This window comes from Micromonospora sonneratiae (genome assembly GCF_042679305.1).
Taxonomy (GTDB): domain Bacteria; phylum Actinomycetota; class Actinomycetes; order Mycobacteriales; family Micromonosporaceae; genus Micromonospora_H; species Micromonospora_H sonneratiae.
The window spans coordinates 1-55,271 of the sequence record NZ_JBHTMP010000032.1 but is presented as its reverse complement, the minus strand read 5'-3'; the positions used below and the strand labels follow the sequence as shown (position 1 = coordinate 55,271).

The following is a 55,271-nucleotide window of genomic DNA, read 5'->3' as shown; positions in this document are numbered from 1 at the left end:
GGCCACCGTTCCTGCCGAACCGGATCGGGCTGATCACCGGTCGGGCCTCGGCCGCCGAACGGGACGTGCTGACCAACGCCCGTCGCCGCTGGCCGGCGGTGGAGTTCCGGACCGTCAACGTGGCGGTGCAGGGGCCGACCGCCGTACCGCAGATCATGGATGCGCTGAAGGTGCTCGACACCGACGAGAACATCGACGTGATCATCATCGCCCGGGGCGGTGGCAGCATCGAGGACCTGCTGCCCTTCTCCGACGAGGCGCTGTGCCGGGCCGTGTCCGGCTGCCGTACGCCGGTGATCAGTGCCATCGGCCACGAAACGGATGCTCCGCTGATCGACTACGTGGCGGACGTACGCGCCTCGACGCCGACCGATGCCGCGAAGCGGGTCGTACCCGACCTGGCCGAGGAGTTGCGGCTGATCCGGCAGGCCCGGCAGCGGCTCGACCGGGCGGTGGTCAACCTGGTCGACCGGGAGTCGCACCGGATAGAGGCCATCCGGTCCCGCCCGGTGCTCGCCCGGCCAACGGTGATGATCGAGCAGCGGAGCGCCGACGTGACCGGGCTACGGGACCGGGCTGCCCGCTGCCTCGACCATCGGGTGGGCTCGGCCGCCACCGAGCTGCGACACACCGTGGCCCGGCTCCGCGCGCTGTCACCGGCCGCAACCCTGGACCGGGGGTACGCCATCGTGCAGCGCGCCGACGGCCAGGTGGTACGCGCTTCGGACGAGGTGTCCGCCGGTGACCCGCTGCGGCTGCGGTTCGCCCGGGGCGAGGTGACCGCGACGGTCGACGGCTGAACCCGCGGATCCGGAACCTGTGTGCTGAGATAGGACGGCCATGGCTGATCAGAAGAAGAACGCGACCGGGCCGGACGAGCGGCCGAGCTACGAGCAGGCCCGCGCCGAACTGGCGTCGGTGGTCGAACGGCTGGAGGCCGGCGGGACCTCCCTGGAGGAGTCGCTGGCACTCTGGGAGCGGGGCGAACGGCTTGCCGAGATTTGCCAGCACTGGCTGGACGGTGCCCGGGAACGCATCGACGCCGCCCGGCAGGCCCGCGAGACCGGCTGACCCGGGAACCGGGCTGACCCGAGAAATTGGGCTGATCCGGCAGACCGGCCGGGCACCAACTTTCGTCCAGCCGATCAAGTGACGAAATCGAGCGAGTGACGAAATCGACACCGCCCAGCGGTCGGCAACCAGAAGAGCGGCTGTCAAAAAGCCGTGAGGGCGGTCCAGTGGACCGCCCTCACGTCGTACTGCGGGTTCTTTCCCCTCGGAAAGAAGGGGGACTTATCCCTTGAACATCTCGTACATCTCGGCCGGCGCCTCTTCGACGTCGCTGGCCGCCGGCTTCTGCGGTGCGGTGGCCGTGCCGTAGTTGGAGTAGGTGACCGTCAGCTCCTGCTCCTTGATCTCGCCGGACGCCGGAATCTTGATGGCCAGTTCGACCAGCCGGCCCTGCGTGTCGAGCTTCGCCGTGAACGGCAGCGAGTTGGCCTTGGCGCCGAGCGCCTTGAGCACCTCTTCGTCGCTCAGACCCGACTCGGATGCCTTCGACAGGTCGAGGGTGCCGCTGTAGGTGCCCTCACCGGTCTTCTGGACGTCGATGATCGCCTTGGTCAGCAGTTCCGCACCGGCCGGGTCGACGTCAGCGAAGTCGAACTGCAGGTCCTCGATGTCCTTGATCTTGGACTGGTCGAGGTGCAGGTACTTGCCGGAGTTCAGCTTCTCCATGCCCGGCATCTGGGCCATCGCCCCGCCGATCTTGACCTTCACCCAGCTGTCCGGCTCGACGTAGATGAGCTCCATCTCCATCGAGAACTCGCTCGACGCGTCGCCCGCCTTCATCGTCAACCGGGCGCTACGGCTGGCCATGTGCACCACGCCCTCGCCGTCAGTTCCGTTGCTCTTGATGGCGAACGCGAAGTTCCCCTTGGCGATCTCCTTGGTGGAGGCCAGCAGCGCCTCCTTGGGGTCCGCGGGGATGGCGGGCGCCTCCGACTTGGTGGTCGGTGCGTCATCCGCAGGTCCACAGGCGGTCAGCCCGGGGGTAAGAAGAGATACAGCGACGAGACCCGCAACGGTCCACCGTCGAATGTTCACGGAAGGTCAACTCCAGGATTAAGTTTGTCTGACGGTAGGCACCATCAGAGGCAAGGACCGGGGCAGCTTACCGACCCCGTACGACAAGCGCGCCCGGTATTACACCTCGCGAGTGGTCCACCTCGTCAATATTCGCATCAAAAGCGGCGAATGCGGCAATCGTCATCACCATTCGCCAACCGCTCAGCGGCGACGGTCGGACCGGACCAACGATCAAGCGAGCGAACGGGCCAGATCATGGAGTTCGGACTCCGGGGCAGCCCCGACCACGATCACCGTCCGGGTCGGTTCCAGCAGGACGAGGGCGCGTTCACCGGACCTCGCCGGATAGCGCTGCCAGCTCCGCCCGGCCAACTCGACCGCGCCCTGTGCCTGGCCGCTGGCGGCCAGTTCCGTCGGGATCAGCCGCTCGGCCGGCACGTTGCTCTGCACCAGCTGCACTCCCCTGCCGTCGGGGCTGAGGTAGCCGATGCGCAACGTCGCACCGTCGTCGGCCCGCCGGAAGCTGGCGCTGACCGTACGCCATTCGGAGCCGAGCCCGGTCGGCTCCACGACCGGGAAGGCGTTCGCGGACCTGGCCTGGGCGATGGCCGGTGCCGGATCGACCACCACCGGTTGGTCACCACCGAGGAACACCCGGTAGAAGCCGAGCAGCAGCGCGATCGGGACGAGTAGCACGAGCATCGAGATGGCCATGTCCTTGGCCGACCGCTGCGAACGCCGCGAATCGACTGCGGAAGCGTCGACGGTCTGGTCATCCTGGGTACGGCCGGCAGGCTGGGCGAGGTCCACGTACCCATCTTCGCAGCTTGGCTCGTTGCCGCGATCCGGACCACCCGTGCCCCGAACCAGCGTTAACTTGGCCACCGTGTCAGGATTCCTTCCAAAGCCGGCGGCGGCATCGGCGGACGCCGCAACTCGCCGGTCCACCCCGCAACGCCGCGAGGAGGAGCCGTCATGAGCACCACCACCCGGGTCCCACAGAGCCTGGACCGCAACCTAGCCCTCGACCTGGTACGGGTCACCGAAGCCGCAGCCATGGCCGCAGGCCGATGGGTTGGCCGGGGCGACAAGGAAGGCGGTGACGGCGCAGCGGTCGACGCGATGCGCAAACTGATCAACTCGATTCCGATGCGTGGCGTCGTGGTGATCGGCGAGGGCGAGAAGGACAACGCGCCGATGCTGTTCAACGGCGAGGAGGTCGGCGACGGCACCGGTCCCGAGGTCGACGTGGCGGTCGACCCGATCGACGGCACGACGCTGATGAGCAAGGGCATGCCGAACGCCCTCGCCGTGTTGGCGGTCGCCGAGCGCGGCGCGATGTTCGACCCGAGTGCCGTCTTCTACATGGAGAAACTGGCGGTCGGCCCGGCGTACGCCGACACCGTCGACATCAACGTCGGAGTGGCCGAGAACCTGCGGCGGATCGCCAGGGCCAAGGGCACCGACGTCTCCGGCGTGACGGTCTGCGTCCTGGACCGCCCCCGGCACAAGGACCTGGTCCAGGACATCCGCCGGGCGGGGGCGGCGATCCGGTTCATCTCCGACGGCGACATCGCCGGCGCGATTGCGGCCGCCCGGGGCGAATCCGGCGTGGACGTGCTGATGGGCATCGGCGGCACCCCGGAGGGCATCACCGCTGCCTGCGCGCTCAAGTGCATGGGCGGGTCGCTACAGGCGAAGCTGTGGCCGAAGGACGACGACGAACGGCAGAAGGCGCTGGACGCCGGGCACGACCTCGACCGCGTACTCACCACCGACGACCTGGTTACCGGGGACAACTGCTTCTTCGTCGCCACCGGTGTCACCTCCGGCGACCTGCTGCGCGGGGTCAGCTACCGGGCCGGTGGGGCGTACACCCAGTCGATCGTGATGCGCTCCAAGAGCGGCACCATCCGGGTGATCGACTCGTACCACCGGCTGGAGAAGCTGGCGCTCTACTCGGCCATCGACTTCGACGGCAGACCACTGGCAGAACAGGAATAACTTGCTCGATCCATCGACGCCCCCGGGTCCATCCCTGTCCCGTCGGGCCTTCGGCGTCGCGCTCGCCGTGCTCTCCGGAGTCGCGGTGGCCGTACAGTCGCGCATCAACGGTGAGCTGGGCGTACGCCTCGGCGACGGGATCGCGGCGGCGGTCGTTTCGTTCGGTGTGGGGCTGCTGGTGCTGCTCCTGGTGGTGCCGGCCACCCCGGCCGGCCGACGTGGTCTGGTCGCGCTGCGCGCCGCGCTACGGCGCGGCGGCCTGCGGCCGTGGCAGTGCCTCGGCGGCGTGTGCGGGGCGTTCCTGGTGGCCACCCAGGGGCTGACCGTTGGCTCGCTGGGGGTGGCGGTGTTCACCGTGGCGGTGGTCGCCGGTCAGTCGGCCAGCAGTCTCGCCGTCGACCGGGCGGGCATCGGTCCGCTCGGTCGGCAGCCGGTCACCGCTGCCCGCCTGGCCGGTGCGGTGCTCACCGTAGTCGCGGTCCTGCTATCGGTAGCCGATCGGCTGGGCGAGCCGGCGGGGCTGGCACTGGCCGCCCTGCCAGCGTTGGCCGGCGTGGGAATCGCCTGGCAGCAGGCGGTCAACGGCCGGGTACGCGTCGCCGCCGGCAACGCCCTGACCGCCACCGGCGTGAACTTCCTCACCGGTACGGTGGCGTTGCTGGTCTGCTACGCGATCAACGTCGCGGTACGCGGTTGGCCCGCCGGATCGTTGCCCACCGAGCCCTGGCTCTACCTCGGCGGGCCGATCGGAATCGTCTTCATCGGGGTCGCGGCGGCGGTGGTCCGGTTCACCGGTGTACTGCTGCTCGGCCTGGCGACCATCGCCGGGCAGGTCGTCGGGGCGCTGCTGATCGACCTGCTCGCGCCCACCGCCGGTGCCCGGCCGGGGCCGTACCCGCTACTCGGCGTACTGCTGACACTGGCGGCCGTGGCCATCGCGGTTCTTCCGTCCAGACGACGTGCCTGACCCCCGCTCTGCGATCAGGAAGAGGGTCCGGTTCACGGCACAGGAAGGGTCCGGTTCACGGCAGAGGCGTTGAGGAGGCTCCCCTTCCTCTCACCCGACGTCGGAGGAGTGGCCCGGGAACAGGTGGGCGGCCGGGTCGATGATCACGGCCGCGTTGTTGACCGCCGTCGCCGCCTCACCGAACCCGGTGGCGATCAGTCGGACCTTGCCGGGGTATTCGGTGATGTCCCCGGCGGCGAAGACGCGGGGCAGGTTGGTCGCCATCGTGCTGTCGACCACGATGTGCCGCTTGTCCAGGGTCAGCCCCCAGTGGGCCAGTGGCCCGAGATCGGCGGTGAACCCCAGCGCGGCGATCATGGTGTCCACCGGCACGGTCTCGGCGTCGCCCCCCTTGACCAGCAGGTCCGCGCCGGTGACCAGGCCGTCGCCGTGGATCCTCGCCACCTCGGCGTTGACGACGATCCGGATCGGTAGCTGCTGGACCCGGGCCACCGTCGCGGCGTGGGCCCGGAACCGGTCCCGCCGGTGGACCAGGGTGACCGACCGGGCCAGCGGTTGCAGGGCGAGGGCCCAGTCGAAGGCCGAGTCACCCCCGCCGACGATGAGCACGTCGTGCCCGGCGAGGTCGGCCAGGTGCGGTACGAAGAAGACGATGCCACGGCCGGTGAAGCCGGCCGCCGCCGGCAGCGGTCGCGGCGTGAAGCTGCCCAGACCGCCGGTGATCAGGACCGCGCCGCAGTGCAGTTGCTGGCCGTCGGCGAGGGTGAGCACCGGCCGGTCGGACAGGTAGGACAGCTCCTGCGCCCGTACGCCGAGCAGGTATTCCGGTCCGAACGCCGCTGCCTGGGCGACCAGGTTGGCCACCAGGTCCCGCCCCTTGATCGACGGGAAGCCGGCGACGTCGAAGATGGCTTTCTCCGGGTACATCGCGGTGACCTGGCCACCCGGCTCGGGCAGGGCGTCCACCACCGCGACGGAGAGTCCCCGGAAACCGGCGTAGTACGCCGCGAACAGGCCGGCCGGGCCGGCTCCGATGATGGCGACGTCGACCTCACGCATGTGCTCACCGTCGCTTTCCGCCTACGGGGCATCTCCTGCTGTATTCGACGGTAGGCGTGGTCCGGGGAGCGCGGCAAGACACAGCCGGTGTCCGGTCGGGACGGGAACGACGGGTTCACCGCCGGGCGGATACGTTCAGGGCAGGGTCAACGTCGGTTCGGACCGGTACGGATCGTCGTTACGTGGTCGACGACGGCGGAAGAGCACCGCCGAGACGACTCCGCCGAGCAGCCCGAACAGGTGCCCCTGCCAGGAGATCTGCTCGTCGGTGGGCAGAATGCCGATCAACTGCCAGCCGTAGAGCAGGCCCACCAGCAGCACCACGCCCAGGTTCCACCAGCTGCGTTCCACGATCCCCCGGGCGAAGAGCAGTCCGAGGTAGCCGAAGACGACCCCGCTGGCCCCCACCACGACCGAGTTCGGCGAGCCGGTGATCCAGACGCCGAGGCCGCTGACGAACACGATCACCAGGGTGGAGTAGACGAACCGGCGGGCCCCGGCGGCCAGCACGAAGGTGCCGAGCAGGATCAACGGCACGCTGTTGCTGTAGAGGTGGTCGAATCCGTGGTGCAGGAACGGACTGAAGAAGATGCCGTCGAGGCCCGCGATGCGGCGCGGAATGATGCCCGCCATCGTGTCGAACCCGGCGGCCAGCCAGACGTCCACCGCCTCGATCACGAAGAGCAACGGCACGATCGCACACATGGCCACGAAGGCCCGACCGAGTGCGGCGTAGAACGCGTCCGTGCCGAACCGGTTCGGGTCGCCGCCCCGGGCGGAGAGGTCGGATGTCACCCACAAGTAGCTATCAGCTATCGTGAGCTACCGCCACTCCACCCTTCGTGAAGTTCACTCGGCCGGGTGCGCACCAGCGAACCAGTTGGCCACGTCGACCAGGTCGACAGCATCCGGCAGACAGCGAAGGCCAGCGGCCCCACGAGGGCCCACTGGAAACCTCAAAGGGGTACGGACCCCAGATCCGTACCCCTTTTGCGGTTTTCGTGCTGGTACTGGCGGTTCGTTTAGTAGTAGCCCTTGGCCTGGAAGTACGACCAGGCACCACAGGGCGTGTCGTACCGCGCCTTGATGTAGCCCAGTCCCCACCTGATCTGGACCTCGGCGCTGTTCTGCCAGCCGGGGCCCATCTTGTCACCGGGCAGCGCCTGCGGAATGCCGTACGCGCCGCTGCTGGAGTTCTTGGCCTTGACGTTCCAGCCGCTCTCCTTGGTCCAGAGCTTGTCCAGACAGGGCATCTGGTCGAGCCCGAAGCCCGCGTCGAGCAGCAGGGCGCAACCGATCTGCCGGTTGCCGCTGTACTCGTTGCACGAGGCGGGGATCGGCCCGGTGTAGGGCTTGACGGCCTCCTCGCGCTCCTTCTTGCGAGTGGCCGCCGCCGCCTCGGCCTTGCGGGCGCGCTCGGCCGCCGCCTTCGCCGCCTCGGCCGCCTTGACCGCGGCCTCGTGCTCGGCCGCCCGCTTCCGTACGATGGCCGCCTGGTAGACGGCCTGCCGATCCCGCTGGTAGTCGAGTTCGGCGCGGTCGACGTTCGCGGCCAGTTGTGCATCAATGCCTTGCTGCTGGGCTTCCCGGTCTTCACCGAGGTAGTAGCCGCCAGCGACACCTACGGCCAGCAGGGCGATGGCCAGCGTCCGGATACCGTACCGGCTCCACAGCCGACTCACGAAGTGGTCCCTTCGTCGGGGGCATGGACGCGGCGCGGATCCGAGCCGGCCGGGATGGTCGGCGTGTCCGCACCGCGAGCGCTCCGACCCGTGGGGGTCGTGACCGTCCGACTCACGATCATCGGTATCGTCCGCCACCGGGCAGGTCGTCTTCGGCGATGCTGCCGGGCGCGCGGGCGCTCAGGGACACGATTGCGCACAGTGAGGCCAGTGGGAAACCATGAGCCTCATTTGTGACTTCCGTCACGCCATTATTTGGGGTGAATTACTCCAAAACCTCTGCACCCAGCCGCCTTTCCCGCTAACCGCTCCACGGGCACCATCGAGTCGGCAAGAGGCTGTTCTGGTGAGAGTGGCGGCTCCGGCCGGAGCCGCCACCCCTGGCTAGATCGGAATGTCCTCCAGCAGGTCGGTCACCACCTCGGCGATGGGCGAACGCTCCGAACGGGTCAGCGTCACGTGGGCGAAGATCGGATGCCCCTTGAGCGCCTCGATCACCGCGGTCACCCCGTCGTGCCGCCCGACCCGCAGGTTGTCGCGCTGGGCCACGTCGTGGGTCAGCACCACCCGGGAGCCCTGCCCGATCCGGGACAACACGGTGAGCAGGACGCCCCGCTCCAGTGACTGCGCCTCGTCGACGATGACGAAGGCGTCGTGCAGGCTGCGGCCCCGGATGTGGGTCAGCGGAAGTACCTCCAGCATCCCCCGGGACATCACCTCGTCCATCACGTTCTCGTGCACCACCGCACCCAGCGTGTCGAACACGGCCGTCGCCCAGGGCGACATCTTCTCCGCCTCCGAACCGGGCAGATAGCCCAGCTCCTGGCCACCGACGGCGTACAGCGGACGGAAGACGACGACCTTCTTGTGCCGGCCGCGCTCCATCACGGCCTCCAGACCGGCGCAGAGCGCCAGCGCCGACTTTCCGGTGCCCGCCCGGCCGCCCAGCGAGACGATGCCGATCGACTCGTCGAGGAGCAGGTCGAGGGCGATCCGCTGCTCCGCCGACCGGCCACGCAACCCGAACACGTCCCGGTCGCCGCGCACCAGCCGTACCGTCTTGTCGGGCAGCACCCGACCCAGGGCGGAACCACGCGGGGACTGCAGCACCAGCCCGGTGTGACACGGCAGTCCGGCAGCCTCGTCGAGGTCGACCGGCTCACCGGCGTACAGCTGACTGACCTGCTCGGTGCTCAGGCCCAGCTCGGCCATGCCGGTCCAGGTCGGGTCGCTGGCCTGCCCGTGCCGGTACTCGTCGGCGGTGAGCCCGACCGAAGCGGCCTTGACCCGCAGTGGCATGTCCTTGCTGACCAGCGTGACGTCCCGCCCCTCGGCCAGCAGGCCGAGCGCCACGGACAGGATCCGGGTGTCGTTGGATTCGTTGCGGAAGCCGGCCGGCAGCACGTTGTCGTCGACGTGGTTCAACTCGACGCGCAGGGTGCCGCCACAGTCGTTGGCCGGCACCGGCTGGTCGAGCCGGCCGTGCTTGACCCGCAGCTCGTCCAGCCCGCGCAGGGCCTGCCGCGCGAACCAGCCCAACTCGGGATGGTGTCGCTTGCCTTCCAGTTCGGAGATCACGACGAGCGGCAGGACCACCTCGTGCTCGGCGAACCGGTGGTACGCCGCCGGGTCGGAGAGCAGGACCGAGGTGTCCAGGACGTACGCGCGGTTCGCGGGTGGTGTGGCCGTCGAAGCGACGGGCGACGTCGAGACGCTGCCTCGCCCGCCACCGGCCCGACGCCGGGTGGGCGTGGTCCTGCCGTTGGTGGACGTGGTGTCGCTGCTGGTGGGAGTGGCGGCCGGGCCAGATTCTGCCCGGTGGTTGGTACGGCGATTGGTCACAGGCCTGCTCCGGCGGGTGTGCACCCGTCCACCCGCGGTCCGCCTCGTACCGGAGCCCGGAGGCACGAGGTCGGGTGTGGCCCCGTGCGTGCAGTCGCGCAGAGTCCGGGCCGGCCGGCTGGCCCGGGATGGCCCCGCGCCATGACTAGACGCTAGCCGCCGGATGCCGGCTTGGGCTAGGTCGTCTCACGTTGTTCTTGATCTATTTCCCCACCTGCGGCGGACCGGCCGGGATGCATGCCCCCTGCGCGCATCCCGGCCGGTGGGATCACCGTCACCGGTCTGACGTGATCCCCACGGCGCGCGTCTGCGAGGACTACGCACCGTGATCACGGGTGACCGCTCACCCCACCACTCGGCCCGGCTAGGCGTTTCCGCCGGCCAGCACGTCGGTGGAGTGCCGTCCGCCGTTGGTCGCGGTCCCCGCGAAGGAGGCACCCGTATACGTCGTCCCCGGACGTACGACGGTGCGGGCGCTGTCGGATGTCGTGGGTGATGGCACCGCCAGCACCGAGGCGATCGCCGCCTGTGCCTCTCGACGCCGGCGGTTCCATGCCCCCCGGTCGCCGTCGAAATAGCCTTGCCGATAACCGAACCGGTAACCGATCCGGTAACTGAGCTGCCCGTGTAGGCGACCGGCCGCATAGCTCGACGAGCAGAGCAGCAGGACGAGGAAGACCGCGAACAGGGGACTCATGCCTCCTCCTCGAGTCGCCCGCACCACCCGGGCACCACGCGGCGCCCCCGGGGCCGCATGCCATCGCCGCTCATCTGTCCTCCGGATCGAACGTGGTCGGATCGTTGCTGAGCAGCCGGTCGAGGTCGTTGGTGCTCACTTCCTCGACCAGTTCGACGCTGATCCGGCAGCCGTCGAGAATCACCTCGGCGACGGATGCCCGCCGGATCTCGCCCCCGGCGTCGTACACCCGCACGCTCAGCTCCGGACAGCCGAGGTGGGTACGCCAGGAATTCCACTCAGCGCGGTCGCCCACGTTGAGCGACACGTAACGACAGCCTCGGGCCAGATACAGCCGCCAGGGGGCGCTGAGCCCGGCGGCCACCCCCTCGGCTATCAGTCCGAATGCCTGGGCTCGGGTCGCAAGTTCCGTCACCGATCCCCTCCCGTCACGAGGGAGTGACGCGCATGAACACAGATCGTCTCAAGCACGTGACACACGCTAGAGTGTCCCATCCGCGTGACAGTATCAGCTTTTCGTCTGATTACACCCACCCCGAAGTACATCTATCCTGCCCCGGTGGCCCCCCTCGAAGAAGTCAATACGCCCGTCACCGACAAGCGTGAAAATCTGTCACGTACGCGGTACGCACAGGCGACCGAAGCTGCAGAGTCGGGTAGCTGGCCGTACCGTCGCCAGGTGTCGGACAACGTTCACGGGCGAAAGATCGCCTTCGCCGCCTTCGTACGCAAGGCACTGGCCGACGCCCGCACGACCCGGGCCTGGACCGGCACCGAGGTCTCCCGCCGCACCGGCATCTCCCGCCAGACGATCAACCGATGGGTACGTGGCGAGTGGACCAGCGACCCGGAGGCCAAGCGGGTCGTCGCCTTCTGCGAGGGACTCGGCCTGAACCCGGCGGTTGCCTTCGGCGTGCTCGGCTGGGACCGGACGACGCCAGCTCGACCGGCCCCCAGCGCCCCGCCCATGGACCCGGACGTCGAAGCGCTCCTGCGCCGACTGGTCGACCCGAACATCTCCGACGCGGAGAAGTTCCACATCCGGGAGACAATCCGTTATCTGGCATATCGCCCAACAATGCCACCGGATGCCCGAAAAGGTAGTAAACGAGCGGGCTAGTTCCTCAGATGGCGAAAATCTACATACACCGCGCCATCCACACACTGTCAGCGACGGAACGGGCACGCTAGCGTGCCTGTTCGTACTGCTTGGGCTCGTCGTCGGCGGGGGGACGGGACAAAGCCGAACCCAGCCCTGCGGGACAGAAGGAGGGGTCTAGCCATGACCCTGAAATGGATGGCAGTCGTGGTCGCGGCCATGGCAACGACACTGTGTGTAACCGTCAACATCGTGATGGCCACGGTCAACGGCCACCACGCTCCGCTCATCCTGAACATGCTGGCCATCACCATCGCCGGCAGCGCCACGGTGCTGGCCGTGGTCGCCGATCTCCACGACCGGCTCAACGGGCGGATCACCGCCCTGACCGAGTTCCTCATCGCGCGGCTCAACGAGATCGACAGCCACGCCGGCGACCACAACACCGGGTTCGTCGAGGGCTACCTACTCAGTCACAATCCGGATGCGGCCGTGGTGCCGATCGGGCCGAGACTGCACGGCCGTCGAGCCATGATCGGGGGAGACGACTGAACGTTCATCAACACGTCGTCTGATCGGTCAATTGTCGGGGTACGCTGACGCCCGTGCGGCCGTCCAACGCGAGTAATCATCGCCTCCCCCGCCCCCTGTCCGTGGAACAGGCGTGGAACGCCACCATCGACCGGGCCGGGCAGTGTGTGTTGTTCTTCGACTTCGACGGCACGCTTGCTCCCGTCGAGGACGATCCGACCGCGGTGCAGCCGGTCCCGAAGGTCCTGGCCGCCCTCGACGCCCTCACCAGCGTGGTTGCCCGGGTGGCCATCGTGTCTGCCCGCCCGGTGGACTTCCTGCGGGACCGGTTCGCCCCGCTGGCCGAAACCGTCGACCTCTACGGGCTGTACGGGTTGGAGCACAGTCACGGGTCCGCCGAGACGGTGACCGAACCGGCGGCGCTGCCCTGGATACCGACCATGGCCGAGTTGGCCGAGACGGCCCGGGCAGAACTGCCCGAGGGCACCCTCGTGGAATACAAGCGGCTCTCCGTGGCCCTGCACTACCGCACCGCCCCGGATCTGGCCGGCGCGGTGGAACAGTGGGGGCAGGCCCAGGCCGCCCGGCTGGGCCTGCGGGTCCAGTGCGGGCGCATGGTCCTCGAACTCAAGCCACCGGTCGACCGGGACAAGGGCATGGTGATCAACGAAGCCGTACGCTCCGCCGGTTGTGCCTGGTACTTCGGCGACGACGTCTCCGACATCAAGGCGTTCGCGGCGCTACGTGCCCGGGAATCGGCCGACCCGTCCTTCTTCGGGGTCTGTGTCGCGGTTGCCAACCCGGAGACCGGCCAGGAGGTCTCCACCGCCGCCGACCTGACCATCGAGTCCCCCGAGGCGCTCGGCGACTTCCTGACCGAGGCCGTACACCGCTTCGCCGCCTGACGCACCTCCGGCCCCACCCACCCCGGTTGCAGCCGGGGCGGGTGGGGCCGATGGCGTCAGGCTCTGCCGCCCGGTGTCAGGCACCACCGCCAGGTGTCACGCACTGCCGTCAGGTGTCAGGCACCGCCGCCAGGTGTCACGCACTGCCGTCAGGTGTCAGGCACCGTACCGGCGCTGCCGGCTGGCGTACGACCGCAGCGCGCGGAGAAAGTCGACGTGCCGGAAGTCGGGCCAGTTCACGTCACAGAAGTAGAACTCCGAATGCGCCGACTGCCAGAGCAGGAAGCCCGACAGGCGTTGCTCGCCGCTGGTCCGGATGACCAGGTCGGGATCGGGCTGCCCCCGGGTGTAGAGGTGCTCGGCGATGTGCTCCACATCGAGCACCTCGGCCAACTCCTCGAGGGTGCCGCCCGCCGCCGCGTGCTCGTGCAACAGCGACCGTACGGCGTCGGCGATCTCCTGCCGACCGCCGTACCCCACCGCGATGTTGACCTGTGCCCCGGCGGTCCGGTCCCGGGTGTGCTCCTCGGCGGCCTTCAGGGCCGCGCTCGTCGGCGCCGGCAGCAGGTCGAGGGCACCGACCATCCGTAGCCGCCAGGGGTTGCCCTCCTCGGCCAGTTCGACCACCAGGTCCTCGATGATCTGCACGAGCGGGTCGAGTTCCTGGGCCGGACGACGCAGGTTCTCCGTGGCCAGCAGGTAGAGGGTGACATGCCCGATACCAGCCTCGTCGCACCAGTTCAGAACATGTTTGATCTTTGCGGCACCAACCCGATGGCCGTCGTTGGGGTCGACGTACCCCATCTCCCTGGCCCATCGCCGATTGCCGTCGCACATCACACCGACATGGCGGGGTACGGGTCGGCCAGCGAGCTTTGCCGTCAGCCGTCGCTCGTACACCGAATACAGAAGGTCCCGCAGAGTCATCACCTTGCAGAGTAGCGACTGTCATTGCTGCGATGTCGAGTACCGAGGCCGAACGATTGGGCCATCGGTGGCCACCTGGTCAGAAGGACCGCCCCGGCCGGAGCCGACGTCCAGCTGACCGGCCCGCCGCAGCCCCCAGAGTGCGATCGCCGCGGCCACCGCCAGTGGGCCGCCGTCGCGGACGAGGCCGTCGAGGCCGAGCAGCAGCCAGCACAGCGGCAGGTCCACCACCAGCACGAACAGCGTCACCGCGACCAACAGGGCACGGGCCCACCGCCGGCCCCGGAACAGGAAGAACGTGCCGAGGAGCACCACGTGGGCGGTTCCCAGGGCGACCACGACCCAGAGCACCAGAACGGGTACGGCAACCAGCCGCCCCTCGAAGACCGTACCGACCGCCACCAGCGCCGGCACCAGCATCAGCGGGCTGTAGGTGAACGCCGCTGCCCGTACGGTCAGCAGCCAGGCGGCGACCGGCGGCCGACGCGGACCCGCCTCCCGCCAGGAGACGCCCCGCCGGTCGATGACGAGGCGGTTGGGGTGCCGGACCAGGAACTCCCGCAGCCCCGGTGAGCGGTAGAGCAGCCACACCACGGCCACACAAAGCACGGTGAGGGTGGCGAAGCCGAGAACCCCGGGCAGCGGCGGTGTCCCGGCCCGGGGGACGAGCAGCCGGCCGACCGCGAAGACGGTGGTCACCGCGAGGATGAGTCCGAACGGCCGGGCCGAGGTACGGCCCCGACGCACCTGCCAGACAAGGACGACGAAACCCAGCGAGCGCAGCAGCGCCCAGCCGGTCCGTACGGCCAGCCCGAAGCCCTGCTCCGGGGCGTACCACCAGTTGAGCAGCTCGACCGCGACGGTGGCCACGGCGGTGACGACCAGTAGGCCGGTCAGCGCGGAAACGGCCGACGGCCGCCGGACCTGGTGGGTCGCGGCGGCCGTCGGCATACCGATGATGATGCCCGATCGGGGCCAGTCGGCCACTGCCGTGGGCGGCCCCGGAAGCCTCGGACTAGGCTCCCTCGACCACCCGCTCGGCGTCGAGCCGGGCCCGCAGGGCGTCCAGTTCGGCCCAGAGCACACCGGGCAGCTTGTCACCGAACTTCTCGAACCACTCGGTGATCAGGGGCAGCTCGTTCCGCCACTCGTCGACGTCGACCTTGAGCGCGATCCGGACGTCCTCGTGGGTGAGGCCGAGCCCCTCGACATCGAGCGAGTCGATGGTCGGCACCATACCGATCGGCGTCTCGACCGCGTCCGCCTTGCCCTCGATGCGCTCGACGATCCACTTGAGCACCCGGGAGTTCTCACCGAAGCCGGGCCAGAGGAACTTGCCGTCCTTGTCCTTACGGAACCAGTTGACGTAGTAGACCTTCGGCAGCTTCGCGGCGTCGCCGTCGACACCCTTGCCCATCTCGATCCAGTGCCGGAAGTAGTCACCCGCGTGGTAGCCGATGAACGGCAGCATCGCCATCGGGTCGCGGCGCACCACGCCGACCTGGCCGGAGGCGGCAGCCGTCGTCTCCGAGGAGAGGGTCGCTCCCATGTAGACACCGTGCACCCAGTCCCGGGCCTCGGTCACCAGCGGCACGGTGTCCTTACGGCGGCCACCGAAGAGAATCGCGTCGATCGGTACGCCGCGCGGGTCCTCGTACTCGTCGGCCAGGATCGGGCACTGCTTGATCGGGGTGCAGAACCGGCTGTTGGCGTGCGAGGAGAGCTCGCCGCTGTCCGGCGTCCAGTCCTTGCCCTTCCAGTCGATGAGGTGGGCCGGCGGCTCGCCCATGCCCTCCCACCAGATGTCACCGTCGTCGGTGAGGCCGACGTTGGTGAAGATCGAGTTACCCCGGTCCAACGTCCGCATCGCGTTGGCGTTGGTCTTCCAGTCGGTACCCGGCGCGACGCCGAAGAGGCCGTACTCGGGGTTGAGCGCGTAGAGGCGGCCGTCCTCACCGAACCGCATCCAGGCGATGTCGTCACCGATGGTCTCGACCTTCCAGCCCGGAACGGTCGGCTCGACCATGGCCAGGTTGGTCTTGCCACAGGCGGACGGGAACGCTCCGGCGATGTGGTAGACCTTGCCCTCCGGCGAGGTCATCTTGAGGATCAGCATGTGCTCGGCCAGCCAGCCCTCGTCCCGGCCCATCACACTGGCGATCCGCAGCGAGTAGCACTTCTTGCCCAGCAGCGAGTTACCGCCGTAGCCGGAGCCATAGGACCAGATCTCCCGGGTCTCCGGGAAGTGGGAGATGTACTTGGTCTGGTTGCACGGCCAGAGGACGTCCTGCTGGCCGGGGGCCAGCGGGGCACCGACGGAGTGCAGCGCGTGCACGAAGTCGGCGTCCTCTCCCATTCCGGCCAGGACCTTGGCCCCCATTCGGGTCATGATGCGCATGGACGCAACGACGTAGGGACTGTCCGTGATCTCGACACCGAACATGGGCGATTCCGCTTCGAGCGGGCCCATGCAGAACGGGATGACGTACATGGTCCGACCACGCATGGAGCCGCGGTAGAGATCCGTCATCGTGCGCTTCATCTCGTCCGGCGCCATCCAGTTGTTGGTGGGTCCGGCGTCGGCCTCGTCGACCGAGCAGATGAAGGTACGTTCCTCGACCCGCGCGACGTCGGAGGGGTCCGTACGTGCCCAGAACGAGTTCGGCTTGCGCTCCGGGTTCAGCCGGATCAGCGTCCCGGCTTCAACCAGTTCATCGGTGAGCCGCTGCCACTCCTCGTCCGAGCCGTCGACCCAAACAACCCGCTCAGGGGTGGTCAACTCGGCGACTTCGCGGACCCAGGCAAGCAGTTTCGGATGGGACGTCGGGGCCTGATCGATACCCCGAACGGTGGCCGGAGCAACCATGACACATCTCCTTGTGGTCGACGATGACCGATATTGGGATGCACGACTTCTGACGGGCGGGAACCGCTTCGCCTTCGTGAACCTGGGATTCCAACCAGCGTAAACCGGGAAACGGCCCCGGGCAGCGGGACTGGTTGTGAAGAACTGCACAAGACGCGGCCAACCTGCCTCAACGCGAACAATTCATCGCCGCTCCGCGCAGTTTCGCGCAAGTACTTCAGTTCGCCGCACCACCCATCCCTGTGACGCTCACAACCACGCACTACCCGATATCGATCCGGTTAACCAACCAACACGTCTCGCCCCGATTTCCCCAAAATCGACAGAGAGTAACGATAGGCTCACCAATAACGCCGGTCATTGAGTCGCACCCACGGGATCGCCCCGACTCGACGTTGCTGCCGGTGAGCCGCCACTCCAGCCGGTAGTCTCGGACCTGTGCCATCGACCGTTACCGGCGACCAGCCGAGCCCCTCACGGACCCGGCAAGGACTCCTCCACCGGCTGATCGACCGCTTCGGCCACATCGTCCACGAGTTGGGCAAGTTCGGTGTGGTGGGTGCGATCGCGTTCGTCGCGGACTTCGCGCTGTTCAACTACGCGATCACCGGCCTCGGCATGGAACGGTTGGCTGCCAAGACGTTCTCGACCGTGGTGGCCGCGACCGTCGCATTCGTCGGCAACCGGTTCTGGACCTGGCGACACCGCGAGCGTTCCGGCATGGCCCGCGAATACTCGCTCTACTTCTTCTTCAACGCGGTGGGCCTGGGCATCGGCCTGGCCTGCCTCGCCGTCAGCCACTACGGACTGGGCGCGATATGGCCCACTGTGTTCAAATCGCTACTGGCTGACAACATTTCGGCAAACCTGGTGGGCACCGCCTTCGGCACACTGTTCCGGTTCTGGGCCTACCGTCGGTTCGTCTTCGTCGGTCCGGCCGCCCAGGATGCCCCGGATGTAATTACGAAGCGTGATTGACCGGCTGCCCAGAAGCCCGCTCGGGCCTGCCGCAGCGGCCCCGTCCAGCGCACTGCCCTAAGGTGTCTACATGCGTCTTGTCCGTCTACTGCCCGATCGCTGGCAGAAGTTCGTCCACGAGGCGCTGAAGTTCGGCCTCGTGGGTGGCATCAACACCATCATCAACTATGCGGTGTTCAACGCCCTTGCACTCACGGTATTCGCCGATGGACAGCTGAAAGCGACGGTCATCGCCACGGTCGTCGCCACCATCACGTCGTACCTGATGAACCGGCACTGGACGTACCGGGACCGGCCGAAATCAGCCATGCGCCGTGAGTACGCCCTGTTCTTCCTGTTCAACGCAACCGGGTTGCTCATCGAGCTGGGTGTCCTGGCCCTGGCGAAGTACGGCCTGGGCATCACCAGCCTGCTGGCGATCAACCTGGCCAAGACCGCCGGGCTGGTGCTGGGCACCGCCTTCCGGTTCTGGTCCTATCGGACCTTCGTCTTCCGCTCCTCCCCGGCTGACCACGCCCCGCCGACGCCGGCCGAGGGCGGGGCCACTGCCGCTGCCGTCGCCGGGACGGCAACCGGTGTCCTGCACGGTGAGGTACACGGCGAGGTACTGGCCGAACTCGACCCGGTCGCCGAACTCGCCGAGGCGGTGACCGAACTGACGGAATCCCCACCGACCCCGGCCGACCCGGCGGACACGTCGTCCCCGTCCGACCCGGCGGGAACCGACCCGGCCGAACTCGACCCGGTGGCCGAACTCGCCGAGACGATCGACGTCGAACTCGAGGCTGAGCTCGCCGCCGCGGAGCTTGCACCGACCAGCCGTCGCCCCACGGCCGGCTGACCGCCGCCATGTGGTCCGGTACGGGTGCCCCCGCAGAGTTGTTCTTCGAGGACCTGACCCCGGGACGGACGTTCGACCTGGGGATGGTCACGATCGACGGCCCCGAGATGCTGGCCTTCGCCCAGCGCTTCGACCCGCAGTGGTACCACGTCGACGATGCCCGGGCGCGGCAGAGCCACCACGGTGGGCTGATCGCCAGCGGCTTCTACACCATCAGCCTGTTCATGCGCGCCTATGTGGACCACCTGCTGTCCCGCGCCGCCGCCGACGCCTCCCCCGGGCTGGAGGAACTACGCTGGCTGGCGCCGGTACGGGCTGGCGACCGGCTGGCCGTACGGCTCGACGTGATGGGTAGCAAACCGTCGACCGCCCGACCCGGACTCGGCACCGTCACCCTCGCCGGCACGATGATCCGGCTGAACGCCGACAACCAGCCGGAACGCGAAGTGCTACGCACCCGGTTCCGGGGCTGGTTCGCCATGCGGAACGGATCCGAACAGCCGCCGGCCGGTTCGGAGCAGTCCTGACCGGCCGGAACGGGCCACTGACTGGTCCGGGAACGGGCCACTGACCGGCCGGAACGGTCCCCCGACTGGTCCGGGGACGGGCCACTGACTGGTCCGGGGCTGATTCTGACCGGCCCCGGACAGACCTTGGCTCCGGGACACCAACCCCGGAGCCTCGTTGCCCCTCCCGGCCCGTTTCCGGCCCGGCCCGGCCCGGCCCATACAGACCACGGACGCGACTCACGCCACGCTGACCGAGCCTGGTCGCGCAACCGCCCGGCCTGCTCGCGCCGCTACTGGGCCTGCTCCCGCAACGGCTTGCCGTCACGCATGTCGGCGAGGATCTCGCGCATCTCACCGTCACCGAGCGAGTGCTTGTCGTGGTGCGCCTCGACCAGTTCGTAGAGCTTGGTCTGCACCTGCTGCACACCCGGGACGTCGGCGAGCACCGACTGCCCCCGCTCCCCGGCCGACTCGATGGTCAGGGTGCCGCAGCCGAGTAGCCGCTCGATGAACCGCTGGCTCATCGCGTGGTCGTTGACCCGGGTAAGGGGAATGTCCCGCCGCTCACGGGCCAGTACGCCGTGCTGGAGCAGCACCCGCTCGTTGGTGAACAGGTAGTGGGTGGTGCGCCAGACCAGGAACGGCCAGAGACTGAGCCACAACACCAGTGCCAGTCCGAGCCCGCCGATCACGGCGAGGCCGATGGTGCCACCGGAACCCGCAGGCAGGAACACGAGCCCGACCACCACCGCGGCGATGGCCAGCACCAGAATCAGAACCGGTCGGATCAACGCCTTCCAGTGCGGGTGCAGATGTAGAACGACGTGCTCGTCCTCGGTGAGCACGTCCTCGGGGAAAGCCACGCCAACCTCCTCTTGTACGCCAATGTTCGCGCTGACCGTAGCGGCTCGCGGCCACCGAGGCGGGTACCTGAAGGTCGTGACTTTCCCCGTGCCGCTCAGCGCAGGTGCAGGACGTCACCAGCAGCCACCCGGTGCTCACCATCGGCAGCCCGCACCACCAACCGACCGTCCAGGTCGAGGCTGGTCGCCGTACCGACGAGATCGTCACCGGTCGGTAGCAGCACCCGTACCTCCCGGCCGATGGTGCCGCAGGCGTCGACGTACGCGTCCCGCAGGCCGGACGCCTCGGCGTCCCCCGCCAGTGCCCGCCAGCGGCCGTACCAGTTGCCGAGCGAACGCAGCAACGCCATCAACAGTGGGGCCCGGTCGGTCGCCTTCGCACCGGCCAGCTTCAGCGAGGTGGCCGGCAGCCCGGTCGGGTTCTCCGGCAGTTCGTCAGCACGCAGTGTGACGTTGAGACCGATGCCGAGCACGATCGCGGGCGGTGCCTTGGGGTCGACCGCAGGTACCGTCTCGGCCAGGATGCCGGCACACTTCGCCCCGTCGACGAGCAGGTCGTTGGGCCACTTCAGGTTCGAGTCGAGTTCGGCCAACCGCTCCACCGTCTCGACCAGGGCGACCCCGGCCAGCAGCGGCAGCCAGCCGTACTCGGAGGTGGGTACGGCGTCCCAGCCATGGTGCGCGTCGGGCTCCCCGGGCCGCAGCAGCACACTGACCGCGATACCGGCGCGGGGCGGCGACTGCCAGACCCGACCACGCCGACCACGCCCGGCGGTCTGCCGCTCGGCGACGACCACCAGCCCTTCCGGCTCGCCGGAGCGGGCCGCGCCGGCCACGTCCGCGTTGGTGGAGGCGGTCTCCGTCCGTAGTTCCAGCCGGGTCCACGGCCCGTGCGGGGAGACCAGCGCCCGACGTAGCCGCCGTTCGTCGAGGGGTGGACGGTCCAGGTCGGTGTACGGCGAGCCGGGCATCCAGCCAGCCTACGGTGCCGCCCACCGCCGGTTCCCGGCACCGGCGTACCCGGCCGGACGCCCGTTGCCGTCGCGGACGCCGCACCCGGCGGGGGCCGCCCGTTGCCGTCCGCCGGGCTGCTCCTTCCCGCTCTCCGGGCCGTTCGTTGTCGCTGTCCAGTCCCCACGACCGTTGTGGCTGTCCAGTCCGCACGACTGAGGAAAACAGCACACCACCGATGGCCTGCGGCGGACTTAACCATCGTTACGATGCGGGACGTAAGCCCGAGGAGCGAGCGTTCTGGGATCGCTCGCGTGGGACGCGGCGATGCCGGAACGCGAGCAGAGCACAGCGAGCCCGCAGTCGCGAACGAAAGGCAGGTACCTTGAGCGCGAACAGTGTGACCGGGATCGACGTCCACACCACGGCAGGGAAGCTGGCGGACCTGGAGCGACGGGTCGACGAAGCGGTGCATGCCGGGTCGGCGCGGGCGGTGGAGAAGCAGCACTCGCGGGGCAAAAAGACCGCCCGGGAGCGGATCGAGCTGCTACTCGACGAGGGGTCCTTCGTCGAACTGGACGAACTGGCCCGGCACCGGTCCACCAACTTCGGGCTGGAGAAGACCCGCCCGTACGGCGACGGGGTGGTGACCGGTTACGGCACCGTCGACGGCCGTCAGGTGTGCGTGTTCGCGCAGGACTTCACGGTCTTCGGCGGCTCGCTCGGCGAGGTGTTCGGCCAGAAAATCGTCAAGGTGATGGAACTGGCCATGAAGATCGGCTGCCCGGTCGTCGGCATCAACGACTCCGGCGGCGCACGGATCCAGGAGGGCGTGGTCAGCCTCGGTCTCTACGGCGAGATCTTCTTCCGCAACGTACGCGCCTCCGGGGTGATCCCGCAGATCTCGCTGGTCATGGGGCCGTGCGCGGGTGGTGCGGTCTACTCCCCCGCGGTCACCGACTTCACCGTGATGGTCGACCAGACCTCGCACATGTTCATCACCGGACCGGACGTGATCAAGACCGTGACCGGCGAGGACGTGGCGATGGAGGAGCTGGGTGGCGCCCGCACCCACAACACCAAGAGCGGCAACGCGCACTACCTCGCCAGTGACGAGGAGGACGCAATCGACTACGTCAAGGCGCTGCTGTCGTACCTGCCGTCGAACAACATGGACGAGCCGCCGGTGTTCCCGGCCGACGCCGTACTCGACGTGACCGACGAGGACCGGGAACTCGACGTCCTGGTGCCGGATTCGGCCAACCAGCCGTACGACATGCACCAGGTGATCGAGCACGTCCTGGACGACGGGGAGTTCCTGGAGGTCCAGCCGCTCTACGCGCAGAACATCGTGGTCGGCTTCGGCCGGGTCGAGGGTCACCCGGTCGGTGTGGTCGCCAACCAGCCGATGCACTTCGCCGGGACGCTGGACATCGCCGCCTCGGAGAAGGCGGCCCGGTTCGTCCGCACCTGCGACGCGTTCAACATCCCGGTGCTGACCTTCGTCGACGTACCCGGCTTCCTGCCCGGCACCGGCCAGGAGTGGGACGGCATCATCCGCCGGGGTGCCAAGCTGATCTACGCGTACGCCGAGGCCACCGTCCCGAAGATCACCGTGATCACCCGCAAGGCCTACGGCGGGGCGTACGACGTGATGGGCTCGAAGCACCTCGGTGCCGACCTCAACTTCGCGTGGCCGACCGCCCAGATCGCGGTGATGGGGGCACAGGGCGCGGTCAACATCCTGTACCGGTCCGAACTCGCCGCCGCCGACGACCCGGCCGCCGTACGCGCCGAGAAGGTCGCCGAGTACGAGGACACGTTGGCAAACCCGTACGTCGCCGCCGAACGGGGATACGTCGACTCGGTGATCCCGCCGCACGAGACCCGGGGGCAGATCGTCCGGGCGTTGCGGGTGCTGCGTACCAAGCGGGAGACCCTGCCACCGAAGAAGCACGGCAACATCCCGCTGTGACCGGTGCCGCCACCGGCTGACGGAGGCCTGGGCGGGTAACGCCCGCCCAGGCGTGATGTCGCGGGAATCGCACGCTGGCCGACGGCACCCCGGCCGGGGATCGCGGGAGCACGTCACTGGACGACATCAACTAACGTCGTTCCCGTGCTACCCCACGAAGCTCCGGAGTTGGTCGCCCGCAACCGCGTCGTCACCGTCGAGGCGCTCCTGACGAACCAGGTCGACCTACGCGCATATCCGCACCGGCACATCGCGGTCGTCTCCCGACTGGGGATCGGCGTGGAACGGGTGACGCCCGCGATAGCCGCCGCCGATCTTCTCGACCGGCACGGTTGGGAGCTGGTGACCGTCTCGGAGCTGCACAACAGCCGGTTCGTCTACGCCTTCTTCCGCCGCCGTTAGGACCGCGACGTTAGGACCGCGCCGATGAGCGTAGCCCGGTGCCTCCCGGCTGGCTCCGCGGCAGGCCGGTGAGTTTCTCCGGGTTGAGCTGGTCGTAGATGTGGGCGATCCGGCCGTCCTCGATCGCGAAGGCCATGGTGAACCGCAGTACCGGGTCGGCCGGATCGCCGGTTTCGACCAGCAGGCCCGGATCGCCGTTGACCAGCACCGGCTCGACCCGCATGCTGCCGCCCTTCTCGACCAGGCGACGGAACAGGCCCACCAGGAAGCGGGCGACCTTGTCGGCTCCCACGATCGTGCGCCGACCGGCGGCGACCACTCCACCGCCGTCGCCGGTCGCGGTGGCGCCCGGTGCCAGCACGGCCAGCAACGCGTCCAGGTCGCCGGCCTCCACCGCCCGGACAAAGGCGTCGATCACCTGACGCTGCTCGGTGGCATCCGGCCGCTGCCGTGCCGAGCCGCCCTCGGCGGCCACCACCCGACGGGCCCGGGAGGCGAGCTGACGCGCGGCCACCTCGCTGATGCCAAGCAGGCCGGCGATCTCGGGGAACGGCACGGTGAAGACGTCGTGCAGGACGAAGGCCACCCGCTGCTCCGGGGTCAGCCGCTCCATCACCACCAGCAGGGCGTAGCTGACCTCGTCCCGGCGTACCGCCTGGTCGGCGGGATCGGCGGCGAACCCGGCAACGGCGCCGACGCCGGCGGGCAGGCGGGACACGACCGGCTCGGGCAGCCACGGTCCGACGTACGCCTCCCGGCGCATCCGGGCCGACCGCAGCACGTCCAGACAGATCCGGCCGGTGACCGTGGTGAGCCAGGCGCGAAGCTCCTCGATGCCGGTACGGTCGGCGGCCTCGTACCGGAGCCACGCCTCCTGTACCGCGTCCTCCGCCTCGGTACGGCTGCCCAACATCCGGTACGCCACGGCCATCAGGTACGGCCGGTGCTGCTCGAACTCCGACGTCAGATCCATCAACCAAGCAGCCTATCGCCAGCGCAGATGCCACCACCGGTCACCACTGGTGACCGCTCCCACACCGAGCAAGCGCCCATGATCTACACTTCGTGACGTTTCGCGTACACAGGGGAGGATGGACGTGTCCACCGTGGAGAGACCCATACCGACCGGGCCAGTGGAGCGACTCACCCGCCTACGCACCGAGGCGCTCGGGTTGAGCCGGCTAATCCATGGCGCCACCGACTCCGACGGGCAGTACCGGGGCCGTGACGAGAGTGGACTCGTATCGCTGACGGTCCAGGGAAACGGTCGGGTCGACTCGGTCGGCATCGACGAGGGCTGGTTCAGCCGACGTGGCGCCTCCGGAATCGGTCCGGCACTGTTCGAGGCGTACAGGTCGGCGATGACCGAGGCGATGACCGGCGTGGCCGAACGGATCACAGCCGCTGAAGAGGATGCGTCTCTCCTGTCCGTGGACGAGCCGGTCGTGACCACCCCGCCCGCAGAGACCTTCCGTCGAGTCACCTTCGACGATGTCGAGGAAGCGCTACGCGCGCACGACCAGCTACGGGACGAACTACGGGAGCGCCGTCGTACGCCACCGGAGTCGGAGCGCAGGCTCAGCGGCCCGCACCAGCTCGTCACGATAGTCGTTCGGGACGGCAACATCGCCGAGATCACCGTCGCCGGTCACGTCGTTCGCAGCCAGGCGCGACTGCTCTCGCAGGATGCCATGGCCGCCTTCAGCAAGTTGGGAGCCTGACATGCCCACCAACGACGGTGACATCGCCCTCGTCTACGACGCATTTGAAGTCGAGAGACGAAAGTGGAAAAAACAAGCCGGACAGATGGCCGATCTCAGAAGAATAACCGCCGGCCTCAATCTGATGTCAACCGCCTTCTTTTGCGGGAACCCGGCGACTGCCATTCAGCTGTCCAAGACCTACGACGAGATCTATGAGCTGGTCCGGACACTCATGACGGCCGCAGAAGAGGAATTCGGACAAATCTCCGATGCTCTCAAGATTGCCGAAGATCTGTATGACGGCTCCGACAAGCAGTCCGCAAGCACACTTGAGGCTATCTACGGCAAGCGAGATGCTTGAGTTTACGGAAAGGCTGCCATGGCACCGAATGACGCACAATCTCACGCCGAAACACTCCTGAAGGAGTCAATCGAAAAGGTTAGTGGAGAACTGGTCCGATTCGACGACGGAAAGCGACAGCTAGTCGACGCAATCAACTCGGCGATGCGAACGGCAGCCCTCATCTCACCGGTAGGCGCCCTGCTGTTCAACGAGAGGGTGTCCAATGCCATCAAACCCCTTTTCCAACAGTTCGAAGAACTAAAGAGCAGCTGCAACGAGTTCATCGAGGCGGGCCTCCCCGTTTTCTCGCTGATTCAGGTCGGGTTCGGTTGGAACAACATGGTGCTGCCACAGCTAAGTGGCATGGTGAAGTATTCTCGCGAGATCCGGAGTGACGCCCTACGGGTGTGGCAAGGCCCAGCAGCATCGGCTTACTATGAGAAGCGCGAGGGCCAACAGGATGGGCTGCAGGGCCTCACAAATGTGGTCGAGGACACCGGCAACTGGCTAATCGATGTAGCAGCCCTCAATGCCAAGTTTCTCATTGACATCGCCCGTCCATTGACTGAAGCAGTCGAAGCAATCATTGAGATAGCGGTCGAACTGGCCACGGCGGTCGGCGTCCTGGAAGCCATCGACACCGCCGCCGATGCGATTGCGAAAGCGGCGACTGCAATCCTCACGATCGCTCATGAAGCTGGCATCCATACCGCCGACAGCATCCAACTCCTCAGCGACGCGCGGTCGATCCTGAACAACAACAGCTACTTCCCCGAAGGGCTCTGGCCGCAGGCTGTGAACAAGCCCGCCAAGGTCTAGGAGCTTGCATGTCTCGTCGCATCTGGACTGTCGCGAGTCGTATGTCAGCGATGCTCGTCACCGGTGTGCTCGTTGCCACCACGGCAGTGCCGGCCGCCGCACGCGGCCCCCGAGATGAGCAGTGGTACCTGGATCAGATCGGCATCGAGCGGGCTCACGCCGTGACGACTGGAAAGGGCATCCTGGTCGGGATGTTCCTGTCCATGGTCAACACAGAACATCCCGATCTGGGCGGTCGGGTCCGCCCGCGCCAAACCGTCACCGTGGATAACACCGTCAAGCCCTTAACGGGCCGCCGCGCATTCGTAGGAGGCGGGGAAACCGCCCTCGCCGGGCTGGTGGTCGCAGGTGGAGGCTCGGGCATCCTCGGGGTCGCGCCCGGCGCCGAGATCCAACCAATCGATAGCCCCACGTTCTCTGAAGAAGACGAATCGCTCGCGTTGAGGTGGCTGGTCGATCAGGGCGCCCGGGTCATCAACATGACAGGGGTCAATACTCCGAATCTTCGCCGCAAGGAAACCTGGGACGGTGTCCGCTACGCGCTCGCCAAGGACGTCGTCGTCATCGTCAGCGAAAGTGTGGTCCATGGATCACCTGCCGCCATCTCGGCGGGCATCCTAGTCGTCAACGGAGTCGACCGAGATGGCAAACGCGAAGAGGTAGAAGAAGATGAGGCATCTAACAGCAGGGTGAACCTCAGCGCGCCCGGCCTATCCGAGTTCATCGCGTTGACCGACGATCCAGCCAAGGGCGCCTACTGGCGTAATCCGACCGGCTCAAACGCTAATGCAGCGGCGATCGTTACCGGTGTCGCCGCCCTCATACGGTCGAAATACCCTGACCTGAACGCCCCATCAGTCATCAACCGGCTGCTGAGTACCGCGAAGGATGTCGGCCCGCCAGGGCCAGACCCCACCTACGGTTACGGCATCGTGGATGCGGCTGCCGCCGTGACGGCGGACATCCCGCCCGTAACGAAGAATCCGCTCGGCGACCCGCCACGCGTGAAGGACGACTCCAGGTTGTGGCTGGCTGGCATGACCCTAGTCCCATTGGCTTGCATAGCCGGAGTGGCGCTGGTCGTGACGCTGCTGGTCGTCGTACTCCGGTCCCAGCGCCGTAGGCGCCTACGTTCGTCGTAAGGGTAGCTAAATAACACGCGGCGGACCGCCGCCCATGCGGCGGCGGCCCACCGCAGCTACCCGACTGACAGGCCGAACTCGGTGAGGATCGGACCGGCCAGCAGCAAGGCACCGATCAGCAACGCGATCACGTTGACGACGCCGAACAGGCCCACCCAGACCAGGGCCGGTACCCGGGTGACCCCGGCGAGCTGGTCGGCGTCCGACTGCGGCATTCGCCCCCGACTGCGCAGGGACTGCAACTCACCGACCGGTCGTACGCCGCCGATGAGCAGGAACCACACCCCGGTGTACGCGAACGCGGCCTGCACGTCCGGCTCTGCGTACCAGGAGACGCCCAGCACCACGGCGGTGGTGACGACGATCGACACGATGCCGAAGACGTTGCGGATCATCACCAGCATGGCCAGCAGCAACGCGACCGCTATCCAGAGCAGTAGCGTGATCCGGTTGCCGCCGAGCAGCCAGGCACCGGCCAGCCCGACCAGTGAGGGTGCGATGTAGCCGGCCAGCAGGGTGAGCACCATGCCCGGACCGGTCGGCCGACCGGCGGAGAGGGTCAGCCCGGAGGTGTCCGAGTGCAGTCGGATGCCGTGCAGTCGACGTCCGGTGAGTAGTGCGGCGAGTGCGTGTCCGCCCTCGTGGGCGATGGTGATCGCATTGCGGCCGATCCGCCAGGGCAGCCGGGTCAGCACCACCAGCAGCGCGACGATGCCGGTGATCAGGACGAGCAGCGGTGGCGGATCCGGCTGTGCCCCGAAGAGCCGGTCCCAGAGGTCGGTCAACCCGTCGATCGACATAGGCCGCGAGCCTAGCCCACCTAATCAACCTCGCCCAACACCCACCCTGACCCCGTTGATCATGAAGTTGTCACCCGTGAATCGCCGATTCATGGGTGACAACTTCATGATCAACCAGGGAACGGGGGCAGATGAGGAAGCTATTCGGCCCGCTCAGCCACGAACACGCCGACACCGGGTACACCTTTGACCACACCTGTCGCCTTCAGCCAATTCACGGCGTCCCGCACCACTGTGATCGAGACACCGAACTGAGCCCTGAACTCAGCAGCGCTCGGGATGCGATCGCCTGCCTTCAGCTCACCTGATGCGATCTTCGCCGTGATGTCATCGATGATCTTCTGGGTTTTCGAGGTAGTCATCTGACACTCCCTGGTCCGCGCGCCCATTTGATCACGGCCGACACGGTGACCACAAGCCTCAAGAGGCAACAGGATGCATCAGGTGTTGCCCAACCCATCTAGATGCATTAGGTTGAACTGGCCGATCCCCCTGGTCCGCAGCCCGGCGGAATCGGTTCACCGCGCGCGACGGCTCGTGCTCCTCCCCAGAGCGCTGCCCCGAGCCGTCGCGCGCCACCACCCATTCCCCTGGAGGTGACCGGTGGAACGTGACCGCGCGATGGTCATCGTCGAACGACATCAACCCTCGGTCCTGTGGTGGCTACTCCGCATCCGCCGCTGTGGCTACTGCCGCCACCGCTGGCCCTGCGAGCAGTACCTCAGGGCGCGGACCGCCCTGGTCAGTCACGATCGGAAGGACGTCGCCGCGATCATCCATGGCTACACCCGACGGTGTGCGCCATGACCACGCCGGACGGGATCGACCGCTGGGCGTTGCACGGCCTGGTCCGCTGCGGCTACTGCGAGGAACTCATGCAGCCGGCTCAGTCGGCCGGAGCGACTCGAACGTACCGGTGCGCTTCTCCCTGTGGGCGCAGCGACGCCGACGCCGCAGGACTGGAGCTGATGGCCTTCCGTACGCTGATTGCGGCCAGGCCCGACTGGGGCGCAACAATCCGGCGGGCCGACCTGTCGAAGTTGGCCGCCGACGCGTACCGGCAGATCGTCGTCCACGGCGACCTGGCCGACGTACGCTTCGACCCCCGGAACTAGACGATCAAGAGGTTTGCGTCAGGCTGGGGGTTCCAGGGTGGCGCAAACCTCTTGATCGTCCTGAGGCGTCAGGTGCGGATCGAGGGCGTCCGGTGCGGATCAAACGCGGATCGAAGCACCGTGCCGGGTCGGCCGGCGAACCGTCATCCGGGCCGGTACGGTCATCCGCGCGGGGGCGGTGACCCGTTCGGGCTCGTTACGCCGCAGCAGCATCCACGCACCTGCCATCGCGACGGCCACGGTCACGACGCTCGCGAGAGCGATCACCGCGAACATGCCCAGGCTGGCCAGGATCAACACCACATCGCCGATGGCGACGAGCATCCACAGTGCCACGCTCGGCTTCGCCGTGCTCATTCGGCTGCTCATGTCGTACCTCCTTCCGTCGTACCGTCACAGGTACCCCGACGGGCGGAGAATCATGCCAATCAGCCGCGAACGGGCCGGAAGCCATCCGCGATGATGTTGAAGATCGCCAGATCCGCCTCCCACTGCTCCACCGGAGCGTTCCAGCGGATCGCGTACCCCTTGTCCTTGGCAGTTGAGAAACCACGGTTACGGACATGCATCTGCCGACCGCTCTCGGTGTGGATCCACTCCCAGTCGGCGGTGCCCGCCCAGTGGTAGTCGACCTCCTGGATCGTCACCAGGCGATAGTTCCTGTAAGTTCCCCTGCGGTTCTTTTCCTGCCTCTTCCAGTCAGCCAACGCCGAACTCTGTTTCGGCTGGCTGTTCTGGTCGATGAGTAGCCACCGGCCCTTGCCGTCCCGGAAGTACACCCGCTCCGCCTCCGGCCCAGATTCCCCATTCGACGTACGCCTGTATACGTACCAGCCGTTCGGCAGGGGCACCTTGAAGCCGGTCTTGTCCCGATGGAGGTACCAACCGGCGGGTACCACCGGGTCGGGCAGGCCGGTCTGGGAAGGTTGCGCAGTCGGGGTCGCGGCAGGTGTCTGGGCCGGTGTCGTCGGCTGCGGAGCCGGTGACTGACTCGCCCCGGGCTGGGTCGCGCCGGCACCCGCCCCGGGGTTGGTGTCATCGTCGGAGTCGCGGCTGGCCAGCGGCACGATCACGAACAGCGCCAGCAGTAGCGCTACCAGTCCGCCGACCACCAACCCCCACCGCTTCGAGCTGGACCCCTTGCTCTTCTCCCCGGGCCCAACAGGGGCAGCAGGCGAGACCGGTGCCGGTGCTGGCGTGTTGACCAACGTCGGAGGCGTGATCCGCGCGGTCGGCGCGGCGGTATCGGTAGGCTTCGTCTCGTCCGACGAGGCAGAAGGCGACGGGGGCAGGACCGCGGTCTTGGCGGACGGCGGCGGCTCCGGTGGGCGCGGTGCCGGGGCGATCTTCGTACGCAGCTCACGCGGTTCGCGCGGTTCGCGTGGCCCGTTCGGGCTCGGCCGGCGTACTCCGTCAAGCAGTGAGATCGCCGCCCGCGACCGCTTGTCGGTCACGCGGCGCAAGAGCCGCTCGGCCACGTCAGCGTTGATCCGCTGCGTCGGGTCCTTGCGCAACAGACCGGCCAGTACCGCCTTGAGCGGGCCGGCATTCTTCGCGGGTGGTGGCGGCTCGGTGGCCAGCGCGGCCAGCGTCCCGATGGCGGACGGACGGGCGTACGGCGACTGGCCCTCGACGGCGGCGTAGAGGGTTGCGCCCAGCGACCACAGGTCCGCCTCCGGACCGGTCGTACCGTCCCTCGCCCGTTCCGGGGCAATATAGGCAGGTGACCCGAGCACCAGCCCGGTACGCGTCACGTTCGGGTCACCCGGTACGGTCGCCAACCCGAAGTCGGTCAGCACCACCCGGCCGTCATCGCCGATCAGGACGTTGCCCGGCTTGATGTCCCGGTGCATGACGCCGGCCTTGTGCGCCGACTTCAACGCAGCGAGCACGCCCAGCCCGATCTCAGCGGCGCGGACGGGCGAGACGGGACCATCGGCGGCGAGGACGTCCTGCAACGAGCGGGACGGAACGTACTCCATCACGATCCACGGGTCAGCGTCCGTACGCAGCACGTCGAAGACCCGTACGACGTTGACGTGGTTCAGCCGGGCGATCGCCCGGGCCTCGCGCAGGGAGCGCTCGCGCATCTCCCGCCGCTCGTCATCGGTTAACCCCGGTGGCGGCACCAGCTCCTTGATGGCCACGTCACGATGCAGCACCTCGTCGCGGGCCTTCCAAACGCGACCCATGCCGCCCTGGCCGAGCGGCTTCACGAGCCGATAGCGGCCAGCAACAAGTTCGGGAAGCGCGTTGGACATCCCGTGGACGGTACCCGGCTCGGACCTTCGTCACACACGCGGCACGCGCAGTGTGAGGCGTCCGTCAGTCGACAGCGTCGTATTCTCGTCGCATGTCTTCGCAAGAGCCAGCGTTTCGGATCGTCCGGGGAACCCCTACGGCCGAGGAAGTCGCCGCGCTGGTGGGCGCGCTCTTCACCCGTACGCGGCCTGCCTCACCAGCAGGTCCACCCGCCGCCTCGGCGTGGGTACGCAGCTCTCGCCCCGGCGCGGTGGCCGCATCCGGGATGCCGGCACGGCGTGGCGCCGATGCCTGGCGGACGTCCGGCCGCCCCGTCTGAGGCTCGATACGGGTCTCCGCCACTGGCTGTAACCGACTAACCTCTATGCGGTAGAGGCGTCGTTGCGCTTGGGGAGGGCCAATGATTCCTGATGAGGACCGGGGGCCCAAGTGGCTCCAGGGCTACGGCGAGATCGCTGCCAACATCGGCCGGATGGAAGAGTTCGCCGCCAACCTGCGCGACGACCTGATCAAAAACTACCTGCCCCACCTGGAATACATCGATGCTGACGTCAGCGTCGAGCTGTCACCGGTGGACGTTCAGTTCAGGGAACTCCTCTCCTTCCTCACCCACCACCGCGAGTCACTGGTGAACACCACTGACCTGGTGCATTTCTACACGAACGAAACGAATCGGTTCTCCGTCGCCGCCAAGAAGATCAGCGACAACTACGGGGAGGTCGACGCGTTCACCGCTGCCCGCGTCAAGGACGTCGAAGCCGCCCTGGGCCTGAAGAGAACGGGTGGCACACCCCGTGACTCGACCGGTTCCCCAACCACGTCATCCGAGGTGGTCTGATGATCAAGAACGATGGCGGGAGTGGAAGCTCCGGGACCAACTGGCAGTCATACACCGTGCCCGAGTTGTGGAGCCTGCTGAAGAACCACGACACCGAGAACCACTGGAAACAGGTTTCCGGTCTGCGAAAGACGTACGAGCTGACTCAGACCCACCTGTCTCGCCTACAGCAGTACCGCGCCAGCCTGACCGAATCCTGGCCACCGGAGAAGAGCGAAGCAGCAAGGGTGTACGTCGCCAGCCTCGACAAGCTCATCGCGAGCGTCCAGGACACGTACGACACCGCACAGGCCAACTACAACACCTTCTCCACGGCCACCACGGCAATCAGCCAGTCGCGCTCGAAGCTCCAAAAGCTCTACAACGAGTACACCGAGAAACAGCAGAAGAAGCAGGAGTACGAGAGCCGGGTCGCCGCCGAAAAGGATTCGCTCCTGCCGGGAACCTCACCGGGCAAGCCGCCGGTCACCGACGCCGAGTTGAAGCAACTCGACTTCAAGGCTCGCGCCATCATGTCCGGCTTGAGCGGTGAACTTGTCGAAGCCCGCGTACAGATCAGGCAACCCAAGCCGTACCAAGGTAGGACGATCCACGATCCAAGTCAGGACGATGGGGTAAACGAGAAACCCCCGATAATACCGCCCATTACGGTAGTGGGTGCACCCCCAAGCAAACCAACACTGACCGCTCCCCCCAGTGGCATCCAAATGCCTGCCCCGACAGCACCCAGCCATGGCCCGGTCCTTGGAGGTGCCAGTCCTTCACCTGCACCTCCTGCCGCCGTCACCACCCCATCCAATCTCATCACAACCACTCCGCCCAACTCCGCTGGCTCTGGTAGTGGAATGTTGCCGCCGTTCTCTACTGGACCCGGCATCTCCTCTCCCTACAGTCCGACAAGTGGCGGTCCCATAAAACCCGGCACGGGCGGAATAGTGAGCGCGCCTCGCGCGATGCCACCCGGCGGCTTAATTGGTGGAGCACCAGGCATGGGGACGAGTCAGCCCGGAGGGGCCGCACCTGGCCGACGGATCAATCCCGTTGGGGGTGTAATCGGCAACGCTAATCCCTCGGCCAGACGTAACAAGGAACATCCGCGCCGGGGACACGAAAACACCAAGCATTGGGATCCTGACAACCCATGGGAGACCGACGAGGGCGTAACCCCTATCGTCCTCCCACCCCCTGAACCCGGTCGGATCGATCCTGGCCCGGCGATTGGATACAACCGGTGAAGACTCGCATCCCCCAGGCGGCACTAGCATTGCTATGCACTTCAGCCTTTGCATTCTTACCTTCCAACCCGGTCCAAGCCGATCGAGTCCGGGACGATCAGTGGCATCTCCGCTTCCTAAACATTGCCGAGGCCCACAAAATCAGCCGAGGCGAAGGTATCACCGTCGCCGTCATCGACACTGGCGTCGACCCCCACCCCGATCTGAAGAACAATCTCCTGCCAGGCACGGATGTCGCACAGGGCGGTTCGGGTAACGGCCAGGGTGACACGGTCTCGCACGGCACTGGGATGGCAGGCCTTATTGCAGCACACGGCCGCAACTCGAACATTGGGGCACTCGGGATTGCACCTCGCGCAAAAATTTTGCCGATTCGCGACGAAACCCGGACCGAAAAGGGCAGCGGCGAACTGCTCGCAAAGGGAGTGGATTACGCCATCGCCAATGGCGCAAAAGTAATTAATATATCTTCTAGCACCGATTCGCCGCCAGAGCTTCGGAGAGCCATCAGGGATGCAATTGCGCAAGATATCGTAGTTATTGCCGCAGCAGGCAATGCCCCTCAAGCACTGACCATAGATCCGCCCGCTCGATTTGATGGAGTCGTTGCGGTCGGCGCAACAGATAGAAACGGTAACCGCGCAGACGTTTCCGTGACCGGAAAAGAACTCACAATCATGGCACCCGGGGTCGACATCCGAAGCACTGGCAATAACGGAGGCTACCGCAAGGCAACGGGAACCTCTGGTGCCACTGCAATTGTGGCGGGGGCGGCGGCGTTGGTGCGGAGCAAGTTTCCGAACCTGTCCGCCGAAGAAGTCATCCATCGCCTGACCGCTACGGCCACCGACAAGGGCGCCCCTGGACGGGACGAGGAGTACGGGTATGGCGTACTCAACCTGGTCGCGGCGCTGACGGCAGACGTACCGCCGTTGCAGCCGGCAGCTGCCAGTGCGACCCCGACCCCTGTCGCGACCGATGCAACCGCCCTACCTGACACGGGCGACTCGAACGACGGCGGCTTCAGCGCTGCACCCGTCATCTTCGGGGCGCTTGTCGTTGTGGCGACCGGGATCGCACTCGTGGTTCTGGTGCTGTACCTGCGCCGCCGTACGTCGTGAGCAGCAACAGATAGTCCCAGTGTCGTTGGTGTGGCGGACCCTCGGTTGCCGGACCGAGGGTCCGCCACACCGGTTGGAAGGGGTACGGCGGCCACGCGTAGCTGAGGAGAGGTCGCGCAGCGACCGCCGTACCCCGGCTTATGGATAGAGGTGCTGGTCGGGGCGAGCTTCCAGGTTGCGGACCAGGGGCACTCGCCCCGACCATGTCCACGTACGACAGATCCGCGCCTTTTGAGCGCTTATCCAGCGATTAGCGGGGACGTCATGAGTCTGCATCGGTGCACTGAGCGACGCAATAGTCACCGAGAGATGTGGTAGAGATACGTACGGATGACCGATGCTGGTCATCGGACGATCACGCATCGCCTACGAACCGTGAAAAGTCTGGGTGTCCGGCGGTGCACATCGGGAGGACGCATCGTGCCGGAGACGATCACTGGGTCAACTGTCCCCCGCCGGCAACTAGGCCGGGAGCTTCGCCGACTACGCGAGGAGGAGGCCCGGATTCCGCAGGTCGAGGCGGCCAAGGCGTTGGACTGTTCGGTAACCAAGCTCTGGCGACTCGAACGCGGCGAGCTGCCGATCCGTACACCCGACGTCAAGGCGATGTGCGAACTGTACGGCGCAGACGAGAAGACCACCGAGGCCCTGACCGCCATCGCCCCGCACACCAAGGCCAAGGGCTGGTGGCACGACTACGCCGAGATCCCCTCCTGGTTCGAGCTATACATCGGCCTTGAGCAGGCCGCGTCCAGCTTGAGGGAGTACCACACCGACCTCGTCTCTGGCGTCCTCCAGACGAGGGAGTACGCCACGGCAATCTTCCAGCGGCATCCTGCACAACTAGCCGATGAGGAGGTCGAGCGACGGGTTGCGGTAAGGATGCGTAGAGCACGCCTACTGACCAGGCTCGACCCGCCAGCAGCGAACTTTGACATCGTGCTCGACGAATCTGTTGTTCGTCGAACCGTCGGCAATGCTGGGGTTATGGCTACCCAACTTCGCCGCCTCGCCGAGGCCAACGAGCTGCCTAATGTGTCCATTCGCGTTTTGCCCATCAACACCGAACTACACGGCGGCGCATTGGCTGGCGGGTCGTTCACGGTTTTGGACTTTCCGGCACGCCACGAGCCAACAACGGTCTACGTGGAAGGACTGACCGGCGCCCTTTACCTTGACAAGCCGACAGAAGCCGAAGGCTACGCTTGGGCCTTCAGCGACGTCAGAGCCGCTGCCCTGGACATAGCGGCATCGAAAGACTTGTTCTGGTCCATCGCACGGGAGTATGAGAGATGAACGATCTTTCCGAGGCCGTCTGGCGCAAGAGTCGGCGTTCCAACCACCAGGGTCAGTGCGTCGAGGTGGCGGACAACCTGGCTGGGGTGGTCGGCGTACGGGACTCCAAGGATCCGTACGGTCCGATCCTGGCAGTCAGTCCAGCGGCCTGGACCGCGTTCGTGACCGCAACCAAAGCCGGCACGCTCGGTCACACAGCTCTCTGAGGAGCCGTTCGTCAGGAGCGTGAAGATCTCCAAAGATGCCGCCCGACCGCGATACAGGGGCATCTCGGCCGACTAGTGTCGCGTAATTGAGATCTCTTACCTGTTGGGAGTGTGGTCAGGGAGCCTGCCGCGGAGGCTGTCGAGCTGCCCCGCCTGTGCGCCCGTTGCGGCGTCGACCCAAGCGGACACCTCCTCGGCCACGTGGCTACCCACAGTTCCGGCGGGCTCTGACCGTCGATGGGCGCGCAAGCGGGGCAGCTCGACAGGATGCTCAGGGCAGCAGGCCAAGGGTGGCCGCCACCTGTTCGGGCACTCAAAGCCGATCTTGAGAAAAGCGACAACGATTACGCGACACTAGAAGGTCGTCGAACTCGGCGTCGTCACCGACCCGATCCGTAACACGTGGGAGGTCAGGCTCAGGCGACGTTGACTGGCCGTTCGAAGCAGGTCTCCAGGACGACGATGGTCTGGGTGCCGGTCACGCCGTCCACCGCAAAGATCTGGCGTAGCGTCGCCTGTAACTCCTCGGTGGTCCCGGTGCGGATCTTTACGAGCAGCGAGGCGTCTCCGGCGACGATGTGCGCCTCCTGGATGCTGGGTATGGCCAGCAGTGCCTCGCGGGTGGGCGGATCGCCCATCCACACGTTGGCGTTGACCATCACAAACGCGGACACGCCACGGTCGACAGCGTTAGGTGCGACATCGACGGTGGTACGGCGGATCACTCCGCGTTCACGCAGCTTTCGTACCCGATCATGGGCCGAGCCCGCCGACAGACCCACCGCCTTGCCCAACGCCGCGTAGGACTGCGTGGCGTCCTCCTGTAGTCGTGTCAGCAGCATGCGGTCGACCTCGTCCAGCATTCGAACCGGCCCTTTCCGATGTGATCTGGCCATCAACATTGTTGACCATATCTGGTTCGGCAGTCATAGACTCCAGCCGGATGTCATTCGAGGGGAGTCGTGACATGGCGTACACCATTCCGGCCGAGTTTAAGCTGCTCGACCAGCGGTTCCGCTACTGCGACGGCGACTTCGTCGTCGAACGCCTACACACCGGCGCTCGTAAGACCGAAGGTCCGGCGTACTTTCCGGCGGGTCGCTACCTGGTGTGGAGCGACATCCCCAACGACCGGTTGATGCGCTGGGACGAGACCACCGGCGCCGTCGGCGTGTTCCGGCACGGCTCCGGGTACGCCAACGGCAACACCGTCGACCGGCAGGGCAGGCTGATCACCTGTGAGCAGGGAAACCGGCGCGTCACCCGGACCGAGCACGACGGTACGGTCACCGTGCTCGCCGAGCGGTACCAGGGCAAGCGCCTCAACAGCCCCAACGACGTCGTGGTCCGGGCCGACGGCACCATCTGGTTCACCGATCCGACCTACGGCATCACCAGCGACTACGAGGGTAACCGGGCCGACAGCGAGTTCGGCGGTGCCTGTTACGTCTTCAGCCTCGACCCGGCCTCCGGCGACCTGCGCATCGTCGCTGACGACTTCTGCCGCCCCAATGGGCTGGCCTTCTCCCCCGACGAGCAAAAGCTGTACATCGCCGACACCCGGCAGGAACCCAGCCACATCCGCGCGTTCGACGTGACCGCCGATGGGCAGCTGACCGGCGGCGACATCTTCGCCACCTGCGACTTTGGGCGCTTCGACGGTATACGCGTCGACGAGGCGGGCCGGGTCTGGGCGGCGGCCTGGGACGGGGTGCACTGCTTCGACACCGACGGCACCCTCATCGGCAAGCTGCTGCTGCCCGAGTCCGTCGCCAACCTCACCTTCGGGGGCCCGAAACTCAACCACCTGTTCATCACGGCCGGCACTTCGGTGTACGCGCTGCGGGTCACCTTCAACGGTGCCCGCTACCCCCAGCCCACTGGAACGTTGCAGCGATGAGCGCGGCCCATGCCGCCGCTCCTGTCGACACCGCCTCCCACCCGACACCACGGCGGTGCTCGGGGCACGGCACCAGCCTGACCGGGTAGCGTCAGCCGTCGTGCGTACGACCACACGACCGCGCCTCATCCTCGCCTCCGCGAGCCCGGCGCGCCTCAAGACGCTACAGGCCGCCGGTATCGAACCCGAGGTGCTCGTCAGCGGCGTTGACGAATCGACGGCGGACACCACCCGCGGGCCGGAGCATCTGTGTCTGGTCCTGGCCAAACTCAAGGCGGAGGCGATCGCCGAGCGGATCGAGCCATCCGCCGATCCGGGCACACTCGTACTCGGGTGTGATTCCGTGCTGGCCTTCGACGGACAGATCCTCGGCAAGCCGACCGACGCCGACGATGCGATCGGCCGCTGGGAGCGGATGCGGGGTCGCAGCGGCGTACTCCACACCGGGCACTGCCTGATCGACGTGGCCGGCGGCCGGCAGGTGGCGAAGGTCGCCTCCACCACCGTGCACTTCGCCGACCTCGCCGACGACGAAATTGCGGCGTACGTGGCGACCGGCGAACCGTTGCACGTCGCGGGCGCGTTCACCATCGACGGCCTGGGCGGACCGTTCGTCGAGCGGGTGGAGGGCGACCCCGGTACGGTCGTCGGCCTGTCCCTGCCCCTGCTACGCCGGATGCTCGGCGACCTCGACCTGCGCATCACCGATCTGTGGGCAAATGCATTCCCTCCGCCCGGGCTTGGGCCCCACGGATCAGCCCCGCTGGATTAGCGTCTGATCATGACCACCAAGCCGTTGCCGATGACCGAGGAACTGCACACATATCTCGTGACGCACGGATCGCCGCCGGACGAGATCGCCCAGGCGTTGATCGACGAGACGGTCGCGCTGCTTCCCGCCAACGCCCAGATGCAGATCGCTCCGGAACAGGCGGCCTTGCTGACGTTCCTCACCCGGCTGGTCGGGGCACGGCAGGTGGTGGAGGTGGGCACGTTCACCGGAATGTCGTCGCTGGCGATCGCCAGGGGCCTGCCCGCTGGCGGCCGGCTCGTCTGCTTCGACATCTCCGAGGAGTTCACCTCCGTCGCCCGCCGCTACTGGGAGCGGGCCGGGGTGACCGACCGGATCGAGCTGCGGATCGGTCCGGCCGCCGAATCGCTACGGGCGCTGCCGGCCGAGCCGTACCTCGACCTGGCCTTCATCGACGCGGACAAGGTCGGCTACCCGGTCTACTGGGACGAGCTGGTGCCGAGGATGCGGCCGGGTGGGCTGATCGTCGTCGACAACGTACTGCGGGGTGGTCGGGTGCTGGCTCCGCAGAACGAGGACGACCGCGCGATCGCGGCCTTCAACGACGTCGTACGCACCGACGAACGGGTCGACGTGGTGATGCTGCCGGTGGCCGACGGACTGACCCTGGCCCGCCGACGCTGACCCAGCGGGGCCCGGTCAGCGCGCAGACAGTCCGGTACGTCCTGTTCGTGGCACCCCTGCCCTACACCCGGGCGGGGGTTGCCGGGGAGGGTGCCGTCGGGTGGGGGCGGAGGAGTCGGCCGAGCCGCAGGACCAGCAGCGCGGCCACCACGATGAACCCCGGCAGGATCAGGAACGCCAGGTGCGGACCGACGCCATCCGCCACCCAGCCGAGTACGACCGGCGCGATCCCGAACCCGACCGCCATCGAGTACGACGAGTAGCCCGCCGCCCGGTCGGCCTGTCCCTGGGCGGCGGCCAGCGCGATCGAGATCGCGAGTGGATAGTGCATCGCGTTACCCAGCCCCAGGATCGTCAACCCGCCGACGGCGATCCAGCCGATCGGCGACGCCCAGAACACCAGGAAGCCGACCATCGACACGGTGAGCGCGGCCAGCAGCAGCGGCACCGGGGCGACCCGCAGGGCGATCCGTCCACCGACGAGTCGGCCGAGGAACATGCCGCCGACGATCGAGGAGAGTGCGGCGGACGCCCCACCCGGGGACATGCCCGCGTGTGACCGCAGCACATCGGCTGACCAGAGCGACAGGCACACCTCGATCGAGCCGGTGAGTCCCATCAGGGCCCAGGCGATCCAGTACGCCCGGGGCAGCCGCCCCGATCGGCTGCCGGCAGCCGCGGCAGCGGTGGTGCCCTGCGGTAGGCGTACCCGGAACACCACGGCGGCCAGCGCGACGAGTGCGATCAGGCCGACCTCGACGGCCAGCGCCGGCCGCCAGCCGATGCCGGCACCGACCGCGAGCCCGATGACGATGGGGGCGAGGATGCCCATGCCGGCGCAGGCGGCGTTGGCTTCGCTGATCGCGGCGGGTGCGGCGGCGCGGTGGTGTTCGGTAAGCGCGGTGTTGACCCCGCAGACCGCCATCGTGCCGAAGGTGGCGGCGACGACGACGGCGGTAAGGGTGGCGGGCAGCGGCCGGAGGATGGACAGGGCGGCAGCCCCGACGGCGATCCCGGCGAGGCTGAGCCAGAGGGTCCGGCCGCGACCGATCCGTCGGGCCAGTACGGGGAAGAGGAACCCGCCGATCAGCGCGCCGACGGCCAGGCTGGTGCTGTGCAGGCTGGCGACTGCGGCGCTGGTGTCCTGTTCGTCCCGCAACAGCGGCACGACCGGCCCGAATCCGTAGAGGAAGAATCCCCAGACGCCGAGTTGGGCATAGGTCAACCAGGTGATTCGGTCATGGGTGAGGCGGGGCACGGCCGTTACGCTACAAGCGCTCGGGCCGGGCCCCGCCGAAGTGAGATGCGGCTCTCGCCCCGCCGGTCAGGTGCCGTCGACCGACCCGGTCACGGGCCGGTCGACCGACCCGGTCAGCGGACGCTGCGGGCGAACTCGCGAGCCGCCCAGACCACGGCCAGTACGGTGATCACGGCGATGATCGTCAGCCCCTGCCAGACCGACGGGTCGTCGATGTTGCCGGCGAACAACGCGCGGGCTCCGTCCACCGCCCAGGAGAACGGGTTCCAGTCGGCGACCCGCTTGAGCCAACCGGGCGCGAAGGCCAGCGGGAGCAGGATGCCGGAGAGCAGCAGGACCGGCTGGGCGACGGTGTTCATCAGTGGCGCCAACGCGTCCTCGCTCTTGACCATCAACGCCACGCCGTACGAGACGGTCGAGGTCATCAGCGCGATCAGCGCCAGCAGCAGGTACGCCAGCAGCAGGTGACCGAGCTGCACCCGTAGGCCGAAGGCCAACGCCAGTACCGTGATGATCACGGCCTGCATGAGCAGGGACACGACGTCCCGTAGGGACCGGCCCAGGAGCAGGGCGAACCGGCTGACCGGGGTGACCCGGGACCGTTCGAGGATGCCGGCCCGTAGCTCGGCGATCAGGCCGAAGCCCTGGAACAGGCCCCCGAAGATGGCCAGCATGACCAGCAGGCCGGGAATGAATATCCGGTACATCTCGGCGTCGGTGGTGGCACCGAGCGGCTTCAGTGCCGGCTTGAGCAGCGGCGCGAAGAGCGTCAGGTACATCACCGGCTGGAAGATGCCGACGAAGAGCCAGACGGGTTGGCGGACCAGCAACTGGGTCTGCCGTTGGAAGATCAACCAGGTGTCGCGGAAGAGTTTCATCAGGTCTCCCCGTTCAGGTGCGCGGATTCGAGGCTCGGGTTGCGGACGCGGTGTTCAGCAGCCGGTTGCGGACGCGGTGTTCAGGACTCGCGCAGCGAACGGCCGGTCTTGGTGAGGAACACGTCGTCGAGGCTGGGCCGGTGCAGCTCGATGGAGCGCAGGGCCAGACCGGCCCCGTCCAGCACCCGGAGGATCTGTGGGATCGCGGTCGCGCCCTCGTCGACGTAGAGGCGCAGCCCGCCCTCCTCGGGGGTCTCCAGCTTGGTCACGTAGGGCTGGGTGTCCAGCAGTTGGGCGGCCTGCGGCACTAAACCGTCGATGCCGACGAGCACCACGTCCCCGGCGATCTCCCGCTTGAGTTCGGCCGGCGTACCCTCGGCGACTATCTCGCCGTGGTCCATGATCGAGATCCGGTCGCAGAGCGCGTCGGCCTCGTCCAGGTAGTGCGTCGTGATGAAGACCGTCATGCCCTCGCCGCGCAGCCGGCGGATCTCGTCCCACATGTGCGCCCGGCTCTGCGGGTCGAGACCGGTGGTCGGCTCGTCCAGGAACACGATCTGCGGCTCGTGGATGATGCCGAGGGCGATGTCGACCCGACGGCGCTGGCCTCCGGAATAGGTCTTGCACTTACGGTCGGCGTACTCGGTGAGCTGGAACGCCGACAGGGCCCGGGTGGCCCGTTGCTGTGCGTCGGCCTTGCCGATGCCGTACATCCGGGCGTGCAGCACCAACTCCTCGCGGGCGGTCGACTCGTCCCAGGTGCTGCCACCCTGGGCGACGTAGCCGATGCGGCGGCGCACCTCGGCCGGCTCGGTACGCAGGTTCGCGCCGGCCACGACGGCTTCACCGCCGTCCGGCTCGATGAGGGTGGCCAACATTCGCAGGGTGGTGGTCTTGCCCGCCCCGTTCGGCCCGAGGAAGCCGAAGATCTCCCCCTTGGGTACGACGAGGTCGACGCCACGCACCGCGTCGACGGTCCTGGTCTCCTTGCCCTGGCGGGAGCGGAACGACTTCCGCAGCCCCCTGGTCTCAATCATCTTCTGCTCCTGGTGGTCTGGCCGACGGCCGATGCCGTCGGCCGGCTTCCCCCGGGGACCACGCCAGAAGGCGTCCACCCCAACGCTCGGTCGAAGCTAACGCGATATAGCTTTTTTGGTCAAGCTTGATTATTGCTCGTTGTCCTCCACTGTCGACTTTCCGCCCACCACCCGCTCCCCCTGATCGACCATCGCGTGCCAGCCCTCCCAGCCCTCCTGCTGCGCCAACTCCGCCGGCAGGTACGGCATCCCCGACTCGATCAGTCCGGCGATCCGCTCGCACCAGGCGATGTCCGCCTCGGCCCGGGCACACCACAGCTCGTACATCCACCCCACGTGGACCGGCTTCGACCTCCTGATCCAATCCGAGTCCAACGAGGCACGCATCGACTCGTTACCCGCGCGTAGCAGCCGTGCCCGGTTACGCAGGGCCGCCGCGGCCTCCTCGCGGGGCAGGGCGGGCAGGAAGGAGAAGGCGGCGGAGAACGGGTCGCTCGGCTGGTGGAGTTGCCACCACAGGTCACGGAGCAGGCTCTCGAACTCCTCCCGCCCCTTGGCCGTCACCTCGTACGTGGTCCGCGCCGGGCGACCGCCGACCTGCTCGGTGGCCACCTCACGGAGCAGCCCCTCGGCCGTCAACTTGCGTAGGGCGTGGTAGATGGATCCGGGTTGGATGTTCGCCCACTTGTCGGCGTTCCAGCTCAACAGCTCACGGCGTACGTCGTAGCCGTGCACCGGCTGCATCCAGTTGACCAGACCAAGGATCATCATGCGGGTTGCTGACACGGCCAACAGCGTAATAAACAAATTTGACTAAACTGGCGAATCCAGTGCAACATCCCACACCGCCGACTGATCAAGTTGATCAACATGGCCGTTAAACTCCCGTTCAGTAATCTCCGGGAGCCCCCCATTCACGAGCCAGAGGGTCATCAGCCAGCCAGAGGGGATCAGCGTGCGCAAGGTACTCATCGCCAACCGGGGCGAGATCGCCGTCCGGGTCATCCGCGCCTGCCGCGACGCCGGGTTGGGTAGCGTCGCCGTCTACGCCGACTCCGACCGGGACGCGCTGCACGCCACCCTCGCCGACGAGGCGTACGCGCTGGGTGGCGACACCGCCGCCGAGACGTACCTGCGCATCGACAAGCTGCTCGACGTGGCGAAGCGGTCCGAGGCGGACGCCGTACACCCGGGTTACGGCTTCCTCGCGGAGAACGCCGACTTCGCGCAGGCCGTCATCGACGCGGGCCTGACCTGGATCGGGCCGACCCCGCAGGCGATCCGCGACCTCGGTGACAAGGTCACCGCCCGGCACATCGCCCAGCGGGCCGGCGCTCCCCTGGTACCCGGTACCCCGGACCCGGTCGGCGGCCCCGACGAGGTGATGGCCTTCGCCATCGACCACGGCCTGCCGGTGGCGATCAAGGCAGCCTTCGGTGGCGGCGGGCGGGGCCTCAAGGTGGCCCGCACCATGGAGGAGATCCCGGCACTGTTCGAGTCGGCCACCCGGGAGGCGGTCGCCGCCTTCGGCCGGGGTGAGTGCTTCGTCGAGCGCTACCTCGACCGGCCCCGGCACGTCGAGGCCCAGGTGCTGGCTGACCAGCACGGCAACGTCATCGTCGTCGGCACCCGGGACTGTTCCCTGCAACGGCGGCACCAGAAACTGGTCGAGGAGGCCCCCGCGCCGTTCCTGACCGAGGCACAGCGCGCCGAGATCCACGACAGCGCCAAGGCGATCTGCCGGGAGGCCGGCTACCACGGTGCCGGCACGGTCGAATACCTGGTCGGCGCGGACGGGACGATCTCGTTCCTGGAGGTCAACACCCGGTTGCAGGTCGAGCACCCGGTCACCGAGGAGACCGCCGGCATCGACCTGGTCCGCGAGCAGTTCCGGATCGCCGACGGCGAGAAGCTGCGGCTCACCGAGGACCCGACCCCGCGCGGCCACTCGATCGAGTTCCGGATCAACGGCGAGGACCCGGGCCGCAACTTCCTGCCCGCGCCCGGCACGGTCACCGCGCTGCGCCTGCCCTCCGGCCCGGGGGTACGCGTCGACACCGGCATCTCCGCCGGTGACGTGATCGGCGGCAACTTCGACTCACTGCTGGCCAAGGTGATCATCACCGGGGAGACCCGGACCGAGGCGCTGGAACGCGCCCGTCGCGCCCTGGACGAGATGGTGGTCGAGGGGATGGCCACCGCCCTGCCGTTCCACCGCCTAGTGATCCGGGACCCGGCCTTCACCGCTGCGCCGTTCGCCGTACACACCCGGTGGATCGAGACCGAGTTCGACAACACCGTGCCGCCGTTCACCGCCACCGCCGGACCGGCGGAGGCTCCGGCCGCCCGCGAGACCGTCGTGGTCGAGGTGGGTGGCAAGCGACTGGAGGTGACCCTGCCCGCCGGCCTCGGCAACGGTACGGCCACCGCCCCGGCCACCGGATCAGGTGCCCCGGCCAGCCGTCGGCCAGCCCGACGCGGCTCCGGTGGTAAGGCCGGCAACGCCGCCAGCGGCAACTCGCTCACCTCCCCGATGCAGGGCACGATCGTCAAGATCGCTGTGGCCGACGGGGACACCGTCGCCGAGGGCGACCTGATCGTGGTGCTCGAGGCGATGAAGATGGAGCAGCCGCTCAACGCACACCAGGCGGGTGTGGTCAGTGGGCTGTCCGCCGAGGTCGGCGCGGTGATCACCGCCGGTTCGGCGATCTGCTCCATCACCCCTTCCTCGTGATCAGGGACTAACTCCGGCGTGTCCCTGGCGTGTCGTACGGGAAGGTCCCTGATCACCGGGATCTTCCCGACCGTCAGCGGCGGGCGACCTCGCCGGGAATGATTACCCGGGTGCGGTTTCTCTCCGACGCGGCTCCCGCGCATGACCTGACCTACAACGACGTCTTCATGACCCCGACCCGCTCGGCGCTCGGGTCCCGACTCGACGTCGACCTGTCCAGCGCCGACGGCACCGGCACCACGATCCCGATCGTGGTCGCCAACATGACCGCGGTAGCCGGGCGTCGGATGGCCGAGACGACCGCCCGACGCGGGGCGATCACCGTACTGCCCCAGGACATCCCGATCGACGTGGTCGCCGAGGTCGTCTCCTGGGTGAAGCAGCGGCACCTGGTACACGACACCGCGATCACGTTGGGGCCGACCAACACCATCGGTGACGCGATCCACCTGCTGCCCAAGCGGTCGCACGGTGCGGTGATCGTGGTGGACCCGGAGCACCGCCCGATCGGCGTGGTCACCGATGCGGACACCGTCGGCGTGGACCGGTTCACCCAACTGCGCCACGTGATGTCCACCGACCTGCACACGGTCGGCGTGGAGGCGGATCCCCGTACCGGCTTCGACCGACTGGGGCAGGGCCGCCGCCGGTTGGCGCCGGTGGTCGACGCGGCCGGTCGGCTGGTCGGCGTACTGACCCGGCAGGGTGCGCTGCGGGCCACCCTCTACCGGCCCGCCGTCGACGACCGGGGCCGACTACGGGTGGCCGCCGCGATCGGCATCAACGGCGACGTCGCCGGCAAGGCGGTCGCACTGCTCGAAGCCGGTGTGGACGTACTGGTCGTGGACACCGCACACGGTCATCAGGAACGGATGCTCTCGGCGCTGCGGGCCGTACGGGCGCTCGACCCGCCGGTCCCGATCGCCGCCGGTAACGTCGTCACCGCCGCCGGTACCCGGGACCTGATCGAGGCGGGCGCGGACATCGTCAAGGTCGGGGTCGGGCCGGGGGCGATGTGCACCACCCGGATGGCGACCGGCGTCGGACGGCCACAGTTCTCCGCCGTACTGGACTGCGCCGAAGCCGCCAGCCGACTCGGCCGGTACGTCTGGGCCGACGGGGGCGTACGCCATCCTCGCGACGTCGCCCTGGCGCTGGCCGCCGGAGCGTCCAACGTGATGATCGGTTCCTGGTTCGCCGGCACGTACGAGTCCCCTGGCGACCTCTACACCGATGCCGACGGCAGACGTTACAAGGAGAGCTTCGGCATGGCCTCGGCCCGGGCCGTCAGCGCCCGTACGGCCGACGACAGTCCGTTCGACCGCGCCCGTAAGGCGGTCTTCGAGGAGGGCATCTCCACCGCTCGGATGTTCCTCGATCCGGCGCGACCAGGCGTGGAGGATCTGATCGACGAGATAGTGGCCGGGGTACGCAGCGCCTGTACCTATACCGGTGCGGCCAACCTCCGCGAGTTGCACGCGAAGGCCGTGGTGGGTGTGCAGAGTCCCGCCGGCTTTACCGAAGGTATGCCGCTGCCGACGAGTTGGTGAGCTGTCACGCGCAGAGCGCGCGACCCGGGAGCCGTCGTCGCGGAACCTGTCGAGCCGAGTCACCCGTGACGTCGCCCGCGACGTCGTCTGTGACACCAGTCCGTGACACCGGTCTGTGACACCGGTCCGGACGATGATCGCGCATGGCCTACCGAGTCAGGAGTCCACTGGTTGTCGTTGCTCACCGGATCCACGCACGGCGGGGACGGTCTGCTGAGGCTGTCGAGCTGGGCGCACAAACGGGGCACACGGGGGTACGCAACGGGTATGCAACTGGGACGGACCACCGGAGCACGGAAGCACAGACGGGGCAGCTCGACAGCTCCGCAGCGGGCTCTCCCGTTCCTCCAGCTGGCTTGGATATCTCCGATCGGGTGGCCCAGGAATGCAATCGCTCAGGGACATGACCGGTCCAGGGACACGACCAGCTCAGGGACGTGGCCGGTCCAGGGACACGACCAGCTCAGGGACACTCCGACAGTCGCACCGATCCGACCGCCCGTTGCTAGCGGGCGAAGAGGCGGTGGATGACCGACCGCCCGGCCTCCTCCGGATCCGTGCCCAGCACGTCGGTCGGTAGGGTGCCGGCCAGCCAGAGCGTGGCGAAGCCGTGCACGATCGACCAGGCGGCGAGCCCGGTCAGCCGGCCCTCCCGGCCGCTCGGCGCATCGGGCAGCGCGGCTACACCGGCCTGCAACGCGGCATTGGCCTGTTGGCTGGCCGCGACGAGCTCAGGGTCGTCCTGGTGGTACAGCTCCGGCCGGAACATCACCTCGAAATGGGCCCGGTTTTCGACGGCGAACCGCAGGTACGCCACGCCGATCTCGAGAATGCTGCCGGTCTCCTGGGCCGCCCGGGTCAGCTCACCGGCCAACAGGCGGAAGCCATCGGTAGCCAGGGCCGTGAGCAGGCCCGCCTTGTCGCCGAAGTGGTGGGTCGGCGCAGCATGCGAGACACCGGCTCGGCGGGCCAGGTCACGCAGGCTGAGCGCCGTCGGACCGGCCTCACCGATCGCTTCGACGGCTGCCGACAACAGTGCCCGGCGCAGGTCGCCGTGATGGTACGCCCGCCCGGCTGGGCTCTTTCCGGTCATGCCCGCCAGCATATCTTGCCATTGACAAGATAGCTGCGGTCAGGGCAGTCTTGCCACTGACAAGATTCGGTGGAGCGGGGATTGCCCGCCTCGCCCCAGCCCCCAATGGAGATCGACCATGGCCCCGCTGATCGCACTACTCGTCGGATTCGTCGCCGCCCGTACGGCCGGCCTGCTCGGCGTCGACGCACTGGACGGCTGGCACCCCGCCCTGCGGGTCGGCCTCGCGCTGCTGTTCGTCGTCACCGGAACCGCCCACTTCGCCCCCCAGCGGCGGGCCGACCTGATCGCGATGGTGCCGACCGCCCTGCCCCGCCCGGACCTGCTGGTCACCATCACCGGCGTACTGGAACTTGCCGGCGCGGTCGGCCTGCTGATTCCCGCCGCCGCCCGATGGACCGCCGCCGGCCTGGCCCTGCTGATGCTGGCCATGTTCCCGGCGAACGTGTCCGCCGCCCGACGCGGACTGACCCTGGGCGGTCGCCCGGTGACACCGCTCGGGATCCGCACCGTGCTTCAGGTTGTCTTCATCGCGACAGCCCTGGCGATTTCGTTTGGCTCCTAACGATCAGGGAGCTAACGTATCTCGGTGGATTCGCACGAGTTGCACGACGCACCGCTGGGTCGTCTGGTCGCCGTGGCCGGGCACCTGATGTCCCAACAGTGGAGCCGTTTCCTGGCCGAACATCACGGGCTCACCCCAGCCGGCATGGTCGCGCTGCTCACGATCGCCCGCAACGGCGAACTGTCCCACCGTGAGGTGGCCGCCCGATGCTTCGTACGCCCGGCCACCCTCACCGGCGTCATCGACACCCTGGAACGTGACGGGCTGGTCGAACGGCGACGGGGAGCGACCGACCGACGTACGGTTCGACTGGCTCTTACACCGGCCGGGACGGACCGGATCGGGACGCTACTCACGGTCATCCGCAGCAATCCGCCGCTGACGTCGGTCGACGCCGACCCGGCCAAGGCGGTAGTGATCCGCGAGTTCCTGCTCGAACTGATCAAGACCATGTCCATGGGGGAAGACGAAGATGCAGCCTGTCATCGGGAGCCGAACAGCGACAAGACCGGGCCCGGACCGAAATACGCGTGACAGCCCGACGTACGACCGTAACTCTGGAGAGCTGGCCGACGTTCACGACTCCGGAGGCTCCCGGTGCTGATCCGACTACTACGCACCCGGTTACGGCCCTACGCCGGGCCGCTGGCTGCGGTCGTGGTGCTGCAACTCATCGGCACCATGGCCTCGCTCTACCTGCCGAGCCTCAATGCCGACATCATCGACCAGGGCATCGCCCTGGGCGACACCGGCTACATCCTCACCACCGGCGGATGGATGCTCCTGATCAGCGCGATCCAGATCGCCTGCTCCATCTTCGCCGTCTACCTGGGTGCCCGGATCGCGATGGGCTTCGGCCGCGACGTCCGCTCGGCGATCTTCCACCGGGTGCTGAGCTTCTCCACCCGGGAGGTCGCCCGGTTCGGTGCCCCGTCGCTGATCACCCGCAACACGAACGACGTGCAGCAGGTGCAGATGCTCGTGCTGATGACCTGCACCATGCTGGTCGCGGCACCCATCATGTGCATCGGCGGCGTGATCATGGCGCTCCGCGAGGACATCGGCCTCTCCTGGCTGATGCTGGTCAGCGTTCCGGTGCTGGCCCTGGCCATCGGCGCGATCATTCGCAGGATGGTGCCGCAGTTCCGGCTCATGCAGACCCGCATCGACACCGTCAACCGCGTGCTGCGTGAGCAGATCACCGGCATCCGGGTGGTACGGGCGTTCGTCCGCGAGCCGTACGAGACCGAGCGGTTCGCCACGGCCAACCAGGAACTGACCGCCACCGCGCTGCGTACCGGCCGCCTGATGGCCCTGATCTTCCCGGTCGTGATGCTGGTGCTCAACCTCTCCAGCGTCGCCGTGCTGTGGTTCGGTGCGGCCCGGATCGAGGCTGACGAGATCCAGGTCGGCGCGCTGACCGCCTTCCTGAGCTACCTGATGCAGATCCTGATGTCCGTCATGATGGCGACCTTCATGATGATGATGGTCCCGCGAGCCGCGGTCAGTTCCGAACGGATCGTCGAGGTGCTCGACACCGAATCGTCGGTCGCCCCGCCGACCCAGCCGGTCACCGAGGTACGCAGCCGGGGTGACCTGGAGCTGCGCAACGTCCTGTTCCAGTACCCGGGAGCCGCAGCCCCGGTGCTGCGGGACATCTCCTTCCACGCCGAGGCCGGCAAGACCACCGCGATCATCGGCAGTACCGGAGCCGGCAAGACCACCCTGCTCTCCCTGGTCCCCCGGCTCTTCGACACGACCGCCGGCTCGGTGCTGGTGGACGGGGTGGATGTCCGGGAACTCGACCCGGACGTGTTGTGGAGCCGGATCGGCCTGGTACCACAGCGGCCGTACCTGTTCTCCGGCACGGTGGCCAGCAACCTGCGCTACGGAAACCCGGACGCCACCGACGAGGAACTGTGGGCAGCCCTGGAGGTCGCCCAGGCGAGGGACTTCGTCGAGGCGATGCCGGAAGGTCTCGACGCACCGATCGCTCAGGGCGGCACCAACGTCTCCGGCGGTCAGCGGCAGCGGCTGGCGATCGCCCGTGCCCTGGTACGCAAACCCGAGATCTACCTGTTCGACGACTCGTTCTCCGCACTCGACCTGGGCACCGATGCCCGGCTACGAGCAGCGCTGCGCCCGATCGTCGCCGACGCGGCGGTGGTCATCGTGGCCCAGCGGGTGTCCACGATCGCCGACGCCGACCAGATCATCGTGCTGGAGAACGGCTCGGTCGTCGGCCGGGGACGCCATGAGGAACTCATCGACAACTGCCCGACGTACGCGGAGATCGTGGCGTCCCAACTGACGACGGCGGCGATGGCATGAGCGAGCGCAGCGAGCGAATCATCGAACCCAGCCAAACTCATGCCAACGGCGAGCCCCAGCGAGCCGAGGGCATGAGCGAGCGCAGCGAGCGAATCATCGAACCCAGCCAAACTCATGCCAACGGCGAGCCCCAGCGAGCCGAGGGCATGAGCAACGGACGGATACCGGAGCAGCCCCAGAGTGAGGGCGCGGACGGCGGGCCGAAGGCCGAGTCGACGCCCAGACGTCTGCCGGCAGCGGCCGGTCGCGGCGGCGGTGGACCGCACGGTCCGGGTGCGGGTGTGCCGACGGAAAAGGCGATGAACTTCGGCCCGTCGGCGAAACGGCTGATCGGCCGCCTTCGCCCGTACCGCACCCACCTGCTGGGGATCATCGCGCTGGCCGTGGTCAGCGTCGCCTTCAGCGTCATCGGGCCGAAGATCCTCGGCAAGGCCACCGACCTGATCTTCTCCGGGGCCATCGGGCAGAAACTGGAGCCGGGTACGACCCTCGAACAGGCGGTCGAGCAGGCACGGGCGGCGGGCAACGACCGGTTCGCCGACATGCTGGCCAGCATGGACGTCGTGCCCGGGCAGACCATCGACTTCACCGGTCTCGCCCAGGTGCTGCTGTTGGCGCTGGCGCTCTTCCTCGCCGCCAGCCTGCTGGCCTGGTGGCAGGGCTACCTGCTCAACGACGTGGTGCAGCGGGCGATCCTGCGGCTGCGGGCCGAGGTCGAGGACAAGCTCAACCGGTTGCCGCTGCCGTACTTCGACAAGCAGCCCCGGGGTGAGCTGCTCAGCCGGGTCACCAACGACATCGACAACATCGCACAGAGCCTGCAACAGACGTTGAGCCAACTGCTCACCTCGTTGCTCACCGTCGTCGGCGTACTCACGATGATGTTCGTGATCTCGCCGCTGCTGGCGGTGATCGCCCTGGTCGCGGTGCCGTTGTCGGTGGTGGTCACCAAGCAGATCGCGAAACGCTCGCAGCGGCAGTTCATCGCGCAGTGGCAGCACACCGGCACGCTGAACGGCCAGATCGAGGAGGCCTTCACCGGGCACGAACTGGTCAAGGTGTTCGGTCGGCAGCGGGAGGTCGAGGCCGAGTTCGCCAGGAAGAACGACGAACTGTTCAAGGCCAGCTTCGGTGCCCAGTTCATCTCCGGCATCATCATGCCGTCGATGATGTTCATCGGAAACCTGAGCTACGTGGCTATCGCCGTGGTCGGCGGCCTGCGGGTGGCGTCCGGGACGATGAGCCTCGGCGACGTGCAGGCGTTCATCCAGTACTCCCGGCAGTTCACCCAGCCCCTGACCCAGGTCGCCTCGATGGCCAACCTGCTCCAGTCCGGGGTCGCCTCGGCGGAACGCGTGTTCGCCGTACTCGACGCGCAGGAGCAGAGCCCCGACCCGGCCGAACCGGTCCAGGTCACCAACCCGCACGGTCGCGTCGAGTTCGAGCAGGTCTCCTTCCGGTACGAGCCGGACAAGCCCCTGATCGAGGACCTGTCGTTGGTGGCGGAACCCGGCCACACGGTGGCGATCGTCGGGCCGACCGGCGCGGGCAAGACCACGCTGGTCAACCTGATCATGCGGTTCTACGAGTTGGACGCCGGGCGGATCACCCTCGACGGGGTGGACATCACCACCATGCGGCGGGACGCGCTGCGCAGCGAGATCGGGATGGTCCTCCAGGACACCTGGCTGTTCGGCGGGACGATCCGGGACAACATCGCGTACGGCAACCCGGACGCCAGCGAGGAGGAGATCCTCGCCGCCGCGAGGGCGACCTTCGTCGACCGGTTCGTCCGTAGCCTGCCCGACGGCTACGACACCGTCATCGACGAGGAGGGCAGCAACGTCAGTGCCGGCGAGAAGCAGCTAATCACGATCGCACGGGCGTTCCTGTCCAACCCGTCGCTGCTGATCCTGGACGAGGCGACGAGTTCGGTGGACACCCGTACCGAGGTGTTGTTGCAGCATGCGATGGCCGCGTTGCGGGCCGACCGGACCAGCTTCGTGATCGCCCACCGGTTGTCGACCATCCGTGACGCCGACCTGATCCTGGTCATGGAGAACGGCCGGATCGTCGAGCAGGGCACACATACGGAACTGTTGGCCGCCGAGGGCTCCTATCATCGGCTGCACCACGCGCAGTTCTCGCAGCCGGTGGCCGAGGGTGTCGACGATCCGACCGGGATGGTCGGCGCGGGCACCGTACTGGCCAACTGAACGAGCGCGCCAACTGATCGCCGCTCCCAGCCGGCAGCGCTCCAACTGAATCAGGGTCGACGTGCCCCTCCCAGCCATTGGGAGGGGCACGTTCCATTGGGCAGCTCAGGGCAGCAGGTCAGCGGACCGGCTGGCCACCACGTCGGCGATGAGACGTCGCGCCTCGGCGAGCGGCATCGGGGCGAGGCTCCGGCCGTCACGCAGCCGCAACGACACCCGGCCGTCGGCCGCCTCCCGGGCACCGAGCACCGCCACGTACGGCACCTTCCGTACTGCAGCGTCGCGGATCCGGGCGCCGACCGAGCCGTCCAGCGCCGACCGGGCCCGCAGGCCCGCCGCCAGGCAGTCGCGGGCGAACGCCTGCGCCACGTCGTACTGCTCCGCCCCCACCGGGAGCACCACCACCTGCTCCGGGGCGTACCAGGCCGGGAAGGCTCCGGCGTGCACCTCGATGAGGTACGCGAAGAGTCGTTCCATGCTGCCGATCAGGCTGCGGTGCACCATCACCGGACGCCGTCTCGCCCCTTGTTGGTCCACATAGGACAGGTCGAACTTCTCCGGCTTGTCGAAGTCGAGCTGGATGGTGGAGAGGGTCGACTCGCGACCGGCGGCGTCCCGGATCTGGATGTCGATCTTGGGGCCGTAGAACGCCGCCTCGCCTTCGGCCTCGACGTACGGCACCCCCGACAGGGCTGCGCGGAGCAGATCCTCGGCCCGCCGCCACATCGCGTCGTCGCCGACGTACTTCTCCCCCGCTCCACGCAGCGACAGCCGGAAGCCGGCCGGTCGTACGCCCAGCGCGGCGTGCGCCGCCCGGATCAGGTCGAGGATCTCGGCGACCTCCCGGCCGACCTGTTCGAGGGTGCAGAAGTTGTGCGCGTCGTTGAGGGAGATCGCCCGTACCCGGCTGAGCCCACCGAGTACGCCGGACCGCTCCGACCGGTACATCCCGCCCAGTTCACCGACGCGCAACGGCAGTTCCCGGTAGGACCGCCCCCGCGCCCGGTAGACCAGGGCATGGTGCGGGCAGAGCGCCGGCCGCAGCACGAACTCGTCGTCGGCGGAGAGCCGCATGATCGGGAACATGTCGTCGGCGAAGTAGCCCAGATGCCCGGACAGCTCGAACAGCTCCCGCTTGCCCAGCGGCGGCGAGTAGACGTGCTGGTAGCCGGCCCGGCGTTCCAACTCCCGGACGTACTCCTCGACGGCGTGCCGGGCTGCGGCCCCGGCGGGCAGCCAGATCGGCAGGCCGGCCCCGGACAGCGGGTCGGCGTGGAACAGCTCAAGCTCGCGACCGAGCCTGCGGTGGTCGATCATTTCGTGCTCCTCGTTCGGGTACGACCCGTCGGGGCGTTACCCGTGGGTCGTACACCCGGAGCGACCACGGCCGGAGAACGACGAGGCCCCGGGCGGATCGCCCGGGGCCGGTCTTGACGGTTGTCGCGTCAGCGCAGCACGCCGGGGTGTCCCGGCGTCGTCGTGACTGCTGCGCTGCGCATGCCGGCCACGCTATGCCCGCCCGCTGTGGGACGCATCCGTATTCCCGCTGTGGTGCCAGGAAGGGCCCTTCCCCATCTCGGAGTGGGGGCCGCCGGCACGGGACCTGCCGGCGGCCCAACGGCGTCCCAGCACGTCAGCACCGGGGGGAACCTGAGGTGCCGGGGACACGCCCCGACAACGGTACGCCCCACGGAGCACGCCCCGACAACGGTACGCCGCATGTGACGCGCCGGAACCCCGTGTTTCGCCACCGGCCGGGGCGGGACCTAGGCTCACCCCGAGCCTGCTGGTCGTACGTGTCCGATGTCACCACTGGCGCCGCCAAGCTGGACCAGGGTGAATCCGCCGGTCACGCTGGAGGTGACAGCCAATCCCGAACCCGTTCGAGGTGACCACCCGTGCCCGAGATCCTCACGGACATCGCGTCACCTCTCTGGGCCTACCTGGCACTGATCGGGCTACTGGCAATCGACGTGTTCGTCCCGATCGTCCCCACCCAGGCGGTAATGATCACCGGTGGCGCGTTGACCGTGTACGGCGGGCTGAGCCTGCCGCTGACCATCGCCACCGGCGCACTCGGTGTGTTTGCCGGTGACCTGGCCGGATACCTCCTCGGCCGCCGTGGGCACCGCCGACGGCTGCGCAACGGCCGCCGCCGTACCGCCGGATCGAGGGGTCCGGAGCCGGCCGGCCCGCCGGGTCGGCCCG

Annotated in this window: 57 protein-coding genes and 2 pseudogenes (1 of these 59 running past the window's edge); 34 read left to right on the top strand and 25 right to left on the bottom strand. The window is 67.8% G+C overall.

The genetic code is table 11. The features are described from left to right. Together xseA and ACFQ4H_RS20530 are read left to right on the top strand one after the other, a co-directional pair. Nucleotides 1–800: the 3' portion of an exodeoxyribonuclease VII large subunit gene (gene xseA / locus ACFQ4H_RS20535; protein ID WP_377572693.1), read on the top strand. The gene continues 421 nt to the left of window position 1, outside the view; only the last 800 of its 1,221 coding nucleotides appear in the window; its start codon lies off the left edge, out of view; its stop codon occupies nt 798–800. Between the two features lie 40 nt (nt 801–840). Further along, nucleotides 841–1,071 carry an exodeoxyribonuclease VII small subunit gene (locus ACFQ4H_RS20530; protein ID WP_377572692.1) on the top strand — a complete coding sequence of 77 codons (231 nt, stop codon included), beginning with the start codon at nt 841–843 and terminating at the stop codon, nt 1,069–1,071. Between the two features lie 222 nt (nt 1,072–1,293). Here the strand turns inward: ACFQ4H_RS20530 and ACFQ4H_RS20525 are convergent, their stop codons facing one another. Further along, on the bottom strand, nt 1,294–2,106 hold the full coding sequence (locus ACFQ4H_RS20525) for a hypothetical protein (protein WP_377572691.1): 813 nt from the start codon (nt 2,104–2,106) through the stop codon (nt 1,294–1,296). Between the two features lie 213 nt (nt 2,107–2,319). Next, nucleotides 2,320–2,835, bottom strand: a pseudogene (locus ACFQ4H_RS20520) (DUF4245 domain-containing protein); the annotation flags it as partial. Between the two features lie 228 nt (nt 2,836–3,063). On the opposite strand from ACFQ4H_RS20520, the gene glpX reads away from it, so the two are divergent. Next, nucleotides 3,064–4,092: a class II fructose-bisphosphatase gene (glpX, locus tag ACFQ4H_RS20515; RefSeq protein WP_377572690.1), complete on the top strand. Its 1,029-nt coding sequence runs from the start codon at nt 3,064–3,066 to the stop codon at nt 4,090–4,092. A 1-nt stretch (nt 4,093) separates the two neighbouring features. Then, nucleotides 4,094–5,059 (top strand): DMT family transporter, encoded by a 966-nt coding sequence (locus tag ACFQ4H_RS20510; protein ID WP_377572688.1) that lies wholly within the window; start codon nt 4,094–4,096, stop codon nt 5,057–5,059. Nucleotides 5,060–5,149: 90 nt separating this feature from the next. On the opposite strand, the gene ACFQ4H_RS20505 is transcribed toward ACFQ4H_RS20510, so the two are convergent. From ACFQ4H_RS20505 to ACFQ4H_RS20480, 6 genes are all read right to left on the bottom strand, one after another. Further along, nucleotides 5,150–6,118 (bottom strand): NAD(P)/FAD-dependent oxidoreductase, encoded by a 969-nt coding sequence (locus ACFQ4H_RS20505; protein WP_377572687.1) that lies wholly within the window; start codon nt 6,116–6,118, stop codon nt 5,150–5,152. 135 nt (nt 6,119–6,253) lie between these two features. Beyond that, nucleotides 6,254–6,913: a rhomboid family intramembrane serine protease gene (locus ACFQ4H_RS20500; RefSeq protein WP_377572686.1), complete on the bottom strand. Its 660-nt coding sequence runs from the start codon at nt 6,911–6,913 to the stop codon at nt 6,254–6,256. A 227-nt stretch (nt 6,914–7,140) separates the two neighbouring features. Continuing rightward, complete coding sequence (locus ACFQ4H_RS20495; RefSeq protein WP_377572684.1) at nt 7,141–7,800, bottom strand: aggregation-promoting factor C-terminal-like domain-containing protein; 660 nt, start codon at nt 7,798–7,800, stop codon at nt 7,141–7,143. 384 nt (nt 7,801–8,184) lie between these two features. Continuing rightward, nucleotides 8,185–9,642, bottom strand: a complete 1,458-nt coding sequence (locus tag ACFQ4H_RS20490; protein ID WP_377572682.1) for a PhoH family protein — start codon at nt 9,640–9,642, stop codon at nt 8,185–8,187. Nucleotides 9,643–10,006: 364 nt separating this feature from the next. Continuing rightward, nucleotides 10,007–10,339 (bottom strand): hypothetical protein, encoded by a 333-nt coding sequence (locus ACFQ4H_RS20485; RefSeq protein WP_377572681.1) that lies wholly within the window; start codon nt 10,337–10,339, stop codon nt 10,007–10,009. 70 nt (nt 10,340–10,409) lie between these two features. Then, complete coding sequence (locus ACFQ4H_RS20480; RefSeq protein ID WP_377572680.1) at nt 10,410–10,754, bottom strand: hypothetical protein; 345 nt, start codon at nt 10,752–10,754, stop codon at nt 10,410–10,412. Nucleotides 10,755–11,018: 264 nt separating this feature from the next. On the opposite strand from ACFQ4H_RS20480, the gene ACFQ4H_RS20475 reads away from it, so the two are divergent. The 3 genes from ACFQ4H_RS20475 (at nt 11,019) to otsB (ending at nt 12,874) form a co-directional block, all read left to right on the top strand. After that, nucleotides 11,019–11,459, top strand: coding sequence for a helix-turn-helix domain-containing protein (locus ACFQ4H_RS20475; RefSeq protein WP_377572678.1), 441 nt, complete (start codon nt 11,019–11,021; stop codon nt 11,457–11,459). Between the two features lie 162 nt (nt 11,460–11,621). Beyond that, the gene (locus ACFQ4H_RS20470) at nt 11,622–11,990 is read left to right on the top strand and encodes a hypothetical protein (RefSeq protein ID WP_377572676.1); all 369 of its coding nucleotides are present in this window, start codon (nt 11,622–11,624) and stop codon (nt 11,988–11,990) included. A 53-nt stretch (nt 11,991–12,043) separates the two neighbouring features. Continuing rightward, a complete protein-coding gene (gene otsB / locus ACFQ4H_RS20465) occupies nt 12,044–12,874 on the top strand; it encodes a trehalose-phosphatase (RefSeq protein WP_377572674.1) in 831 nt (276 codons plus the stop codon). A gap of 156 nt (nt 12,875–13,030) precedes the next feature. Here otsB and ACFQ4H_RS20460 read toward each other — a convergent pair whose 3' ends face one another. From ACFQ4H_RS20460 to ACFQ4H_RS20450, 3 genes are all read right to left on the bottom strand, one after another. Next, nucleotides 13,031–13,801, bottom strand: coding sequence for an isoprenyl transferase (locus ACFQ4H_RS20460; RefSeq protein ID WP_377572672.1), 771 nt, complete (start codon nt 13,799–13,801; stop codon nt 13,031–13,033). Between the two features lie 21 nt (nt 13,802–13,822). Then, complete coding sequence (locus ACFQ4H_RS20455) at nt 13,823–14,752, bottom strand: hypothetical protein (protein WP_377572670.1); 930 nt, start codon at nt 14,750–14,752, stop codon at nt 13,823–13,825. 64 nt (nt 14,753–14,816) lie between these two features. Further along, nucleotides 14,817–16,667, bottom strand: coding sequence for a phosphoenolpyruvate carboxykinase (GTP) (locus tag ACFQ4H_RS20450; protein WP_377572668.1), 1,851 nt, complete (start codon nt 16,665–16,667; stop codon nt 14,817–14,819). Between the two features lie 438 nt (nt 16,668–17,105). Here ACFQ4H_RS20450 and ACFQ4H_RS20445 point away from each other — a divergent pair, with 438 nt between their 5' ends. The 3 genes from ACFQ4H_RS20445 (at nt 17,106) to ACFQ4H_RS20435 (ending at nt 19,013) form a co-directional block, all read left to right on the top strand. Next, nucleotides 17,106–17,645: a GtrA family protein gene (locus ACFQ4H_RS20445; protein ID WP_377572667.1), complete on the top strand. Its 540-nt coding sequence runs from the start codon at nt 17,106–17,108 to the stop codon at nt 17,643–17,645. 70 nt (nt 17,646–17,715) lie between these two features. Further along, entirely contained in the window at nt 17,716–18,486 is a 771-nt protein-coding gene (locus tag ACFQ4H_RS20440) for a GtrA family protein (RefSeq protein ID WP_377572665.1), read from the top strand. Nucleotides 18,487–18,494: 8 nt separating this feature from the next. Beyond that, on the top strand, nt 18,495–19,013 hold the full coding sequence (locus ACFQ4H_RS20435; RefSeq protein WP_377572663.1) for a MaoC/PaaZ C-terminal domain-containing protein: 519 nt from the start codon (nt 18,495–18,497) through the stop codon (nt 19,011–19,013). A 272-nt stretch (nt 19,014–19,285) separates the two neighbouring features. Here ACFQ4H_RS20435 and ACFQ4H_RS20430 read toward each other — a convergent pair whose 3' ends face one another. Next, on the bottom strand, nt 19,286–19,858 hold the full coding sequence (locus ACFQ4H_RS20430) for a PH domain-containing protein (RefSeq protein ID WP_377572661.1): 573 nt from the start codon (nt 19,856–19,858) through the stop codon (nt 19,286–19,288). 95 nt (nt 19,859–19,953) lie between these two features. Then, nucleotides 19,954–20,829 carry a biotin--[acetyl-CoA-carboxylase] ligase gene (locus tag ACFQ4H_RS20425; RefSeq protein WP_377572659.1) on the bottom strand — a complete coding sequence of 292 codons (876 nt, stop codon included), beginning with the start codon at nt 20,827–20,829 and terminating at the stop codon, nt 19,954–19,956. A 365-nt stretch (nt 20,830–21,194) separates the two neighbouring features. Here ACFQ4H_RS20425 and ACFQ4H_RS20420 point away from each other — a divergent pair, with 365 nt between their 5' ends. Beyond that, nucleotides 21,195–22,784, top strand: coding sequence for an acyl-CoA carboxylase subunit beta (locus ACFQ4H_RS20420; protein ID WP_377572657.1), 1,590 nt, complete (start codon nt 21,195–21,197; stop codon nt 22,782–22,784). A 144-nt stretch (nt 22,785–22,928) separates the two neighbouring features. After that, nucleotides 22,929–23,186 (top strand): transcriptional regulator, encoded by a 258-nt coding sequence (locus ACFQ4H_RS20415; protein ID WP_377572655.1) that lies wholly within the window; start codon nt 22,929–22,931, stop codon nt 23,184–23,186. A 10-nt stretch (nt 23,187–23,196) separates the two neighbouring features. Here the strand turns inward: ACFQ4H_RS20415 and sigJ are convergent, their stop codons facing one another. Then, nucleotides 23,197–24,159, bottom strand: a complete 963-nt coding sequence (gene sigJ, locus ACFQ4H_RS20410; protein WP_377572653.1) for an RNA polymerase sigma factor SigJ — start codon at nt 24,157–24,159, stop codon at nt 23,197–23,199. 124 nt (nt 24,160–24,283) lie between these two features. On the opposite strand from sigJ, the gene ACFQ4H_RS20405 reads away from it, so the two are divergent. From ACFQ4H_RS20405 to ACFQ4H_RS20390, 4 genes are read left to right on the top strand one after another with little or no spacing between them, the layout of a single operon-like run. Further along, nucleotides 24,284–24,907, top strand: a complete 624-nt coding sequence (locus ACFQ4H_RS20405; protein WP_377572652.1) for a hypothetical protein — start codon at nt 24,284–24,286, stop codon at nt 24,905–24,907. 1 nt (nt 24,908) lies between these two features. Continuing rightward, the gene (locus ACFQ4H_RS20400) at nt 24,909–25,250 is read left to right on the top strand and encodes a hypothetical protein (protein ID WP_377572650.1); all 342 of its coding nucleotides are present in this window, start codon (nt 24,909–24,911) and stop codon (nt 25,248–25,250) included. Between the two features lie 18 nt (nt 25,251–25,268). Then, the gene (locus tag ACFQ4H_RS20395) at nt 25,269–26,051 is read left to right on the top strand and encodes a hypothetical protein (protein WP_377572648.1); all 783 of its coding nucleotides are present in this window, start codon (nt 25,269–25,271) and stop codon (nt 26,049–26,051) included. An 8-nt stretch (nt 26,052–26,059) separates the two neighbouring features. Then, complete coding sequence (locus ACFQ4H_RS20390; RefSeq protein ID WP_377572646.1) at nt 26,060–27,193, top strand: S8 family serine peptidase; 1,134 nt, start codon at nt 26,060–26,062, stop codon at nt 27,191–27,193. A 56-nt stretch (nt 27,194–27,249) separates the two neighbouring features. On the opposite strand, the gene ACFQ4H_RS20385 is transcribed toward ACFQ4H_RS20390, so the two are convergent. Next, nucleotides 27,250–27,993, bottom strand: coding sequence for a M50 family metallopeptidase (locus tag ACFQ4H_RS20385; protein WP_377572645.1), 744 nt, complete (start codon nt 27,991–27,993; stop codon nt 27,250–27,252). Between the two features lie 140 nt (nt 27,994–28,133). After that, nucleotides 28,134–28,355: a winged helix-turn-helix domain-containing protein gene (locus ACFQ4H_RS20380; protein WP_377572643.1), complete on the bottom strand. Its 222-nt coding sequence runs from the start codon at nt 28,353–28,355 to the stop codon at nt 28,134–28,136. 241 nt (nt 28,356–28,596) lie between these two features. Between ACFQ4H_RS20380 and ACFQ4H_RS20375 the strand changes: the two genes are divergently transcribed. Further along, nucleotides 28,597–28,800 (top strand): hypothetical protein, encoded by a 204-nt coding sequence (locus ACFQ4H_RS20375; protein WP_377572641.1) that lies wholly within the window; start codon nt 28,597–28,599, stop codon nt 28,798–28,800. After that, complete coding sequence (locus tag ACFQ4H_RS20370) at nt 28,797–29,108, top strand: hypothetical protein (protein WP_377572639.1); 312 nt, start codon at nt 28,797–28,799, stop codon at nt 29,106–29,108. Before ACFQ4H_RS20375 ends, ACFQ4H_RS20370 begins: the two co-directional genes overlap by 4 nt. A 99-nt stretch (nt 29,109–29,207) precedes the next feature. Here ACFQ4H_RS20370 and ACFQ4H_RS20365 read toward each other — a convergent pair whose 3' ends face one another. Further along, nucleotides 29,208–29,477, bottom strand: coding sequence for a hypothetical protein (locus ACFQ4H_RS20365; protein WP_377572638.1), 270 nt, complete (start codon nt 29,475–29,477; stop codon nt 29,208–29,210). Nucleotides 29,478–29,536: 59 nt separating this feature from the next. Further along, on the bottom strand, nt 29,537–31,369 hold the full coding sequence (locus tag ACFQ4H_RS20360) for a serine/threonine-protein kinase (protein ID WP_377572636.1): 1,833 nt from the start codon (nt 31,367–31,369) through the stop codon (nt 29,537–29,539). Nucleotides 31,370–31,461: 92 nt separating this feature from the next. On the opposite strand from ACFQ4H_RS20360, the gene ACFQ4H_RS20355 reads away from it, so the two are divergent. The 6 genes from ACFQ4H_RS20355 to ACFQ4H_RS20330 all read left to right on the top strand — a co-directional run bounded on the left by ACFQ4H_RS20355 (nt 31,462) and on the right by ACFQ4H_RS20330 (nt 36,066). After that, nucleotides 31,462–31,689 (top strand): acyl-CoA carboxylase epsilon subunit, encoded by a 228-nt coding sequence (locus ACFQ4H_RS20355; protein WP_377572634.1) that lies wholly within the window; start codon nt 31,462–31,464, stop codon nt 31,687–31,689. A gap of 81 nt (nt 31,690–31,770) precedes the next feature. Beyond that, nucleotides 31,771–32,208 (top strand): hypothetical protein, encoded by a 438-nt coding sequence (locus ACFQ4H_RS20350; RefSeq protein WP_377572632.1) that lies wholly within the window; start codon nt 31,771–31,773, stop codon nt 32,206–32,208. Beyond that, the gene (locus ACFQ4H_RS20345; RefSeq protein ID WP_377572631.1) at nt 32,208–33,443 is read left to right on the top strand and encodes a hypothetical protein; all 1,236 of its coding nucleotides are present in this window, start codon (nt 32,208–32,210) and stop codon (nt 33,441–33,443) included. The genes ACFQ4H_RS20350 and ACFQ4H_RS20345 overlap by 1 nt, the downstream gene beginning before the upstream one ends. Further along, complete coding sequence (gene mycP, locus ACFQ4H_RS20340) at nt 33,440–34,564, top strand: type VII secretion-associated serine protease mycosin (RefSeq protein WP_377572629.1); 1,125 nt, start codon at nt 33,440–33,442, stop codon at nt 34,562–34,564. Before ACFQ4H_RS20345 ends, mycP begins: the two co-directional genes overlap by 4 nt. A 420-nt stretch (nt 34,565–34,984) precedes the next feature. After that, nucleotides 34,985–35,860: a helix-turn-helix domain-containing protein gene (locus ACFQ4H_RS20335; protein ID WP_377572627.1), complete on the top strand. Its 876-nt coding sequence runs from the start codon at nt 34,985–34,987 to the stop codon at nt 35,858–35,860. Next, nucleotides 35,857–36,066: a DUF397 domain-containing protein gene (locus tag ACFQ4H_RS20330; protein ID WP_377572625.1), complete on the top strand. Its 210-nt coding sequence runs from the start codon at nt 35,857–35,859 to the stop codon at nt 36,064–36,066. Before ACFQ4H_RS20335 ends, ACFQ4H_RS20330 begins: the two co-directional genes overlap by 4 nt. Nucleotides 36,067–36,482: 416 nt before the next feature. On the opposite strand, the gene ACFQ4H_RS20325 is transcribed toward ACFQ4H_RS20330, so the two are convergent. Beyond that, complete coding sequence (locus ACFQ4H_RS20325) at nt 36,483–36,929, bottom strand: Lrp/AsnC family transcriptional regulator (protein WP_377572624.1); 447 nt, start codon at nt 36,927–36,929, stop codon at nt 36,483–36,485. A gap of 104 nt (nt 36,930–37,033) precedes the next feature. On the opposite strand from ACFQ4H_RS20325, the gene ACFQ4H_RS20320 reads away from it, so the two are divergent. The 3 genes from ACFQ4H_RS20320 (at nt 37,034) to ACFQ4H_RS20310 (ending at nt 39,401) form a co-directional block, all read left to right on the top strand. Beyond that, nucleotides 37,034–37,966, top strand: a complete 933-nt coding sequence (locus ACFQ4H_RS20320) for an SMP-30/gluconolactonase/LRE family protein (protein WP_377572622.1) — start codon at nt 37,034–37,036, stop codon at nt 37,964–37,966. 100 nt (nt 37,967–38,066) lie between these two features. Next, nucleotides 38,067–38,738, top strand: a complete 672-nt coding sequence (locus ACFQ4H_RS20315; protein ID WP_377572620.1) for a Maf family protein — start codon at nt 38,067–38,069, stop codon at nt 38,736–38,738. A 9-nt stretch (nt 38,739–38,747) separates the two neighbouring features. Further along, nucleotides 38,748–39,401, top strand: a complete 654-nt coding sequence (locus tag ACFQ4H_RS20310; RefSeq protein ID WP_377572619.1) for an O-methyltransferase — start codon at nt 38,748–38,750, stop codon at nt 39,399–39,401. Between the two features lie 61 nt (nt 39,402–39,462). On the opposite strand, the gene ACFQ4H_RS20305 is transcribed toward ACFQ4H_RS20310, so the two are convergent. The 4 genes from ACFQ4H_RS20305 to ACFQ4H_RS20290 form a co-directional block, all read right to left on the bottom strand. Continuing rightward, nucleotides 39,463–40,659, bottom strand: coding sequence for an MFS transporter (locus tag ACFQ4H_RS20305; RefSeq protein ID WP_377572617.1), 1,197 nt, complete (start codon nt 40,657–40,659; stop codon nt 39,463–39,465). A 113-nt stretch (nt 40,660–40,772) separates the two neighbouring features. Then, on the bottom strand, nt 40,773–41,537 hold the full coding sequence (locus ACFQ4H_RS20300; RefSeq protein ID WP_377572616.1) for an ABC transporter permease: 765 nt from the start codon (nt 41,535–41,537) through the stop codon (nt 40,773–40,775). A gap of 80 nt (nt 41,538–41,617) precedes the next feature. Then, on the bottom strand, nt 41,618–42,574 hold the full coding sequence (locus ACFQ4H_RS20295; RefSeq protein ID WP_377572615.1) for an ATP-binding cassette domain-containing protein: 957 nt from the start codon (nt 42,572–42,574) through the stop codon (nt 41,618–41,620). 129 nt (nt 42,575–42,703) lie between these two features. Next, nucleotides 42,704–43,345, bottom strand: coding sequence for a PadR family transcriptional regulator (locus tag ACFQ4H_RS20290; protein WP_377572716.1), 642 nt, complete (start codon nt 43,343–43,345; stop codon nt 42,704–42,706). 184 nt (nt 43,346–43,529) lie between these two features. Between ACFQ4H_RS20290 and ACFQ4H_RS20285 the strand changes: the two genes are divergently transcribed. Together ACFQ4H_RS20285 and ACFQ4H_RS20280 are read left to right on the top strand one after the other, a co-directional pair. Next, nucleotides 43,530–45,308, top strand: coding sequence for an acetyl/propionyl/methylcrotonyl-CoA carboxylase subunit alpha (locus ACFQ4H_RS20285; protein WP_377572613.1), 1,779 nt, complete (start codon nt 43,530–43,532; stop codon nt 45,306–45,308). Nucleotides 45,309–45,418: 110 nt separating this feature from the next. Further along, on the top strand, nt 45,419–46,858 hold the full coding sequence (locus ACFQ4H_RS20280) for a GuaB1 family IMP dehydrogenase-related protein (protein WP_377572611.1): 1,440 nt from the start codon (nt 45,419–45,421) through the stop codon (nt 46,856–46,858). A gap of 505 nt (nt 46,859–47,363) precedes the next feature. Here the strand turns inward: ACFQ4H_RS20280 and ACFQ4H_RS20275 are convergent. Next, nucleotides 47,364–47,951, bottom strand: a complete 588-nt coding sequence (locus tag ACFQ4H_RS20275; protein ID WP_377572609.1) for a TetR/AcrR family transcriptional regulator — start codon at nt 47,949–47,951, stop codon at nt 47,364–47,366. A 118-nt stretch (nt 47,952–48,069) separates the two neighbouring features. On the opposite strand from ACFQ4H_RS20275, the gene ACFQ4H_RS20270 reads away from it, so the two are divergent. The 4 genes from ACFQ4H_RS20270 (at nt 48,070) to ACFQ4H_RS20255 (ending at nt 53,063) form a co-directional block, all read left to right on the top strand. Then, the gene (locus tag ACFQ4H_RS20270; protein ID WP_377572608.1) at nt 48,070–48,516 is read left to right on the top strand and encodes a DoxX family protein; all 447 of its coding nucleotides are present in this window, start codon (nt 48,070–48,072) and stop codon (nt 48,514–48,516) included. 24 nt (nt 48,517–48,540) lie between these two features. Continuing rightward, nucleotides 48,541–49,050 carry a MarR family winged helix-turn-helix transcriptional regulator gene (locus ACFQ4H_RS20265; RefSeq protein WP_377572606.1) on the top strand — a complete coding sequence of 170 codons (510 nt, stop codon included), beginning with the start codon at nt 48,541–48,543 and terminating at the stop codon, nt 49,048–49,050. A gap of 63 nt (nt 49,051–49,113) precedes the next feature. Further along, nucleotides 49,114–50,847 carry an ABC transporter ATP-binding protein gene (locus ACFQ4H_RS20260; protein WP_377572605.1) on the top strand — a complete coding sequence of 578 codons (1,734 nt, stop codon included), beginning with the start codon at nt 49,114–49,116 and terminating at the stop codon, nt 50,845–50,847. 146 nt (nt 50,848–50,993) lie between these two features. Further along, entirely contained in the window at nt 50,994–53,063 is a 2,070-nt protein-coding gene (locus ACFQ4H_RS20255; RefSeq protein WP_377572714.1) for an ABC transporter ATP-binding protein, read from the top strand. A 105-nt stretch (nt 53,064–53,168) separates the two neighbouring features. On the opposite strand, the pseudogene thrS reads toward ACFQ4H_RS20255, so the two are convergent. Further along, nucleotides 53,169–54,383, bottom strand: a pseudogene (thrS, locus tag ACFQ4H_RS20250) (threonine--tRNA ligase); the annotation flags it as partial. A 578-nt stretch (nt 54,384–54,961) separates the two neighbouring features. Between thrS and ACFQ4H_RS20245 the strand changes: the two are divergent. Then, nucleotides 54,962–55,271 (top strand): DedA family protein (locus ACFQ4H_RS20245; RefSeq protein ID WP_377572604.1); only part of this gene is annotated, 310 nt, incomplete at its 3' end.

What these genes read in the sequence shown, in the direction of transcription:
- ACFQ4H_RS20530 (WP_377572692.1), top strand. Translation starts at nt 841, where the DNA reads ATGGCTGATCAGAAGAAGAACGCGACCGGGCCGGACGAGCGGCCGAGC.
- glpX (WP_377572690.1), top strand. Translation starts at nt 3,064, where the DNA reads ATGAGCACCACCACCCGGGTCCCACAGAGCCTGGACCGCAACCTAGCC.
- ACFQ4H_RS20505 (WP_377572687.1), bottom strand. Translation starts at nt 6,118, where the DNA reads ATGCGTGAGGTCGACGTCGCCATCATCGGAGCCGGCCCGGCCGGCCTG.
- ACFQ4H_RS20485 (WP_377572681.1), bottom strand. Translation starts at nt 10,339, where the DNA reads ATGAGTCCCCTGTTCGCGGTCTTCCTCGTCCTGCTGCTCTGCTCGTCG.
- ACFQ4H_RS20470 (WP_377572676.1), top strand. Translation starts at nt 11,622, where the DNA reads ATGACCCTGAAATGGATGGCAGTCGTGGTCGCGGCCATGGCAACGACA.
- ACFQ4H_RS20460 (WP_377572672.1), bottom strand. Translation starts at nt 13,801, where the DNA reads ATGACTCTGCGGGACCTTCTGTATTCGGTGTACGAGCGACGGCTGACG.
- ACFQ4H_RS20455 (WP_377572670.1), bottom strand. Translation starts at nt 14,752, where the DNA reads ATGCCGACGGCCGCCGCGACCCACCAGGTCCGGCGGCCGTCGGCCGTT.
- ACFQ4H_RS20450 (WP_377572668.1), bottom strand. Translation starts at nt 16,667, where the DNA reads ATGGTTGCTCCGGCCACCGTTCGGGGTATCGATCAGGCCCCGACGTCC.
- ACFQ4H_RS20440 (WP_377572665.1), top strand. Translation starts at nt 17,716, where the DNA reads ATGCGTCTTGTCCGTCTACTGCCCGATCGCTGGCAGAAGTTCGTCCAC.
- ACFQ4H_RS20435 (WP_377572663.1), top strand. Translation starts at nt 18,495, where the DNA reads ATGTGGTCCGGTACGGGTGCCCCCGCAGAGTTGTTCTTCGAGGACCTG.
- ACFQ4H_RS20425 (WP_377572659.1), bottom strand. Translation starts at nt 20,829, where the DNA reads ATGCCCGGCTCGCCGTACACCGACCTGGACCGTCCACCCCTCGACGAA.
- sigJ (WP_377572653.1), bottom strand. Translation starts at nt 24,159, where the DNA reads ATGGATCTGACGTCGGAGTTCGAGCAGCACCGGCCGTACCTGATGGCC.
- ACFQ4H_RS20400 (WP_377572650.1), top strand. Translation starts at nt 24,909, where the DNA reads ATGCCCACCAACGACGGTGACATCGCCCTCGTCTACGACGCATTTGAA.
- ACFQ4H_RS20395 (WP_377572648.1), top strand. Translation starts at nt 25,269, where the DNA reads ATGGCACCGAATGACGCACAATCTCACGCCGAAACACTCCTGAAGGAG.
- ACFQ4H_RS20390 (WP_377572646.1), top strand. Translation starts at nt 26,060, where the DNA reads ATGTCTCGTCGCATCTGGACTGTCGCGAGTCGTATGTCAGCGATGCTC.
- ACFQ4H_RS20385 (WP_377572645.1), bottom strand. Translation starts at nt 27,993, where the DNA reads ATGTCGATCGACGGGTTGACCGACCTCTGGGACCGGCTCTTCGGGGCA.
- ACFQ4H_RS20380 (WP_377572643.1), bottom strand. Translation starts at nt 28,355, where the DNA reads ATGACTACCTCGAAAACCCAGAAGATCATCGATGACATCACGGCGAAG.
- ACFQ4H_RS20370 (WP_377572639.1), top strand. Translation starts at nt 28,797, where the DNA reads ATGACCACGCCGGACGGGATCGACCGCTGGGCGTTGCACGGCCTGGTC.
- ACFQ4H_RS20365 (WP_377572638.1), bottom strand. Translation starts at nt 29,477, where the DNA reads ATGAGCAGCCGAATGAGCACGGCGAAGCCGAGCGTGGCACTGTGGATG.
- ACFQ4H_RS20360 (WP_377572636.1), bottom strand. Translation starts at nt 31,369, where the DNA reads ATGTCCAACGCGCTTCCCGAACTTGTTGCTGGCCGCTATCGGCTCGTG.
- ACFQ4H_RS20355 (WP_377572634.1), top strand. Translation starts at nt 31,462, where the DNA reads ATGTCTTCGCAAGAGCCAGCGTTTCGGATCGTCCGGGGAACCCCTACG.
- ACFQ4H_RS20350 (WP_377572632.1), top strand. Translation starts at nt 31,771, where the DNA reads ATGATTCCTGATGAGGACCGGGGGCCCAAGTGGCTCCAGGGCTACGGC.
- ACFQ4H_RS20345 (WP_377572631.1), top strand. Translation starts at nt 32,208, where the DNA reads ATGATCAAGAACGATGGCGGGAGTGGAAGCTCCGGGACCAACTGGCAG.
- ACFQ4H_RS20330 (WP_377572625.1), top strand. Translation starts at nt 35,857, where the DNA reads ATGAACGATCTTTCCGAGGCCGTCTGGCGCAAGAGTCGGCGTTCCAAC.
- ACFQ4H_RS20325 (WP_377572624.1), bottom strand. Translation starts at nt 36,929, where the DNA reads ATGCTGGACGAGGTCGACCGCATGCTGCTGACACGACTACAGGAGGAC.
- ACFQ4H_RS20320 (WP_377572622.1), top strand. Translation starts at nt 37,034, where the DNA reads ATGGCGTACACCATTCCGGCCGAGTTTAAGCTGCTCGACCAGCGGTTC.
- ACFQ4H_RS20310 (WP_377572619.1), top strand. Translation starts at nt 38,748, where the DNA reads ATGACCACCAAGCCGTTGCCGATGACCGAGGAACTGCACACATATCTC.
- ACFQ4H_RS20300 (WP_377572616.1), bottom strand. Translation starts at nt 41,537, where the DNA reads ATGAAACTCTTCCGCGACACCTGGTTGATCTTCCAACGGCAGACCCAG.
- ACFQ4H_RS20295 (WP_377572615.1), bottom strand. Translation starts at nt 42,574, where the DNA reads ATGATTGAGACCAGGGGGCTGCGGAAGTCGTTCCGCTCCCGCCAGGGC.
- ACFQ4H_RS20290 (WP_377572716.1), bottom strand. Translation starts at nt 43,345, where the DNA reads ATGATGATCCTTGGTCTGGTCAACTGGATGCAGCCGGTGCACGGCTAC.
- ACFQ4H_RS20275 (WP_377572609.1), bottom strand. Translation starts at nt 47,951, where the DNA reads ATGACCGGAAAGAGCCCAGCCGGGCGGGCGTACCATCACGGCGACCTG.
- ACFQ4H_RS20270 (WP_377572608.1), top strand. Translation starts at nt 48,070, where the DNA reads ATGGCCCCGCTGATCGCACTACTCGTCGGATTCGTCGCCGCCCGTACG.
- ACFQ4H_RS20255 (WP_377572714.1), top strand. Translation starts at nt 50,994, where the DNA reads ATGAGCAACGGACGGATACCGGAGCAGCCCCAGAGTGAGGGCGCGGAC.